Here is a 56,898-nt window from a genome sequence, read left to right as displayed (position 1 = left end):
AAGGCACAGCGGGTCAAGCGTTACGCCCAGCCGTTCCAGCCGCGCGGCCGTGACAGCGTGGCCTTTGGCGCCATCCTCGCCGGGCTGCACCTGCGTCTGGATCAGGCTGGCGCGGCGCAGGACAGGCGGCATAAGGCGCAACGCGCCCCGCCCCGCCCCGCAGGCCCGCGTGACCGCAGAGGCAGCAACACCATAGGCAATGATCTTGACAGTGGCCGCCATCGCGCCGCGCTCGACGCGCATAAGGTCTGGCAGGGTGGCCACAGTGATTGCGGGGTCAATGGCATTGACAGCATGCACAAGGGCCGCATTCACCGCCAGCAGCCCCGGCCCTTGGGCCACGATGTTGACACGGCCTGTCCCGACAGGATTAAGCGCCAGCCCTGCCGCCTGCGGGTCGGGGACCAACGCACGCGCCAAGGCAAGGGCCGCATCATCTTCATGCAGATCATCTGTGTCCAGCCGCGCGACAGTCACCTCGGCATAGCCTGCGGCACACAGCGCCTCTATATCTGCGGCCTCCAGCACCCTGCCCTTGCGCAAGCGCTTTGGCCCCAGCCCCACGGAATGCGCAAGAATAGCGCCGGCCGCATCGGGCACTGCAACAGGGCCAAATCTCATTTCGGTCCCCGCAACGCGCTTGTGATCTGCGCCAATGTGGCAAGGGCGATTTCAGCAGGCGTGCGCGCCCCGATATTCAGCCCCACAGGCGCATGAATGCGGGCCAGTTGCGCCTCGCTCAACCCGGCGGCGCGCAGCCGGTCCAACCGCTTGGCATGGGTGCGCGTAGACCCGAGGCAGCCAAGATAGAACACATCGGATTGCAGCGCCGCAATGATGGCGGGGTCATCAAGTTTGGAATCATGTGTCAGCGTCACAACCGCCGTGCGCGCATCCGGCTTAAGTGCGGCCAGCGCCTCGTCAGGCCAGTCATGGATCAATGTCTCGCCCGGGAATCGCAGCTCAGAGGCGAAAGAGTCGCGCGGATCGACCAGCACAGGCGCATAGCCCGCAAGCCGCGCCATTGGCAGCAGGGCTTGCGCAATATGCACAGCCCCCACCACCACCAGTTGCAAAGGCGGGTTGTGCAAGGCCACCATATGCCCCAGATCATCGCGGCCTGAGCGGTCAAGGCGGAATCGCTCGGCCAGATCGGGGTTATCTGGTGTGGACAGATGACGCGTCCAATCCCCCAGATCTGTCACGCAGGCCACGGGCGCGCGGCTGGCGCGCGCCGTGACAATCTCGCGCAGCAGGGCCACAGGCAAAGCGGGGCTATCGTCGCCCACAGGTTCAACCATAATCTCGATGGTGCCGCCGCAGGCCAACCCCACTTCAAACGCGGTTTCATCGGCCACCCCGAAGCTCAGCAGGCGCGGCTGGCCATCGGCCAGCGCATCCAGCGCGGCGACGACCACAGCACCTTCCACGCACCCGCCCGAGACAGAGCCCATAATCTCGCCCGCGCCGGAAATCGCAAGCTGGCTGCCCGCCTGACGCGGCGCAGAACCCCAAGTCTGCACAACAGTCGCCAACACAGCACCGCGACCGGCGTCATGCCACTCCAGCGCGATCTCTGGTATCTGGTCAAAACGGACCTCCATAGCGCGCGCCTCCCCTCACCGCCCGAAACTTGGGGGAAGATGGCAGGTAATAATCAGCTTGGCAAATGCGATCTTTGTCGGATGGCACGCAGCATGATCTGCCGCGCGGTATCGTTTGGCGCAGGCCAGATCAGGAAGAAAAATCCTGCCGCGATGACGGGTCTGTCTGGGGTGCAAAGTGCTGTGTCGGGCGCACGCGACAGGGCCAGCTTGCATCTTGCGCGGCCTTTACATCGGCGAGGGACTTCAATGCCAGCATGAGAATGGCGTTTTCACGCAATGCAGACGTCCGACAAATGCGACGGGGCTTTACCTCTGAGAACGATTGGAATGTGTCAGGCATATCCGTCCTTCCGATGAAGATCACAGAAAGCTAGCGCAGGTTGAAACGCGTCAAAATGATCCATGTCAATCTTCATAGACACTGAAAACATCACTCTTGTATATGTTTTTCTTGTGGTCCCGCCCCTCGACAAAGGCACAAATCCGGTGAAGATACGCGCATGACCCATGCTGAGACATCCCTGTTCCTGACCTCTCCTACCGCTATGGCCATTGCGCATCGCGGCGGCGCGCTGGAGGGTGAGGAAAACACCATGCCTGCATTTTCGCATGCGGTGTCATTGGGCTATACGCATATGGAACTGGATGTTCATGCCACGCGTGACGGTGAGGTTGTGATCCATCACGACCCCGATCTGAACCGGATATTCAACGATCCAAGGCTGGTCGCGCAGATGGACTATGCCGATCTGCGCAAACTGCGCAGCCGTGGCGGCGCAGAGATTCCGCGGCTGGAAGACCTGCTGGCAGCTTATCCGGACATCTGCCTTGCCATCGAGGCAAAGTCGCGCGCGGTTGTCGCCCCGCTTTGCGCGCTGATCCAGCGGCTGGGCGCGACAGAGCGTGTCAGCATCGGCGCGTTTGACCCTGCCTGCACAGCGCAGGCCCGCGCCCTTCTTGGCCCGCGCCTGTTGTGGTCGCCCGCCCATGCCCAGGTCGCACGGCTTTGGGCGCGCGGCTGGGGCCTGCCACTGGCACTTGCCGATTTCCGCGTGGTGCAGGTGCCCGCGGTCTGGAAAGGGGTGCCGGTGGTTACCCCGCGCTTTGTGCGCGCGGCACATCAGGCAGGGGTCGCGGTGCAGGTCTGGACAGTGAATGACCGCGCGCAAATGGTGCAGCTGCTGGATATGGGCGTGGATGGACTTATGACCGACCGCCCCACCATGCTGCGCGATGTCCTGATCACGCGCGGCGCGTGGCCCTCATCAGCCCGCTAGCAGCAAGACCATGACCGCCGCATAGAACAGAAAACTGCCAACCAGCACGAAGATGTGCCAGATCGCAAAGTGATAGGGCAGCCGCGTCCACAGGTAAAACAGCACCCCTGTGGTATAGACCAGCCCGCCCAGAACCATCAGCACCAGCGTCGCCACGGGCAATGTCTGCGCAAGCGCGGGCAGAATCACCACGCTGGCCCAGCCCATGCCCAAGTATAACGCCAGCGCTGCAATCCGGAACCGCACGGGCGAGAAAAGCTTCAGCGCCACCCCGACCGCCGCTGCGCCCCATAGCCCCGCCAGCACCCCAAGCCCCTGCCCCGTGATCAGCGTGAAGGGCGTATAGGTTCCCGCAATTTTAAGATATATCGCGGCATGGTCGATCCGCTGCAAAAGCCAGTTCAGACTTGGCCTGATCCCAAGATTATACAGCGCCGAGGCAGAGAGCATCGCCACAAGACAGGCCGCATATATGCTGGCACCCAGCACAAAACTGCCAGACCCCGCCTCGATACTGCGCAAGGATGCCGCCCAGATCAGAAACGGTACAGCCAGCACTGCCGCGCCCACACCCACAATATGGATCACCGCATCCAGCCGCTGTTCGGCGGGGCTGTAGCCATTTCTTGGCGCAAAGGGTGTTGGCATAACAAACGCTCCTGCCCTACAGATAGCGCGCCACATCCGCGATGCGAAGCATTCGCGCGCGTTTGCCCCGCGTGACCAAGGGTCAACTGCACCTTTGCGCAAATTGCTTGATTTTCACACCCAACCCGCCTAGCCCACCCGCAAAGGCCGATAGACACAGAGAAAGAGGCAAGGATGAGCAACCATCTTTATATGGACGATTTGCCCGACGGGCTTGATCTGGGGCCGGTCGTGGCGATTGACTGCGAATCCATGGGGCTGAACCCGCACCGCGACAGGCTATGTGTGGTGCAGCTGTCATCCGGCGATGGCAGCGCGCATCTGGTGCAGGTCTCGCGCGAGATTGCGCCCGCCCCGAACCTGACGCGCCTTCTGAGCGATCCCAACGTGCTGAAGCTGTTTCATTTCGGGCGCTTCGATATCGCAGTTTTGCTGCACAGCTACGGCGTGACGACAGCGCCGGTCTATTGCACCAAAATCGCCTCAAAGCTGGTGCGCACCTATACCGACCGGCACGGGCTGAAATACCTGCTGTCCGAATTGCTGGGGGTCGATATCTCGAAACAACAGCAAAGCTCGGACTGGGGCGCGCGCAAACTGACCGATGCGCAGCAAAGCTACGCCGCGTCAGACGTGCTGTACCTTCACAAACTCAGGGAGACGCTTGACGGGATGCTGGCGCGCGAAGGGCGCACCGATCTGGCGCAACGCTGCTTCGCGTTTCTGCCCACCCGCGCGGAACTTGATCTGCTGGGTTGGCCGGAAACCGATATCTTTTCGCATTAATGGCCATGCGCCGCCCCCTTGGCCCCTTTGGCCTGCATCTGGCCCGTATTTTGCGACTGGCGCTACCCTTGGGCGCATTGGCGCTGTTGTCCACAGTATTCTTGCTGTCGCGCGGGGTGGACCCGCAGCGCGCGGTGGAAATGTCGGATATAGATGTTGAGGAACTGACCCGCGAGCCGCGCGTGGGGGGGGCAAGATTTGCAGGTGTCACACAAGATGACACGGCGCTGACGATATCGGCGCGGTCCGTACGCTCTACAGGGGATCTGCGCGAGAGTGGCCCGCTTTTGCTGAGGCTGGACATGCCGCAAGGCGAATTGCAGTTTCCATCGGGACGGGTCGCACTGTTTCAGGCGCAAGAAGGGCGCATCGACCAGTCAGAAGACGAAATCCTGTTGCGCGGGGATGTGGTGCTGGAAACCTCTGATGGCTACCGCATGACCATGCCAGAGTTGATTTCCGCCATCCAGACCACCCATATGCGCGGGCTGGGCGGTATATCAGGCGATGCCCCTGCCGGAGAGATTTCGGCAGATTCGGTAGAACTTCGGCACTCGGCACAGGCCGATGGCGGATATCTGCTTGCGTTCAAGGGCAATGTCAGGCTGATATACCGTCCAGATGAATGAAGGAGTCCGTGGCGTGCGACCAGCAAGGATGATCCGGTTTGCGGCGGCGCTGATGATCGTCAGCGCACAATCGCTTTCTGCGCAAGGCACCGGCCTGAATTTCTCGGGGCTGGATGCTGTGCGCGGGTTGCCGGTGGAAATCCGCTCGGATGACCTGCGGGTGAACAACACCACCGGAGAGACTGTCTTTTCAGGCAATGCCGTGCTGGGACAAGGCGATATGCGCATCGCGGCAGAGGTGATCCGCATCATCTATGCCACTGGCGATGGCGGGCGCATTCAACGGCTGGAGGCATCGGGCGGTGTGACCCTTGTCACAGCCGAGGAAGCAGCCGAGGCACAAAGCGCCGTCTATGAAGTCGCGGCAGGGACAGTGACAATGCAGGGCGCTGTCATCCTGACGCAAGGGCCGAATGTACTGTCGGGCGACAGGCTGAACGTCAATCTGCGCACAGGACAAGGGCGCATGGAAGGCAATGTTCGTACAATCATCCAAACCACCCCCTGACCCGATGCCAACACCCGAAGCAGTCCGCGCCACACAGGCGCTACAGGTGAGCGCATTGCAAAAGCGCTATGGCAAGCGGGTCATCATCCGTGACGTCTCGCTAAATTTGCATCCGGGCGAGGTTGTGGCCCTGCTTGGCCCGAATGGCTGCGGCAAGACCACTTGTTTCTATTGCATTGCAGGCATTGTGCGCCACGAGGGGGGCACTGTCAGCATTGACGGGGCCGAAGCGACCGGACTGCCGCTGTATCAGCGCGCGCGGATGGGGTTGGGGTATCTGCCGCAGGAAATGTCGATCTTTCGGGGGCTGAGTGTTGCGCAAAACATCATGGCGGTGCTGGAACTGGCCGAGCGCGACCGCACGCAGCGCGACCACAGGCTTCGGCAGCTTTTGCAGGAATTCTCGATCGAGCATTTGCGCGACCAGCCCGCCATGGCCCTGTCGGGGGGCGAGCGCAGACGCGTCGAGATTGCGCGCGCCCTTGCCGCCAACCCCCGCTATGTGTTGCTGGATGAACCTTTTGCAGGTGTGGACCCGATTGCCGTGGGCGAGATTCGCGCCCTTGTGGGCGATCTGAAAACGCGGGGCTTGGGCGTTCTGATCACGGATCACAATGTGCGCGAAACGCTTGCTATCGTGGACCGCGCCTATATCCTGCATGACGGGCGGGTGCTGAAAACCGGAACGCCCGCCGAAGTTGTCGCTGATTCTGACGTGCGCCGCGTCTATTTGGGTGCCGATTTCAGGCTGGACTAAGGCAGAGGCGCGCGGCGAAAATCCGCCACGAGAAACCATTGACAACCCCCTGCAATCCGTTGCCAACTGTACCAAGGAGGCACGCCCCGACACATGTTGAGTGACTTTTGAATCGGTGCAAACAAGCGGGGCAAGCAGCGCAAAAATTACAGGCAGGGCGTGTTGTGCCCTGCCAAAACAGCGAGGAGAAGCGCATGCGTTATCAGATCAGTGGCAGACATATCGATATTGGAGAGGCGTTACAAACCCATGTAAAGTCAGAATTCGGCGAATTGGTTGAGAAATACCAGCAGCGCCCGACCGAAGCGGTCGTCGTCTTCTCGCGCGATGCCCATAACCATGTCTGCGAAGCGACCCTGCATTTGTCCACCGGCCTGACTGCGGCGGCAAAAGCACAGGCCACTGAAATATATGCCGCATTCGAATCCTGCCGCGAGAAGCTGGACAAACAGTTGCGCCGCTACAAGCGCCGCCTGAAAGACCATCACCGCGACCGCGCAACTCCGGTTGAGTTTGCTGACGCTTCGTCTTATATCCTGGCCTCAGACAAGACCGAACCCGCGGACGAGCCTGACTCGTTGCAGCCAATCATCATCGCCGAGATGGAAACACGCATTCCCTCTCTCTCAGCAGGAGAAGCCGTTATGCAGATGGAACTCTCTCATGCCCCTGTTCTGGTGTTCCGCAATGAACGCCATGGTGGCCTGAATGTTGTTTACCGGCGCGATGACGGCAATATTGGCTGGGTCGACCCGCAATAAACCCAACCCCTACTGGCACCACCCTCGGGCGCAAAACCCGCGGGTGGTTTTCGTTTTTTAATCATTCGGGAGACGTCCTGCCATGGCGATGTCGACGCTTCTCAACCCCAAAGCTGTGCGCTTTGTGTCTTCTGCGACAAGCAAAAAGCGGCTGTTTCAAAGCATCGCCGAAGTTGCGCAATCTGTATACGGGCTGGATACAGAAAGCGTGATCAGCGCCTTGCAGGAACGCGAAAGCCTTGGCCCGACAGGGGTGGGGCACGGCGTGGCCGTGCCGCATGCGCGGGTTGACGGAATCGACAAGGTTCTGGGCGTGTTCTTCCGGCTGGAAAAGCCTCTGGATTACGGATCGGTGGACAAAGCGCCGGTTGATCTGGTCTTTGCCCTATTTGCCCCCCGCGATGCCGGTGTCGAGCATCTCAAGGCGCTCGCTTTCATCTCGCGCACCTTGCGCAACGCGCAGACCTGCGAAAAGCTGCGCGCCAATGAAGACCCTGCCAAGATTCACGCCATCCTGAGCAGTATTGAATCCAGCAAGGCCGCATGATGCAGGCCGCGTCTTTGCTGTAGCAGGCGCGCGCTACAGGCTGCCGTAATCCTGAAACCCCAGCATCTCGTAATCGCGCCCATAGGCCGCGCGGCCGGCCGCTTCCACGGAACCGTCATAAATCGCCGCCAGCTCCAATGGCGAATCTGCGCGCGCAGGCGTAAATGCAGGCAGGGTGCAGCCAAGGGCTGCGCCCAATGCTGGCAATTCGTTACTCAGGTGTTCTTCACGGATCAGACGGTGCAAGGGGCATTGTGATACAATGCCTTCAATCAGGCGCGACTGGCTGGCCCAGATCGCGCGCGTTTGCACGGCTGTCTGCCCGTTCAGATTGGCCTGCACAAATTGCAGGAACCCCAGAAACCCGCTTTTGTGCTGTTCGGTGCCAAACTGCGCAAGCTCACCCTTGTCCTGTGGCAACTTCAGCCCACGCACGCGTTCGATGAAGGCGCGGACATTGACACGGTTGCCCAGCAAAACCTGATCCACAAACACCTCATGCGCGCGTTTCAAAGGGTGGCGCAGCACTGTAAACGCCATGCGGCGCGGGTTTGCGCGCTGCCAGTCGCGCCACGTTTTGCGCGTGAAATCAGACAGCACCCCCCCGGCCCCTGCCCCATCGACCTGTTCCATCCAGCGCAGCAACGCACGCTCGGAACAACCGGGAAGGGGCGCATAAACCAGGGGCTGCGTCCGGCAGGCCCGATAAGCCCACAAGATCGGCGGATGGGGCGGTTCAAAACTGGGGCTGCGGTTCAGGTTAAAGCGGTCCAGCCGCGCGATTCCGTCTGTAACAGCTTCCGGATTGACAAGTTTTTCTTCCAGAGTTTCAGGGTTCTGGCGTTTCAGCTTGCGCGGAAGGGCCTCGATCTTTTCGTCAAGCCCAAGCCACTGCGCCAGACCATTCAGGACATCCAGATTTTTGATATCCTCGTATGAGATATAAAATGCCGTCTGCCCTGTGGTCTGCAACAGGTGCTGCACCTTGCATTGGAAATCCTGCAAGGTGCTGACATGCCCCTCAAACCCGGCAGGGTCAAAGACAACTTTCGCAGCCTTGCGCTGGCTGACATCGCCCAGCCGCCATTGCTGCGTCGATTGCGCGATTTTCAGCGAGACATAGGATTCAAGCGGGTTGCGCGTCAGGATGATCTTGGCGCAATCCCTGTCGTGCATAAAACTGTCCAGAACCCGCGGGTCATGGTCGTGGAAATAGCGAAACCCCGACAGCATCGGCTGCTGCGCAAAGCAAGACAGGACAGCCAGCGGGTCAGAATCGCGCATGGTTGCGTCAAACCCGAACAGGGTTTCGGTTTTCGGGTAGCCAATGAAATGGGGGTTATACACCTCGCCATGGCAGGCCAGTCCTTCAAATTCATTCAGGCAGGATTCCAGCAGGTTCGAGCCTGTGCGCATCTCTGCAAGAACAACGAAATAGCGGAAGTGCTGTGCTATGGGCATGGGGCGCTTTCTCATCTGGTCAGGTGTCAGACCTGCAAATCTTTCAATACTTGTGTGGGCAATCCTTGGTCGCGCAGCTGCGCGAGGAATTGGTCAAACCCGTCCAACGGTTTTAGCGGCGGCAGGCCGTGGGCTTGCAGGGCGGGTGCGCTGGCGCTGTCGCGCACCGCCTCGAACACGGTATCTTGGGGGTTTTGCACAATATCGGCCACAGACCAGACACGCAGCTTTGCCAAGCCCCAGCGCGATTGCAGGACTGTCAGCCAGTCCTGCTCGCGTTTTTGCAAAACGCCGATCTGTGCAATCACCTCTTGCGTGACAGCGCCATGACGCCACAAAGGCAGCAGCCACGCCCCGCGAATAATGTTGATCTCGGCATTTGGGTCGGTGGCCATGAACCAGTTGACCTCGTGATCCATATTGTCTTCGGGGCCATAGGCGAAACACTGCCGCTCGCCCCGCGTGGCCCAGAGAAGGTTGGTCAGGAACATGCGCGGGTTATAATCGCGGATCGCAGCCGAATTGCTGAGTGCGCCATGCCAGACCTTGGCCCCCCCATGAAACTGCACAATCTGCGGCGCGAACAAATGGCCATGCGCGCGCGTGCCCGACACTTGCCCCAACCAATAGTCGAAATTTTCAAACATATGGTCAAAGCCCGAAAACACCGCATATGGCCCTGCGGTCTTGGCCGAAGCGCTGTCTTCTTTGGGAATGCGGCTTTGCATATACAAGCCCGCGCGCCCCTCGCGGCGCTGCTGTTCGGCCAGTTCAAAATAGCGGTCGATTTTTGCGGGTTCGGGGGGCAATGGCGGGGTTTTCTGCGCCAGATCGGACAGGAAAAAATCATAAAGCCGCGCAGCATCGGGCCAGATTTTGCGTGCCATGAAGCAATCGGACCGGCGCAGCAATTGCAGATGATCATCATAAAACAGATTGGGGCGGCCATTGCGGTCAAATTTAACCAGCGTCAGTGACCGGCTTTGAATCTGCGCGGAATGCAGGCGCGCCAATGTCTGGAAATAGGATTCATCGGGAATCCAGTTGCGGCGGAAATACCGCTCGTACCGCTTGCGCTTGGGGTCACCCAGCATGGCCGATAAGGTGGCGCGGGTCAGGCACCACCATTGCGACCCCATATGCGGGCGCAGCGGGCGCGGAATTTCGCGGCGGATGTTCAGCTTGCGCTGCACCTCTACAAACCAGTCGAACAATGCCCTCTGGCGACGCCAGTTAAAGGGGAAATGCAGCGTAAAGCGTTCCTCCGACAGCCCCCCCATAATCCATGTCGCATGCTCGACCGAGACGGATTCGATGAAATCAACCTGCGGGTTTTGCTGCACATATGCGACCATCTCGGCCACTGGGCGCAAGGGCAGGCACGCGCCAGAGGTCAGCAGCACATGGTTCACTTCTGGAAATGAGTCCAGCAACACCGCGGACGCATCCTGAGTGGCTGCCACAATCTGCCACGACCCCCATTCGCACCTGTGGCGCGGACTGAAGCGCAGCAGGGGATGGGGGCCAATATCGGCCTGCAACCCCTGCAACGCGGGCGCAGAAACAGCGCGGTCCACATGAATCACAACCGGACAGCCCGCATCCAGCCAGAAACGGGCCACCTGTGCCGCGCGGTTCAGTGCTGTATGACACAGCATCACAACCCCCAAAGGCGCGCTGGCCATAGTCATGCCCAATCCCCTTTCGACATCAGCCCCAGAATTTCCAGCTGACGCCAGTTGATGTATTCGGTTGACCAGTCGCACCATAAATCCTGCGATTGCTGCAAACTGTCCTGATAGGCCATATATTCGCGGCTGCCCGCGTAATGTTCGCGGCGCTGCAACTCTTCCTCGGCTTTTTCAAGGATTGTGTTCAGGAATTTGGCATGCAGCAAAACCCCCGAGGCAAACTCGCCTCCGGCATCGTCATACACTTTGTTCAGGCCGCGTGGCAGCAGCATATGGGTTGAACTGACATAGGCATATTGGCGCGACCAAAGCACAAGCGGCGTCTTGTTCAATGCCGGCGCTTTCGCGGGGGTTTGCGCCATGATCACGCGCTGGCGCACGCCGCCCTGAATCCACAGATTGTTGTATTTGCGGTTGCGCCGCATGCTGAAATTGCCGGAATCGAACCAGCGCGCAATCTCGAACGGGTTTTGCCCCGACTGGTAGGGCTGCGCCGCGATTGGCCCCTTGGGGTACATATCCAGCAGCATAGCCCCGAAAGACCGCCGCCCCTGCGAATCCAGCCAGTCTGTCAGCGCGCGCAAGGGCCGCGTGTCGCAAAACGGGTAGACCAGAAATTCATCTACATCCAGCACCAGCACCCAATGCCCTGCCCCATAGCGCCATAACAGATGGTTCAGCCAGTCCACGCCATAGCCTGCACCCTTGTAGCTGTCATGGGTCACCCAAAGCGACACGTCGCGCTGCGCTTCCAGATATTGCGTGGTCCCGTCGGTCGATCCGTTATCGACCATCAGAAAATGACGCACGCCCTGTGCGCGGTAATAGTCCAGAAAATAGGGCAGTCGCAGCACTTCGTTGCGCAGCGTCACAAAGGCCAGAATATCGCCGTGTCGAATGGCATCTGTGCGGTTCATCCGCGCGGTCAGACTTGCGCTTTTGCGAAGGCAGCGCAGCAGTTTCGCCTGCCGCTCTGCGCGCAATCGAAGTTGACCAAGCACTCCCATAGTCTCGAAAACCCTTGTCTGCGCATTTTGCCAAAAACCGGCGCAAGCGCATATGCCTCTAAATTCTTATCCGATTCAAATTCTGTCGAAAGACCGACAGCTTTCTCCAAAGCTTTCTTTGAATTTACTTCTGTTTAGTCATTTCAAACCTGCTTGCATAGCCTTCTGCGGCCAGTTTTCCGACAGTGTCAATAACTTGGCCCCCCGCATTCATGCCCACCCCCCGCGAGAGATCAGGCCAAGTTCCTCCAACTGTTGCCAACCTTCAAGCCGCGTAGATGTCGGGCACCAAAGATCAGGTGCGCGGGCCACTGCATCATAATACTGGTCGAAGACGGGGGCATTGCCGAAATGCTGGGCGCGCGCCTTTTCGATGCGGGATTTCTCGACCACGGTTGCCATGAATTTCGTGTGCAGCAACACACCCGAAATCTGTTCCCCGCCACAGGTTGCAAAGCTGCGGTTCAATGCGCGCGGCAGGATTGAATGGGTGGAATTGACCCAAGCATTATGCCAGCTCCATTTGATCAGGGGCAGTTTTGTCAGCGTTGGTGCGCGGTTGGGGCTGTCGGTAAAGAAACAGCGCGCCCGCGGGCCACCCTGTATCAGCAGGCAATCCAGCAGCGGCTTGTGGGTGATCGTATAATTCGCCGCATCAAACCAGTTCAGCGTTGCGCACGGGTCAGCGCCGGGTAGGCAGGTGGCTGCGTCCAAAGGGCCTTTGGGGTATAATTCCAGCATCATCGCAGGCATTGCGACCTGCCTTTCCCCCTCCAGCCATCCGGTCAGCGCTGAAAGGGGGCGGCTGTGCCAATGCGGGTAAATCAGCAATTCATCGGCATCGGCCACAACGCACCAATGCCCGTTGCCATGGCGCAGCATCAGCCATGTGACCCAATCCATCCCGAAACGCGCGTGTTTGTAGCTGGCTTGCGTGGCGTACACTGTCGTATCGGGCTGGGCGAGGATCGTCTCGCGCGTGCCGTCAGTGCTGCCATTGTCGATAAAGATGAAATGTTGCACCCCAAGGCGGCGGTAATGGTGCAAAAACCAGTCTATACGCTCGGCTTCGTTGCGAAGGGTACAAAACAGCAAGATATCCTGCTTGCCCCATTGGCCGCGCCGCACACAAGTCAGTTCGCGGGATTTGGCAATCGCGCGCAACCGCAATCGCCTGCGCTTCCAGCGCATGCGAAACTCGAACCAACGGTTCGTCATATGTGGCAATGGTGTGAACATCGCGGCCCTGTGCCACCCCCTGCCCTGAAAATGCCCTGCCACCCCGCAGAAAAGCAAGAGCGCGCGCGCGGCACGCTCTTGCAAAACCTGATTGGGCTGCGCTATTCTGCCGCGCGCCGCTGGGCCACCATCTCGACCAGAAATTCCGACAGCTCCTCGGACAGTTCCGAGCGCGCCAGACCAAAGGCAACCGTGGCCTGCAAGAAACCCGCCTTAGAGCCGCAATCATAGCGCTGCCCGTCAAAGCGGAAGCCATAAACATTCTGCTTCTCTGCAATCTCGCGGGCGATGGCATCTGTCAGTTGAATTTCGCCCCCCACGCCCGGCTCCACCTCATCAAGATGGCGCATCACATCTGGCGACAGGATATAGCGCCCGATCGCGGCCAAATTGGACGGCTGCGTTCCCGCAGGGGGCTTTTCAACCATGCCTTGCATCGGCAAAACCCGACCCAAAGTTGGCGGCACATCCATAATTCCATAGCTTGACGCCTTGTCTGGGGCCACTTCCATGGCCGCAATCATATTGCCGCCAGTGTCCTGATAGGCATCGACCATCTGCTTCAGGCACGGGGTATCGGCTGCGATAACGTCATCCGGCAACAGCACGGCAAAAGGTTCGTCGCCAATCAGATGGCGCGCACACCACACCGCATGCCCCAAACCCAAAGCCTGATGCTGGCGCACATAGGCGATTGCGCCGCTATCCATGTTGGTCGCGTTCAATGTATCAAGCAATGCGGTCTTGCCTTTGGCCCTGAGTGTGGCTTCCAGCTCGGGGGCCCGGTCGAAATAATCTTCCAACGCGCCCTTACCGCGCGAGGTTACAAAAATAAACTCGGTGATCCCTGCTTCGCGCGCTTCATCAATGGCGTATTGAATAAGCGGGCGATCGACCAGCGTCATGATTTCCTTTGGGACTGATTTTGTCGCGGGCAAAAACCGCGTTCCCATACCTGCAACAGGAAAAACTGCTTTTGTAACTTTACGCTTCATGGCTTACTCCAAATGTCTTTTAGGACGAGATCGTCATGATGCTTTAGACAGGTCAATTTGGGCAGGTTTATGGTTAATCATGCGCAAATATGGGCATTTTCAAGAAGATTTGTCCACATTTGGGGCGGAACAAACCGGAACGCACAAGCTGCGCTTAGGCAGGCTGCACCAGCGCAACATCGGGGTGGCGCGCAATGAAGAACGGGTTTTCATAGCCTGATTTGCCGTAATTCAGCGGCAGATGCGTATGAAAATCAAGCACCTCGCCGCCTGCGGCTTGCAAGATGGCATGGCCTGCGGCGGTATCCCATTCCATTGTGCGCCCAAGCCGCGGGTAAAGATCGGCCTCGCCCGCCGCCAGCAGACAAAACTTCAAAGACGATCCGGCAGAGCGCAACTCCGAGACAGGGTAATGGTTGATGTAATCATCCGTCGCCTGATCGCGGTGCGATTTGGAGGCCACGATGACAAGCGCCTCGGGGTCTGGCTTGCGCATGCGCAAATTGCGGATCTGGCCTGTCTGGGCCACGCTGAACGGCCCTTGTTCTTCGACAGCGGTGCCATCGGCAGTGGTATAGAACATGCGCTGCTTTGCAGGGGCATAGACCACACCGCGCACAGGTACGCCGCCTTCAACCAGCGCGATATTCACAGTGAAATCACCACGCCGCTGGACAAATTCCTTGGTTCCATCCAGCGGGTCCACGATGAAAAACCGCGCGGCATCAAGGCTGTGGCTTTCAACCTGTTCTTCGGTCACAAGGGCGATGTCGGGAAACGCGGCCCGCAGACCCGCGCTGATGATCGCATCTGCCGCCTCGTCTGCTTCGGTCAGCGGGCTGGTATCGGCTTTCAGCCGCACGTTGAAATCCGGTTGCTCGTAAATTTCCATGATTCTGTCACCGGCCTGCAAGGCAAGGCTGCGCAAAACCAAGTTTATTGCGTCAAAATCGACATCTGCCATAATGATGACCTTTTTTTGGTGTCCGCATATGACCCATGGTCGGCGGCTTGAATTGAATTGGATGAATTTTTGACATAGCCTGCCGGAAATTTGCGGATAAATCACTTTCGTCTGTTCAACAAGTTGAAAGGCACTTGATGCACGGCAGCACACGGCGCGATTCGATTTTCACCATTTTTTTCACCACATGCGAGCTGATTTTCAATCAGGCCATTCGCAATGTGCGCAAAACGCATGGCAACGCCATCATCGGGTTGATGCTGAATATCGCGCAGACAGTTCTGCTTGTGGCTGTCTTTATGGTGATCTTCATCTTCGCCGGTATGCGTTCTGCGGCCATTCGGGGCGATACACTCATCTACCTGATGAGCGGTGTGTTCTTGTTCATGGTGCATATCAAAGTGCTGTCATCGGTCGCCTCGGCCGAAGGGCCGACATCCACAATGATGAAACACCGGCCCATGAATTCCATCGTCTCGATCGGGGGGGCGGCGCTGGCGGAATTGTATATTCAGGTGTTGTCTGTCGTGGTGATCCTGTTTTTGTATCACGTCATCTGGACCCCAATCGAGATATTCAAACCCGCCGCCGCCTTTGGCATGTTGCTGGCAGTATGGTTCGCAGGGCTTGCGATTGGCGTTGCACTTTATGCGCTGCGGCCATGGGCACCCGAAGCCAGCAAATTGCTGACGCAGTTATTCGCGCGCCTGAACATGGTTGCCTCGGGCAAGTTCTTCCTCGCCAATTCACTGCCAGAGGCGTATTTGCATTACTTCATGTGGAACCCGCTGTTCCATGCCATCGATCAGGCGCGCGGTTTCGCATTCATCAATTACAACCCGATGCATACATCTGCGCTATATCCGGTTTTTTTCGGGCTTGTGGTTCTGTTCTTCGGCATGATGATCGAATCCTACACCCGCAAACAAGCATCCCTCAGTTGGTCCGCCAAACACTGACGCGGGCGGTCAAATCGCCGCGATTTCTTCAACAATGGCACGGGCTGCGGCGCGGGGGTCTTGCGCTTGCCAGACAGGGCGGCCCACAACTATATGATCTGCGCCAGACGCAAGCGCATGCGCTGGTGTGGCGATGCGTTTCTGGTCGCCAGAGGCACTGCCCAAGGGGCGCACGCCGGGCGTGACGATCAGTTTGCCCGCTGCCTGTGGCAGCGCCCGAATGGCGGCCGCTTCCTGCGGGCTGGCGATAACCCCGTCAGCCCCGGCATCCAGGGCGCGCGCTGCGCGTTCAAGCGTCAGTTCGGCCAGATCGCCCGCGCGCATCATTCCGTCATCCAGATCATTCCGGTCAAGCGAGGTCAGCACCGTGACGGCAAGAATTTTCAGCTCCGACCCGCCTGCCCCGTCGCGCGCGGCGCGCACCACATGCGGGTCGCCATGCACGGTCAGGAAATCCAGATCATATTGCGCAATCCCGCGCACAGCTGCCGTGACAGTGGCCCCGATGTCAAAGAATTTCATGTCCAGAAAGATGCGCTTGCCATGTTCCTGTTTCAACTCATTGGCCAAGGCCAGCCCGCCGCCTGTCAACATGCCCAGCCCGATCTTGTAGAAAGACACAGCCTCGCCAAGCTGGCGCGCAAGTTCCAGCCCCGCAAGCGCGTTGGGCACATCAAGGGCAACAATCAGGCGGTCATCGGCTTTGGGCATGACAGTCTCCGCTATTCATGGGTCGGACATGCGCATAGGCCAGAGCGGGCCGCCGCGCAACCGCCCTAATCGAAGAACTCCCGGAACAGGTTGCTGACCAGCATGGTCAGAAGATCCTGATTGACATAGCCGGTGGGGCGCAGATCGAACCGCTCTTGCGCCTGTCCGATGGCGATGCGGGTCTGGTCGTCAAACACGCCATCAATTGGGCCAGTGTCCAGCCCCAGCCGCGCCAGCCTTTGTTCGATCAGCAAGCGTGTCGGCCCTGCCAGCCCAAGCTGCTGTTCTGCCGCACGCGCGCGCGCCAGCGCCGATTGGTCCAGCCCCGGTGGCAGCGTGCTGTCTTCGGATTCAGGTTGCAGCGCACGCGCCCTGCTGCGGGCATTCTCGGCGAACTCGCCCTCTGGCCAGTCCTGAAGATATGCCTCATAGCCTGCGATGGTATTCGCGTTGCGCGCCCGCCGCCATGCAGCCAGATCGCGGGCGCGGGCCGCATCCCGCGCCTCGGCCTCGAACTGGGCCAGCCGGTCTTGGGCAAGACCTGCGAAAATCCCTTCGGGGTAGCGTTCCAGATACCGGCGCAGGCCCGCTTCATCGCCCGCCGCACCTGTTGCCGCCCAGAAATCACGGTCGCTGCGTTCCTCGGCGTCGCGGCGCGCGCGCTCTTCTGCTTCCAACTCCTGGGCGCGGTCCGCGCCCTGCCTTGCAAGGTTGAAAATCTGGTCTTGCGTCAGATAGCCCGTCTCGGACAGATCATTCTGCCGCTGCCATGTTGTGATCGCCCCCCGCGTGCCCGGCCCGAATATGCCATCCACGCCGCGCGTGTCATACCCCAGAACTGTCAGATCATTCTGAATGGCGCGCCGCTCATCGCGCGTCAGCATCAGCGCCTGTTCAATGCGTTCGGGCGAATTGCGGATGCGTTCCAGCGCGGCGCGCGCGCCTTGTGCGTTCTGCCCGTTGGGGAAGGAATCGAGATAGGCTTGATACGCGTCTTCGGTATCGGCCTCTTGCGCAGCGGCAAAGGCGCGAAGATCCGCGCGCGCCGACGGCGCGTAGCCTTCGGGCAGGAAGGGCACCAAAGACGGGATCGCCCCCTCGCCCGTCAGGTTGCGATTGCGGTCAACCACAGATGCAAGCGTTGTGCCGGGGCGCAGGCTTTGGCGCAATCCGGCCAGCACCTGATCGGCGCGCCCGCGCACCACCCCCACACCTTGGGGGGCCATCAGGCGCGGCGGCAGCCCCGCGTCAAGCCCGCTGCCAAAGCCGGTGGTGCTGGTGCTTTCTCCCAGCCAGACCACGGCCCCGTCTGTGGCAAGGGCCGCAATCTCCAGCACGATATCCAGCCGCAGGCCTTGCCCATCGGCCAGCGCCAGCCCCGGCGCGTCAGCGTCACGCCCTACCAGCCAGCCACCACTGCGCGATTGCGCGAAATGCCCTGCCAGAACGACCACCACGCGCTCTGCCCCCTCGCGCATGATCCGTTCATGCATGCCCGCAAGCTGGGCGCGCATCTCTTCGGCATTCAACCCTTCGCCTGCAAAGACATGAAAGCCCATATCCTCCAGCGCGGCACTTGCCGCCGACACGGCCTCTGCCCCCCGCGCGGGGGTGCGCGTGTCATACTCTTGATTGGCCACAACAAGCGCGACATTCGCCGCCTGCGCCTGCACCCCAAGGCACAGCAGAATGATTGGCAGTATTCGACGCATTGTCATGTCCCCCGCAAGTCGCATTCAGCCGGGGTCAGTCGTAGCGGCGCAAATCCTCGATCACCAACCCATCATTGGGCAATGACCCCGGCGGCACCAGTTCGACCAGCCCTTTGAGCTTGAGAGTAGAGAGCACAGTCTCTTCATACAATGCAGGATTTGCCGCGCGGGTCTCGATTTGGACGGTCATCACGTCCTTTTCACCACTGCGCGTGGCAACAACCCGCGCGCGGTGCACTTCGGCGTGACGCGCGACCAGCGCGGCCACCTGTTCGGGGCGCACGAACATGCCCTTGATCTTGGTGGTCTGGTCGGCGCGCCCCATCCAGCCCTTGATGCGCATATTGGTGCGCCCGCAAGGGCTTTGGCCGGGCAACACGGCGCTCAGGTCGCCAGTGGCAAAGCGGATCAGCGGGTAATCGGGGTTCAGCGAGGTCACAACCACCTCGCCCACATCCCCCTCGGGCAGCGGGTCGCCTGTGCCGGGGCGCACAATCTCGACGATGACGCCTTCATCCACGATCATGCCCTCCATCGCGTCGGACTCATACGCGATATTGCCCAGATCGGCCGTGGCGTAGCATTGGCGGCATGAGATGCCGCGATCGGCATAGAAGGCGCGCAAGGACGGGAACAGCGCCCCCCCGCCCACCACCGCCTTGGTGATGGCCAGACGCACACCCATTTCATCGGCTTTCTCGAGGATCATTTTCAGGAAATCGGGCGTTCCGGCATAGGCCGTTGCCCCGACATCGCGCGCGGCAATCACCTGTAATTCCGTCTGGCCAGTCCCTGCGGGCAGCACTGTGGCACCCACTGCGCGGGCAGCATTCTCGAACATCATGCCCGCAGGCACCAGATGGTAAGAGAAACAGTTTTGCACAATATCGCCCTGCCCGATGCCGGACGCATGCAGGAAACGGCCCAAGCGCCACCAGTCATGGCCCACGCGCCCCGGCTCGTAAATCGGGCCGGGGGACTGAAAAACATGCTCGAACCCGTGCAAGGCGGTCGCATTCAGCCCGCCAAAGGGGGGCTGTGCGGCTTGGGCGGCGACAAGGTCCGATTTGCGCAGCACCGGCAGGCGCGCCAAAGCCGCCGGATCGGTGACCAAGGCCGGATCAATTTCGCCCAGATGCGCCGCCATCGCGGGTGCGCCCAACGCGGCGGCCACGGCCTTTGGCAAGGCTTGCGCCATGTCAGATGCACGGGCGTCAGACGTGCGGGTTTCCAAACTGTCGAACGGGGTCATTATTGTGCCCTCTTGGCGGCTGTAAGAATGTCCATCGGCCATGTCAGGCCAGCCAACGCTTGCGGCGGCGGTAAGAGCGGACTTCGCGGAAGCTTTTTCGGCCCTTGTCAGACATACCAAGGTAAAATTCCTTCACATCGGGATTCTCGCGCAAGTCCTTGGCGCTGCCTTCCATAACGATGCGCCCGTTTTCCATGATAAAGCCGGTATGGGCATAGCGCAGTGCGACATTGGTGTTCTGTTCGGCCAGAAGAAAGGTCACGCCCTGTTCGCGGTTCAGCCGCGAAACGATCTCGAAAATCTGTTCAACCAGCTGCGGGGCAAGGCCCATCGAAGGCTCGTCCAGCAAGATCATGGACGGGCGCGACATCAGCGCGCGGCCGATCGCCGTCATCTGCTGCTCGCCGCCCGAAGTGTAGCCCGCCTGGCTTTTGCGGCGCTCTTTCAGGCGGGGGAAATATTCATAGACCAGTTCCAACTCTGCCGCGACCGCCGCGCGCCCGTCGCGCCGCGTATAGGCGCCTGTCAGCAGGTTTTCTTCGACGGTCAGATGCTCGAAGCAATGTCGCCCCTCCATGACCTGCACGACACCGGATTTCACCAGATCCGCCGGGTCCAGCCCGACCATGTTGCGCCCGTCATACAGGATTGTGCCTTTGGTCACTTCGCCGCGTTCAGAGTGGATCAGGTTCGAAATGGCCTTGAGCGTTGTCGATTTGCCCGCGCCATTGCCGCCCAGAAGGGCCGTGATCCCGCCCTTGGGCACATTCAGACTTACGCCTTTCAGCGCAAGAATGACGTGATTGTAGAGCACTTCGATATTGTTGACTTCGAGAAGTGTCGTCTGTGTGGGGCTTGTGTCCAACATCGGTTCAGGCTTTCGCTGTCAGGCTGGGGAAGAGGTCCCGGATCAAGTCCGGGACCGCTGTTGCGCTTAGTTCATGCAGGCCGGGGTCATATTATTCTCGGCTGCAAAGGCGAGGCTGTCTTCCATCGCCATCTCCATGATCATCTCGCGGTCAGGTGCGATCCAGTCGGTGATCAGGTTCCACTCTCCGGCATTGGCATCCCATTGCTGGATCATCGCTTCACCCGAGCCGCCATGGTTTTCGCACGCCACCGAGAAAGCAGGGCCGAAATTCGGCAAGCCCAGTTCGGCCATCAACTCTTCGGTGATTTCCAGATTGGCCATGCCATCGCGCATCATCGCCGGTGTGATCGCGGCAACACCGTGGATTTCCTGCGCTTTCTTCGCCGCCTCTACAGCCAGCATGGCCGCATACATGCCGCGCGAATACAGCACTGTGCCCACCTCGTCGCCGGTGCCTGCATATTTGCCCGTATCGATGACATAGCGCTGCATGTCTTCATAGATCGGGTAATCGGTGCCGGTGCCGTGCATCGCCAGCGCCTTGTAGCCATGCGCGCCTGCGCCCACAGGCCGCACATCCTGCTGCGAGCCGGACCACCACACGCCGATGAAATTCTCCATCGGGAAGCGGATATTGGCGGCTTCCTGAATGGCGGTCGGGTTCATCACGCCCCAGCCCCACATGACCACATAATCGGGCCGTTCGCGCCGGATCTGCAACCACTGGCTGCCCTGTTCCTGACCGGGGCTGTCCACACCGATGGTCAGCAATTCATAGCCGTGCCGTTCTGCCAGATTGGTCAGGGTCGGGATCGGTTCGCGCCCGTAAGCCGAGTTGTGGTAGAGAAGTGCTATCTTCTTCCCCTCCAGGCTGCCGTCATTTTCCGACAGCAGGTAATTGATGATCACACTTGCACCGTCCCAGTAATTGGCGGGGTAGTTGAAGGTCCAGTTGAACACCTCGCCATTGACGGCAGATGTGCGCCCATAGCCCATCGTGTGCATGGGAATGCCGTCTTCCATCGTGCGCGGGATCAGCTGATAGGTGATGCCGGTGGACAAGGGCTGCAAGACCAGCGGGTTGTCACCGCGGATCGACTGGTAGCATTCCACGCCGCGTTCGGTGTTATAAGCGGTTTCGCATTCGGTCTGCCGGATAGGCACCCCGCCGATGCCGCCATCGCGTTCATTGATCAGTGTCAGGTAATCGGAATACCCGTCCGCGAAGGGAATCCCGCCTGCCGCGAACGGCCCTGTGCGGTAGCTGAGTGACGGGAAATGCAGCGTTTCGGCCAAAGTCGGCCCTGCTGCGATCATGGTTGCCGCGAATGTGGCGGCCAGTCTGGTCAGTTTCATCGGTTCTCCTCCCATATGAATGACAAATCGAATTGTTCAGCCTGCCCCCTAGTAGGGGAAAGGCCAGAGTCGCAATTTCTCTTTGATGGTGCGCCACAGGGCCGCGATGCCATGCGGCTCGACGATCAGAAAGACAAGGATCAGCGCGCCAATGATCATCACCTCCAGATGCGCGGCCAGATCGGTGGGCCAGCCCAAACCATTGACCAGCAGCAGTTTCAGAAGCACAGGCCCGATGATCAGAAAGGCCGCACCCGCAAAGGCCCCGAAAATCGACCCAAGGCCCCCGATGATCACCATGAACAGCACAAGGAAGGATTTATCGATCCCGAATGCCTCGCCTGCCTCGGCAGCGCCCAGATAGACCGTGAACAACAGCGCGCCCGAGATGCCCACGAAGAAGGACGACACGGCAAAAGCGGTCAGCTTGGCCATCAGCGGGTTCACCCCGATAATCTCGGCGGCGATGTCCATGTCTCGGATGGCCATCCATTGGCGCCCCAATGATCCGCGCGTCAGGTTGCGCGCAAGCCATGCAGTTGCCACGGTAAACACAAGGCAGATCATATACATCGACACAGCACTTGCGCGCGGACCGGTCACGGCCTGACCAAAGACAAACCGCTCGGGCGCAGAAATCATGCCAGTGGGCGAGTAGTTGTAGAACCATGCTGTGCGGGTAAACAGCCAGATCAGGAAGAACTGCGCCGCCAGCGTCGCCACTGCCAGATAGAACCCCTTGATCCGCAAGGATGGCAGGCCGAACAACACACCCACGGCTGCTGTTACAAACCCGGCCAGAATGATGACAAAGACAATGTTCAATTCTGGAAATGCCGTCATCAGCTTGTAGCTGCCATAGGCCCCCACCGCCATGAACGCGCCTGTCCCAAGCGAAAGCTGCCCGCAATAGCCGATCAGGATATTCAGCCCCAATGCCGCAATCGCATAGATCAGGAAAGGCACGACAATGGAATTGGCCCAGTAATCATTGATGATCAGCGGCATGACCAGAAAGGCAAAGCCAAGGATGAAGTAATAGCCATACCTGTCGAATTTGATCGGAAAGGTCTGGTTGTCGGCGACATAGCTTGTCTTGAAATCGCCCGCTTCACGGTACAGCATATCTTAGACCCTCTCGATAATTCGTTCGCCAAAAAGGCCTTGTGGACGGAACAGCAGGAAGACCAGCGCCAGCATATAGGCAAACCAGTTTTCCGTGGCGCCCCCGATGATGGGGCTCATGAAGAAGTCGAACAGCTTCTCGCCCACACCGATAATCAGCCCGCCCACAATCGCACCGGGGATCGAGGTGAAGCCGCCCAGGATCAGCACTGGCAATGCCTTCAGCGCGATCAGCGACAGCGAGAATTGCACGCCCGATTTAGACCCCCACATGATACCTGCGACCAGTGCAACGATTCCTGCAATCGACCATGTCAGCACCCAGATGAAACGCAGGCTGATGCCAACGGACAAAGCGGCCTGATGGTCGTCAGCTACAGCGCGCAGCGCGCGGCCTTGTTTGGTGTATTGCGAAAACACTGTCAGGGCAGCGACCAGCAGTGCAGCAATACCTGCGGCCCAGATTTCCAGCCGGTCGATATAAAAACCATATCCGAACCACGCGAAGGTCGCATCATCGACCGCCCCCGACATGCCTTTGGGCAGGCCGACATCCAGCGCCTTCACCTCGGCCCCCCACATGATATCGCCCACCCCTTCAAGGAAATAGGCCAGACCGATGGTTGCCATGAACAGGATGATCGGTTCCTGGTTGACCAGATGCTTCAGGATAAACCGTTCCACCAGCACCGCCAGCAGGATCATCACCAGCACAGTGGCAGGAATGGCCAGCAAAGTGGGCATATTCCAGCCGAAATGGTGCAGCCTTGTGCCAAACATCGCGTTGATCAGGTGCGAGAAGGGAATTTGCCCCGACTGGAACCCCACCAGCGTCAGCGCGGCAAACAGCGCCATAACCCCTTGGGCAAAATTGAAAATTCCACTGGCCTTGAAGATCAGCACGAAGCCAAGTGCGACCAGCGCATACATGACCCCTGCGGTCAGGCCGTTCAGCGTGGCCTCCATTGCGAAAAGCAGCGTATCAGACATTGGTTCTGCCCCCTGTCATAACCGACTTATTCATGTGCCACCCCCAGATACGCCTTGATGACATCTTCATTATTGCGCACCTCTTCGGGGGTGCCGTCGCCGATCTTCTTGCCGTAATCCATGACCACCACGCGGTCGGACAGGTCCATCACCACGCCCATGTCATGTTCGATCAGCACTGTTGTGGTGCCGAATTCGTCGTTCACATCCAGAATGAAGCGCGACATGTCTTCTTTCTCTTCGACATTCATGCCGGCCATCGGTTCATCCAGCAGCAGGATAGAGGGTTCTGCCGCCAGTGCGCGCGCCAGCTCGACCCGTTTTTTCAACCCGTAAGGCAGTCGCGCCACAGGAGTTTTGCGGATGTGCTGGATTTCCAGAAAATCGATGATCTTCTCGACCTGTTCGCGGTTGGCATCTTCTTCGCGTTGCGCGCTGCCCCACCACATGGCCTGCTGGAACAGATTGGCTTTCATATGGTGCAACCGGCCCGTCATGATGTTGTCCAGCACGCTCATGCCTTCAAACAGGGCGATATTCTGGAAGGTGCGCGCAATCCCCATGCGCGCCACCTGATAGGGGCGCATTTTCGGGCGCTTGTAGCCCTTGAAGATGACATCGCCTTCTTGCGGGTGGTAAAAGCCCGATATGACATTGAGCATGGACGATTTGCCCGCCCCGTTCGGCCCGATGATCGCGCGGATCTCGCCCCAGCGTATGTCGAAGCTGATATCTTTGATCGCCACCACACCGCCGAACCGCAGGGTGATATTGCGCATCTCCATCGCAACGCCCCCGATCTTGCGGCCATCGGCGGTGACATAGCCTTCGTCTGTTGCAACATCGCGCATTGCGTCCCCCTGCCCGTTCATTCTGCCGCAACCTTGGTTGCAACCTGCCCGAAAACCTTGGCGTCGCGGATTTCCAGCGTTGCCGCCAACTTGCCTTTGCGCCCATCTTCATAGGTGACTTCGGTTTCGGTATAGATACTCGTGCGTTCGCTATAGAGCGCGTCGATCAGGTCGGCGAATTTCTCCTCGACGATGCGGCGGCGCACTTTGCGGGTGCGGGTCATCTCGCCATCATCGGCGTCCAGTTCCTTGTGCAGCACCAAAAAGCGGTGAATCTGGCAGCCCGACAGCATGTCATCTTGCGCGACACTTTCATTCACCGTTTCAACATGTTCTTGGATGGTATCCAAAACCGGCTTGAGGCTGGTCAGTTCCTGATAGCTGGAATAGGCAATATTGTTGCGTTCGGCCCAAGACCCGACTGCGCCAAGATCGATATTGATAAAGGCCACGCAGCGGTCGCGGTTGTTGCCAAAGACCACCGATTCCAGAATGTTGGGATAGAATTTCAGTTTATTTTCAACATATTTGGGGGCGAACATGCCGCCATCGGCCATTTTACCCACATCCTTGGCGCGGTCGATAATGCGCAGATGGCCTGTAGCCTCCTCGAAGAAACCGGCATCGCCTGTGGCGACCCACCCTTCTGGGTCTTTGGTCGAGGCTGTGCTTTCGGCGTTCTTGTAATAACTCTCGAATGTGCCGGGCGAGCGGTAGAACACCTCGCCATTCTCGGCAATGCGCACCTCGACCCCGGGTGAGGGCACGCCAACCGTATCTGACCGCACCTCGCCATCGGGTTGTTGCGTGATGAACACGCTGGCTTCGGTCTGGCCATAAAGCTGTTTGAGGTTGATCCCCAGCGCGCGGTAGAAATCGAAAATTTCCGGCCCGATCGCCTCGCCCGCTGTATAGGCCACGCGGATGCGCCGCAGGCCAAGCGTGTCTTTCAGCGGACCATAGACCAGCAGATTGCCAAGCGCATATTTCAGCTTGTCGCCCGCGCTGACGGGTTTTCCATCCAGCAAACGCGGCCCCACACCGCGCGCAAACTCCATGAAATGGTTGAAAATCCGCCGCTTGATCGGTGACGCATCTTCCATGCGGATCATGACTGTGGTCAGCATCGTTTCAAACACGCGCGGGGGGGCGAAATAATAGGTCGGGCCGATTTCGCGCAGGTCGGTCAGCATGGTCTGCGCCGATTCAGGGCAATTGACGCAAAACCCCGTCCAATAGGCTTGCCCGATGGCAAAGATGAAATCCCCCACCCAGGCCATGGGCAGATAGGCCAGAATTTCATCGCCGGGGCGCAGCCTGTCAAATTCGGACGAGTTTTTGGATGTGACGATGATGTTGCGGTTGCTGAGCACCACGCCCTTGGGCTTGCCGGTTGTGCCCGATGTGTACAGCATGACGCAGGTGTGATCGAGCGTCAGCTCTGCCGTGCGGCGGTCTAACTCGGCCCCCAGCCGCGTCTGTGCCGCGCGCCCTTCGCGCATCGCATCTTGCAGCCAGTTCATATGGGTGTGGTCGTATTTGCGCATGCCGCGCTTGTCGAGATACAGGATTTCTTCGATGCACGGCACAGTTTCCTGCACCTCCAGCACCTTATCGACCTGTTCCTGATCTCCGCAGACCACGAACCGCGCGCCGCAATGGTCCAGCACATAGGCCATTTCTTCGGCAACTGCGTCCTGATACAGCGGCACCGGAATGGCCCCCACCGATTGCGCGGCCACCATTGACCAATACAGCGCCGGACGGTTGCGCCCGATGATGGCGACATAATCGCCGCGCTTCATGCCCAGAACCAAAAACCCCAGCGCCATTGCGCGCACTTCGTCCAGCGTCTGCGCCCAAGTCCAGGACTGCCAAATGCCAAATTCTTTTTCTCGGTAAGCGGTCTGTATGCCAAAGCGTTTGGCATTGCGCGCCAGAAGCGCAGGAATCGAAGTCAGATCATCCAGCGACTGGCTGGTTATGGCCGTGGTGCTCACGGGGCCTCCCTCCTGTTGGCGTCTTCTGCGCTGCGCGACAATGTCGCACCACGCTCTCCCTTGTGCCTATCAGGCGCGGTGATTCTTGCCGCAGTTTTGCGCAATCCTTACGAATTGTAACGCGCGATCTTCGGGGCTTTTCCCGCGCGCAGTCGCAGTCTAGCATTCCCGCGGGCGCAAGGAGCACCGCCATGACATTAACCGAAGAGACGCGCATCAAGCTGATGGGGGCTGGTCTGAACATGATCCAGCAGGCGCTGTCGATCTTTGACAGGGATCTGCGCCTGTCGGTCAGCAACCGCCGCTATCAGGAAATGTTCGAGCTGCCCGATCATCTGGTCCAGCCCGGTGCCGGGTTCGAGGAAACGATCCGTCACATGGTGTCGCGCGGGGAATATGGACAGGTGGATGACGCGGCAGAGGCCGTGCGCGTGCGCGTCGAGGCTGCGCGGGCCTTTGTCCCCCATTATATGGAGCGCGAGCGCGCCAATGGCCGCTGGATCAGCGTGGAGGGCGCGCCCCTGCCGCAGGGCGGCTGGATCACGGTTTATACCGATATTACAGAAGTGAAATTGCAAGAACGCCTGTTGCAAGCCCATTCCGAAGAACTGTCGGGCGAATTGCTGGCCCATACCAAGCGCCTTGCGCAGACAAACCGCGCGCTGGCTGCATCCAATGCCGCATTAGAACAGGCCAAGCGCGAATTGACCGAGATGGAGGCCCGCACCCGCCTGACCGCCGAGATGATGCCGGCCCATATTGCCCATCTCGACCGCAACCTGCGCTATACTTTCTCGAACCGGCGGCTGTCTTCGGTCTTTCCGGGGTTGCCGCAGAACATTGTCGGGCTGACGGTGCAAGACGTTATGGGCACCGTCTATGACAAGATCAGCCAATGGCTGGACCTGACCTTGCAGGGCGAGAATTCGGTCCATGAATTCACCCATGACGCCAGTGGCCGGCGCATCCGTCTGGCGCTGACGCCCGATCAACTCGATGATGGGCCGATCAACGGGATTTACGTCATGTCCATGGACGTGACCGAAGAAACGCAAGCCCGCGCCACACTTGCGCAAACGCGCAAACGCGAATTGGCGGCGCAACTGTCATCGGGGCTGGCGCATGATTTCGGCAATCTGTTGACGATCATCCTTGGGCTGCAAGGCCAGCTTGCGCGGCGCGCGAATTTGCCGCCCGAGATTGCGCAGATCGCGCAATCAACCATTGCCGCCGCACGGCGCGGGGGGGTGCTGCTGGAACGTATTGCCAGTATCTCGGGCCATCGGGAAATGCACCTGAAACCCACCGATCTGGCGGCACTGCTGGAGGATTTGCAGATCATGGCGCGCCCTGCCCTGCCTGCGAGTATTTGCCTGCATGTGACCCAAAGGGATGATCTGCCGCTATTGATGCTGGATCAGGGCGCGTTGCAGGATTCGCTTCTGAACCTGATTTTGAATGCGCGCGATGCTTTGGGCACGCAGCGCGGCGAAATCACACTTTCGGCCCGCCGTGTCAGCGATACATGGCTGGAATTGCGCGTCGCAGATACCGGCGTGGGGTTCAGCGCCACGGCGCTGGAAAAGGCGCTTGACCCGTTCTTCACCACCAAGGGCAGCGAGGGGTCGGGCCTTGGCCTTGCCATGGTCTATGACCAGATCACCCTGTCAGGGGGCACAGTGCGCCTTGCCAATCGCGCCACTGGCGGCGCCGAGGTGACATTGCGCCTGCCCTTCAAACGCGCCGCGCCCAATACCGCCAACAGCGCACCGGAACTGGTGCTTCTGGTCGAGGATACCGACAGTATCCGCGAGAACGTGCGTGAAATGCTGCGTGATCTGGGGCATAATGTGATCGAGGCGGCCAGCCATGACGAAGCGATGGGGCTTTTGGACCTGCCGGGGCTGGGGCTGGTTCTGTCCGATATCAATCTGGTAGGTGCCGGATCAGGGCTGGACCTGTTGCGCGCGTGCCGCGCGCAGGGCATGACACGGTTGCACCTGATGACGGCGCTACCACAGGGCGATGCGCTGCACCGCGAAGCGGCGGGTGAATTTCCGGTTCTTGCCAAGCCCTTTACGCTGCCCGAGTTGCGCGCAGCCCTGGAGACGATTGAATGAGCATTCCCCATATCGCCATTCTGGACGATGAACCCGAAATCCGGCAAGTGTTGTCCACAGCCCTGCAAGAAGCGGGGTTTCACACCACAACCTATGCCCGCGCCACCGAATTCGAGGCAGCACTCAAGCGCATCACCCCCGATGTCTGCCTTGTCGATCTGGGGCTGCCAGACCGTGACGGGCTGGCGCTGGTGCATCGTCTGGCGCTGGAATCGGGGGCGACGATCATCATCATATCTGGCCGCGCACAGGTGCAGGACCGTGTGACGGGGTTGGAACTGGGCGCGGATGACTACATCATCAAACCGTTTGATCCGGCCGAAGTGGTGGCGCGCATTCGGGCGCGCCTGCGCAAGCCCGGCACCCAGCCCGAGGCGCGCAACACCCGCGCGCAGTTCAATGGCTGGACCGCTGAATTTGACCGCTACGTTCTGATCGACAAGGACGCCCGCGAAATTCCCATCAGCCATGCCGAGGGCGAAGTTCTGCGCCTGTTTCTGGACAGCCCCAAACGCCTGATCTCGCGCAACCAGATGCTGGATGCATTGGGGGGCGCAGCGGGCGAGAGTTTCGACCGCGCCATGGATGTGCGCATCTCGCGTCTGCGCACCAAACTGAACGAAGACCCCCGCAACCCGCGTCTGATCAAGACCATCTATGGTGCGGGCTATATTTTTCTGGGCGATGTGACATGGGGATAGGGCGGGGTTGACTGCCGCCGCATTTGGCTTTGTATTTACACGCCCCGCGCTTTTGGCCAAGATATGTATGCGAAACAGCCACTGGAGCAATGATGCGCAAATTTCTGGTCATTCTTGATGACAGCCGCGAATGCCTGAACGCGATGCGCTTTGCCGCGCTGCGCGCGTCGCAAACAGGGGCAAAGGTTCAGATATTGTCGATCATCTCACCCGATGAATTTCAGGGATGGGCCGGTGTCGCCGATCTGATGCGCGCCGAGGCCCGCGAACGAATCGAGGCGCATTTCGAGGTCTTCGCAAAATGGATGCGCGACAGACAAGGGATCGACCCCGAACTGGTCATCCGCGAGGGCGAGCCGGTGGACGAGATTTTGGCCCAGATCACCGAAGATCAGGAGATTGGCATTCTGGTTCTGGGGGCGGGCACCGAAGGGAATTCCCCCGGCCCCCTGGTCACGCAGATGTCGCGCAATTCGGGCAGCCTGCCCATTCCCATTACCATCGTTCCGGGAGAGATGTCGCGCGACAGGCTGGAAGCCATATCGAAAGGGTGAAGCGCGCATGGCGCGCTTCACCTGCCAGTTTTCAGAGCACTCAGCCAGCTTCGCTAAGCATGCGTGCAATTTCGTCTTTCAGCGCCAGCCGCTTGCGCCGCAATTCTGTCTCATGCTGGTCCGAGACAGGTTCAACCAATGTTTCGGCACGATGAATCGCGCGGTTAACCTCGTGATACTGGTCCGAAAGGCGGGCAAAATGCGCGTCTTCCAGCTTCAGCTTGTGCATCTGTTCAACGGCGTGCGGGAATTCTTCGGGCAGTTCGTGCGGGGTGTGCGACATGGGCGACTCCTGTGCTTTTTCCAGTTCTGCGCCCAGTCTATCACCTTGTGCGGTGCGGGCTTTGATCTGGCACAATTCCCACGCGATCACCGCCCGCCATCTGCATCGCCGGACCCTGCATCTGTTTCTGTAATCTCGTCATAACGCATTTTGGTGCGGGCATTCTCGTCGCGCGGGTCGCGGGGTTCCACTTTGGCAAGTGGTGCAGGCTCTCCGCGCAGGGCTTCGGGGTTGCGCAGCCAGATATCGCGCTGTGCAAAGGGTATCTCGATGCCTTCTTCCTTGAACCGCTCTGCAATCTGGTGGCGCAACTCGGTGCGCACAGACAGGCCAAAGCCCACATCACTCAGCACCAGACGCAATTCAAAATCCAGCGAATCGGCGCCGAAATCGACAAAATGCACCTGCGGTTCGGGGTCCAGCAGGGCAAGCGGCTCTCCATCACCGATTTCCTTGAGGATGCGCGCAACCTTGCGTGTGTCCGACCCATAGGCCACGCCCACCGGAATGATGATCCGCCCCAGCGAATTATACCGCGTCCAGTTCGTGACCTTGCCGGAAATCAGATCGGCATTGGGCACAATCACATCCGTGCGGTCAAATGTCTCGATCACGGTCGAGCGCACCGAAATGGTGCGCACAGTGCCCATTGTATCGCCCACCTCGATCCAGTCGCCTTCGGCAACTGGACGTTCGATCAGCAGGATCAGGCCGGAAATGAAATTCGACACGATATTTTGCAGCCCGAAGCCAATGCCGACCGACAGCGCACCTGCCACAATAGCCAGCCCCGACAGGTTTATCCCCGCGGTCGAGATGGCGACCAGCGCGGCCAGCAAAATCCCGACATAGCCAGTGCCGGAAATAATTGCCTTCTGCCCGCCTTTGTCGATCTTGGTTTTTGGCAAAACCGTGCTGTCAAGCGCACCCTGCACCATGCGCGTGGCCAGATAGCCGATCGAGAAGATGACAAAAAAGCTTAACAGATTGGTGGGCGAGATGCGCGTCTCGCCAATGCTGAACCCTTCGCGCAGCACTTGCCACACTTCCAGAAGTTGCGTGGGCCGCACCCCCCAGATAATTGCAAAGACCGGCAGTGACAGCAGCACAAGCCCGAAGCCTATCAGCGCGGGGACCAATGCATCGGGGTCATCTGGCCCGCGATTGGTTACAATGTCATATGTGTCATCTACAAGCTGCGTCAGAAACACCAGCCCGGTTATCAGGCCAAGAGACACCAGCGAAGGGTATAACAACGCCTGCGCGGCCTGCACATAGCCCACGGCGGCTATAAGTGGCGCACCAATGCCGATAATCATTGCCAGCTTGCCGAATACACCCACGATGCGGTCGAAAAAGCGTGTCTCGCCCCCATCTGCGGCAGCAAGGCGGAAATGCATGGACAGCAAGGCCCCAAGACGGAACAGAACCACGCCCGCCAGCACCATCAGCGGAAATGCAATAACGGCGTTTGCGGCGTCAGACTGGCGTGCGGGGTCAAACACAGTGCTGATGATGACATTCAGCCCCATGAACAAACCGGCCAGATTGGCCATGAAACGCCCTTCGCGCCTGCGCGGGGCTGGCAGTTGCAGCGGCGCGCGCCGCGATTCGTGCACTGGAAACAGCTGCCGTCCGGCCCAGCGTGCGGTGAAATACCCGATACCGGCCTGAACCAGCGCACTTGCCAGCGCGGCCCCAATCTCGCCCGTAAGCGAGGTCAGAACCAGTGCTGTCCCCAATGCGACAACTGCGGCCACCGGCACGATGATCTGCGTCAGCGACATGATCTGTGCCAGCACACGCTTGCTTTTCCGGTCTGCCCCCTCGTCCAGCCAACGTCCGACAAGTCGCTCGATCCATGCGCGCCCGCGCATCAGCACGAAGCCCGCAACCAGAAACAATAATCCCACAATTGGCAGGTTGGACCGGAATTCGCGCAGATATGCGGGGTCTTGCAGTGCGCCAGTGACTTGCGTGCCAAAGGTAAAGGCTGTGCCCCAGACTGCATCTGCCGCAGACACCCAATTCACCGGGTTCAGGGGCGAGGGCCAAAGCGTCAGCAATGCCTCTGCCTGCCGTTCGCGCATAATATGGTCTATCTGGCGGACCAAACCATCAGCGCGGCGAAACGCCTCTTGTGCGGCAATGCCCGGGGCTTGCAACTGCGCCAGCTGCTCGTTCAACTCTGCCCGACGGGACGCGACTTCTTCTGCCTCGGTCGCGCCTTCCTCTGGCGGGGGACCAAGCGCGGCGATCTGTTCGCGCAAAGTTGCAATCCGCGTGGAATTCGCATCTTGCGCCGCCAGAAACTGGCTGCGGAACCCGACCAATTCGCCGCGCAAAGTCACCAAATCTTCGTCGGGGGTGAATCGCTGGTCAATCAGCGTCTCGGCACGTTCCGCAAAAGCACGCCATGTTTGATAGTCAGGCGCGGCAGCCTGTTGGCTGGTTTGGGCCTGTGCCCCATGCATCGGCACAAGACATGCGGACCAGACCAGCACAAGTGCCAGCGCAATGGTTTTCAGATGGCGCAACAAACACAAAGGATCAGGCCTCAAAGACATCAGGCAAAGCGCGGGGCTTGGTGTCCAGCCATGCAGGCGCAGGCAAGCCCTTGCTGTGCAGGAATTCTGGGTTGAACAATTTGGACTGGTAGCGCGTGCCATAGTCACACAGGATTGTCACAATCACATGCCCCGGCCCCATTTCGCGCGCCATGCGCATGGCGCCTGCGATATTCACCCCTGACGAACCACCAAGGCACAACCCTTCTTCGGCAAGCAGGTCAAAGACAATCGGCAGCGCCTCTTGATCGGGGATGCGCGCGCAGAAATCCGGCGTGAACCCTTCCAGATTGGCCGTGATCCGCCCCTGCCCGATCCCTTCGGTAATGGACTCGCCTTCCGAGGCGAACTCTCCGGTCGTGTAGAAACTATACAGCGCAGCGCCCATCGGGTCTGCCAGACCGATCTTGACGCCCTTGGGCTGCAACGCCTCTGCCACGCCCGCAAGCGTCCCGCCAGACCCTACAGCGCAGATGAACCCGTCAACCTTGCCATCGGTCTGCGCCCAGATTTCGGGGCCTGTCATCTCGACATGGGCCTGACGGTTGGCCACATTGTCAAACTGGTTGGCCCAGATCGCGCCATTGGGTTCGGTCTGGGCCAAGGCGGCGGCCAGCCGGCCTGAATAGCGCACATAATTGTTGGGGTTGCGGTACGGGGCTGCGGGCACTTCGACCAGTTCCGCACCGGCCAGACGCAGCATGTCTTTCTTTTCCTGACTTTGCGTTTCAGGAATTACGATAACCGTGCGAAAGCCCAAGGACGATCCGACCAGCGCAAGGCCGATGCCGGTATTGCCTGCGGTGCCCTCGACAATCGTGCCGCCCGGGCGCAGCGTGCCGCGTGCGACTGCATCGCGGATGATGTACAGCGCCGCGCGATCCTTGACCGACTGGCCAGGGTTCAGGAACTCTGCCTTGCCCAGTATCTCGCACCCTGTCGCCGCGCTGGCCTTGTTCAGCCGGATTAGCGGCGTGTTGCCAATAGCTTCGGATAGGTTTGCGTGGCGATTCATCTTATACTCCGGTATGACTTAGCGCCAAACTGAAGGAATGCGCCGGAAATTACAATCGCATCCTGACCGCTGAATTGGCGCCTGCCAAAACCGCGGGTCAGATAACCTGCGCGCGTTTCGCAGTTCTTGAATACAGCCACAACCCGAATGTCATCGCAGTCTGGCTGCCAATGAACATCAGCGGGTCAACCGCCATGCCAGCGGGGTTGCCCCCCAGATAGGCCATGCCCGCCCAGACCAGCGCAACCCCTGTCGCCAGCAGGGCAAAGGACAGGATCAGAACCGAGGCCCTGTCCCCCAGCAGCAGCAAAAACGCGCCCAGCAGGCCCAGCCAGATTGCCGCTGTCAGGGCAATGCCCGCCCATTGCGGCATCGCCTCGAACACCCCCGACAGGCCAAGGGGGGCGGGTAGCGAAAAGGCCGCTTCCAGCGCCGAATAGCGCGCAAAGACATATTCAATTGCGTGAACCGCGAACCAGAGCGTTCCGATTACCCCGAAAATTGTCACGAAAAAACTGCGGCGCGTCGCTGCGGGCATAACATACTCCCTCTTTTGTGATCAGATTGCCCTGCCCTGCGCGCAGTGTCCAGCCCCACACCGCATAATCGCGGGCTTTGGGGCCTGTCGAAATCACTTTCGCCATGTGTTCGCCATGTGTCAGGGAAGGGCGCGCCGGTACAGATGCCACGTCGCATGCCCAAGAACCGGCAGGATCACGAACAGCCCCAGAAACAGCGGCAGCATTCCAACGAACAGCAACGCCGCAATCAACCCTGCCCAAATGACCATGGGGCCAAAATTCTTCATGACAACCCCGAAAGAGGTGATCATTGCAGTGATGAAATCCACCTCGCGGTCCAGCAGCAAGGGCAGCGAAATAACTGTCAATGCGAACATGACCGCCGCCATAACCCCGCCAATCGTGCCGCCCACCAGCAACATCATCAGCCCCGGCCCTGACAACAGCATGTCGGTGGTTGAACTGGTGATGGGTTGCAGGCCAAAGAACAGCGCAAAGATGGTGTGTGCAACAAACACCCAGAACATGAAGGCCAGCATGATAACCATGGCCATAGACGGAACCTGACGGTCTTTTTGCGCCAGCACGCAGCCCGCCACTGCAGACCAGCTTAACGCCTCGCCCTGCTCAAGGCGGCGGCTGACTTCATAAAGCCCGGTCGCCGCGAAAGGGGCCAGCAGCGGGAAGCCGACCGCGATCGGAATGAACCACCAGCTTTGCCCCGATGCCAGAAACACTGCATACAGGATCAATCCGCCCAGCACATAGACCAGTGAAAAGGCTATTCCATAGACCGGCGCGCGCATGAAATCGCGCAGCCCTGCTTGCAGGATCACGCGCAAATCACTGACCCCGATTGCTTGTGGTTCGGGTATGTCCGAAGGGGGCAGATGTGCCTGTTGGGTCATTTTGTCGTCCATCCCGTCCTAAGCTGTGCTTTGGGGCAGGTTAGGGCTGCGACAATCTGTCCTGCAAGCAAAATCTTTCCAAAAGGGTGCTTTGGGAGCCGTTAACTATCGGCATTCGCCTCGGCGCGGGATTTGCCCGATACATCCATCGCCAGCGTTGCCGCCATGAACCCGTCAAGCGCGCCGTCCAGAACGCCCTGACTGTCCGATGTTTCGTGGCCCGTGCGCAAGTCCTTCACCATCTGGTAGGGGTGCAGGACATAAGACCGGATCTGGTTGCCCCAGCCCGCATCGCCCTTGGCATCATGGGCGGCTTCAATCGCTTCTGTGCGTTTGCGCAACTCCATTTCATACAGCCGCGATTTCAGCGCGTTCATCGCAATCTCGCGGTTCTGGTGCTGCGATTTCTGGCTGGATGTGGTGACAATGCCGGTGGGAATATGCGTGATCCGCACGGCCGAGTCGGTGGTGTTGACGTGCTGGCCACCCGCCCCCGATGACCGATAGGTGTCGATGCGGATGTCAGACGGGTTGATGTCGATTTCGATATTGTCATCGACCACAGGATAGACCCAGACCGAGCTGAAGGAGGTGTGACGCCGCGCAGACCCGTCAAAAGGCGAGATGCGCACCAGACGGTGAACACCAGATTCCGATTTCAGCCAGCCATAGGCATTATGCCCGCTGATTTTATAGGCGACAGACCGGATACCCGCTTCTTCGCCCGCACTTTCCGACATCATCTCGACAGTGTAGCCCTTTTTCTCGGCCCAGCGGACATACATACGCGCCAGCATCGATGCCCAGTCGCAGCTTTCCGTGCCGCCCGCGCCTGCGTTGATTTCCAAGAACGTATCATTCGAATCGGCCTCGCCGTTCAGCAGCGCTTCCAGCTCTTTCGCGGCGGCCACCTTGCCCAGCTTTGCCAATTCGGCCTCTGCCTCGGCGATGACTTCCGCATCGCCCTCTGCCTCGCCCAGTTCGATCAGGCCCATCTGGTCTTCCAGCTCTTGCGAGATGGAGCGGTGCGTTTCCAGCGCATCCGACAGCATGCGCCGGTCGCGCATCAGCGCTTGCGCGCGCGCGGGATCGTTCCACAGATCGGGGTCTTCGGTCATCGCATCGAATTCTTCCAGCCTGTGGGGTGCCGTCTCGATATCCATTCGCTGGCCCAGCAGGGCCAGAGATTTGCGGATCGCCTCAATCGTGCTGAGCGTCTCGGAGCGCATAGTCATTCACCATAGGTCTGGATGTATTCTGGCCGTGCATAGCGTGGCACGGCACAAGGGGCAAGCGGCTGCGCCGTGGCAGGCATGGTCAGACGGGGCCTTAGTACAATCCGCCGGTCGAGACTGAGCCAAGACTTGCTGGCGCAGAGACAGAGCCGCCGCGCCCTGCATCTTCGCGTTGCAGCGCCTCATAGCTTTCGCCGGGTGCAAAGATCGGCAGGTCTGATCCCAGCGAAAAGCCCCCGTCAATTACTGCGGCCAGACCGAAGATCGGCTCGACCCCTTCGCGGAAGAATTCGGAAATGACATTCGGGCCGGTTGCGTTATCGGCCAGACGCGCGCCGCTGTCGCGGTCGATTTTCAGGAAATAGCCACCCTCTGGCACGCGGAAGCGGCCACCGCCGTATTTCTTGACGGCTTCTTGCATGAATTCATTGAACACAGGCCCGCACATGGTGCCGCCCCCTGCCCCGCGCCCCAGCGGGCGCGGCTGGTCATAGCCGATATAGCAGCCCGCCACGATGTTAGAGGTGTAGCCGACAAACCAGACATCGCGCGCCTCGTTGGTGGTGCCGGTCTTGCCTGCGGCAGGCACAGGCAGGTTGACAGTGCGCGCCGCCGTGCCGCGCTGGACCACGCCTTCCATCATCGAGGTGAGCTGGTAGGCCGTGACCGCATCCATCACCCGCGCGCGGCGCGAGGCGATCCATGGGCTGCGCCCTGCGGGCAAGGCGCGTTCTTCGCAATCCACGCAATTGCGCTGGTCGTGGCGGTAAACCGTCTCGCCCCAGCGGTCTTGCACGCGGTCTACCAAAGTGGGTTCCACCCGCTCGCCCCCGTTGGCAAACATGGCGTAAGCCGCGACCATCCGGAACAATGTCGTTTCCTGCGACCCGAGCGAGGCTGCAAGAAATTGCTGCGCGCGATCGTACACACCGAAGCGTTCAGCATAGCCGCCGACAACATCCATTCCGATTTCCTGCGCCAGTCGCACCGTCATCAGGTTGCGCGACATCTCGATCCCGCGGCGCACTGGTGTGGGGCCGTAGAACTGGTTCGAGGCATTGGTGGGCCGCCAGATGCCTTGGGGGGTGTTCACCTCTATCGGGGCATCCACAATGATGGTGGCAGGGGTGAACCCCGAATCCAGGGCCGCCGCGTAGACAAATGGCTTATAGGCCGATCCGGGCTGGCGCTGCGCCTGTGTTGCCCGGTTGAAGACAGAGTGTTCGTAAGAAAAGCCGCCCTGCATGGAAATCACGCGGCCCGTGTTCACATCCATTGCCATGAACCCGCCCTGCACTTGCGGTATCTGGCGCAAGGACCAGCGGATATGGCTGCCATCGCTGTCTGATGTGACGCGGCGCACATAGACCACATCGCCCACATTCAGATTGTCCGACAGCGACCCGCGCGCCCATGAAATATCCGAGCGCTCGACCACATGGGGGGCGTGGTAATCTGCGTCAACCGCCTCGATCCCCAGCCGCGCGGTATCGGCGCTGACATCCAGCACCACCGCCGGATACCATCTGTTCCCCAAGGTCACGTCGCGCGCCAGTTCCAACTCTGCAAGGGCAGTGCGCCACAGGTCTTCGCTTTGCAGCAATTCCGGCGCAATGGTTTGACCCGAGGTGCGCAACCGTCCCAGCCCGCGATCATATTGTTCCAGCGCGCGTTGCAGGGCGTGGGCTGCATGGACCTGCATCTCTGGGTCGATGGTAGCGCGGATCGACAGGCCGCCTGCGAAAAACTCGTCTTCGCCAAAGCTGCTGGACAGTTGGCGGCGCACCTCATCCGTGAAGTAATCGCGCGAGGGCATGTTGGCGCGCGCGCTCTCGAAATCGCCCGATTGCACAGTCAGCAAGGGCAAAGCGCGCGCGGCATCATGTTCGGCCTGCGAAATGAAGCCGTTGCGCAGCATTTCCCCCAGCACATAGTTGCGGCGCGATACCACGCGGTCGCGGTTGCGCACAGGGTGATAGCTGGAGGGCGCTTGCGGCAAGGCCGCCAGAAACGCCGCTTCATGCAGATCCAGCCCGTCCAGCGTCTTGTTGAAATAGGTCTGGGCGGCGGCAGTCACGCCATAAGAATTCTGGCCAAGGAAAATCTCGTTCAGGTAGAGTTCAAGGATCTGGTCCTTGGTCAAGGTGCCCTCGACCCGGCTGGCAAGGATCAATTCCTTGATCTTACGCTCTCCCGTGCGGTCACCAGACAGCAGAAAGTTTTTCATGACCTGCTGCGTGATGGTGGAGGCACCGCGCACATTCTCGCCCCGAGAGGCAATCGCCTCGTACCCCGCGACTGCGATGGCGCGCGCGTCAAATCCGGTATGGATATAGAAATTGCGGTCTTCGGCAGCGATGAAGGCGTTTTTCACCTGCTCTGGAATATCGTCAATCGGGGTGAACAAGCGCCGCTCCAGCGCGAATTCGTCAATCAAACGCCCTTCGCCGGAATAAATCCGGCTGATCGAAGGCGGCGCATAGCTGGCAAGTTGTTCATGGCTGGGCAGGTCTTGGCTATAATACCAAAACACGCCCCCAATGGCCAGCACACCGACAAACACGGCGGTTATGGCGAAGCTGAACAGCCCGCCAAAGAAAGAGAGAATCGCTCGGAGCACTGAATACCTCGTATGAACACTTGACGGACTATAATGGCTTCTGTGCCATAGGTCAAAAACACGGCGCAGCACAACGCCGTGACACTTCAGCGCCTGCGCAAGCCTTGCAACGCCATGTCGCGTTCGTGCCAGAGTTCCAGCGAGTCCGCCAGCGCCTCGGCCATGCGCAGGGTCCAGTCGGGATCGCGCAGATTGGCCAAGTCACGGGGGCTGGACATAAAGCCCAGCTCGACCAGCGCAGAGGGCATATCGACCGCGCGCAGCACGGTAAATGCGCCGGACTGAATGGGCCTGCGGTGCAACCGCAACCCCGCAGCCCCGACCCCCTCTACCAGCGACTCTGCCAGATCGCGCGCGCGCGGCGCAGTATCTTGCCACGCAACCGACATCAGCACACGCGCAATCTCGTCTGTATTGCCTGTCAGATCGACCCCCGCCAGCATATCGGCGCGGTCATGGCGTTCGGCCAGATAGGCGGCGGAATCGTCGCTTGCCGTGTCGCCCAGCAGATAGATGACAGCCCCGGATGCCAGACCTTCGGGCAAAGCATCGGCATGAAGCGACAAGAACACATCCGCCTGCGCGGCGCGGGCGGCCCTGATCCGGCCATCAAGCGACACGAACACATCTTCGTCCCGCGTCATCGCCACATCAAACAGCCCGCGCCGCACCAGCACTTCGCGCAACTGCCGCGCAAAGGTCAGAACCAGATCCGCCTCGCGGATGCCACCGCGTTCCGCACCCGGATCAAGGCCGCCATGGCCGGGGTCCAGCATCACCACAGGTTTGCGCCGCGCCACAGGGGCCGCTGGTGCCGGTGCCGCTTCGGGGTGCAGGAATGCGCCACCGCTTAACACGGCGAAGCGCCCCTCATCCTGCGCCGCGCGCTCGAAGGCGTCCAGATCCATCCGGACAAGCTGCACCGAAATAACGGCCTGCCCTGTGCTGGCATCAATGCGTTGCTCGGAACTGGCAAGGCCGAAAGGCGCCCCCATATCCAGTACCAGACGCGACCAGCCGTCAGGCAACTGGCCCTGACGCAAGGCCCTGACATGGCTGCGCGGCACCTGCGCGCCCAGATCGACCCCCGCCCAATCCAAAGTGTTGAAATCCATCACCAGCCGTGGCGGCCCTGCCAGCACCCGCAGCCGGTACGGCACAGGCTGACTTATCACCAGTTCAAGGCTGAGTGCGTTTTGACTGGCGCGGATGGCGCTGCCCGTTTCCAACACGCGCGCCTGCGCGCCCAGCCCGTTTTGCGCGCCCCCCGTTTGGGCAGACAGCAGAATCAGCACCACGACTCCAGACATCACCCACAGCGCATGCTGCCACCCTGCCCTGATACGCACAACACACCTTCTCTGACCCAACAGCGTTTCCCTTACACACCACACCCGCAGCAGAAAACCATGCGGCACCAAAATAAACTTCAGAAAAGCAATCACTTTTGTGAAATTGCACATTGTCATGGCTGAAAGGGTTGATTCCCGCTCACGCACAAGCTTTATAAGGCGCAACATATACCGGCTGCCGACCCATCGGCCAAGGCGGTGCCAAGGTAGATACAGGAGCTTTCAAATGACTTTGCCGCTGACTGACTCTGCGCTGATCGGAACCTGCCTTGCAGCCTCCGCACTCGGGCTTATTGTTCTGACTTCCTCTGGTAGCAACGGGCAGACCACGGATGTGGGCGAGCAGGCACCGGCTGCGCAGGTCGAGGCACAAACCACACCGCAGGAAGATGTCTTGGCCCAGCTTGGCGCAAGCCCCGCCCCCGAGACAGTGCGTGTGGATGCCGAATTCGGCGAACAGGTGCGCAGCTACCTGCTGCAAAACCCCGAAGTGATTTTTGAAGCCGTCGCCGCCTTTGAGCAGCGCAGTGCCCAAGCGCAGGCCGATATGGACCGCGCCATCCTTGATGCAAATGTGGAAGCCCTGTTCAATGACCCGAATTCATGGGTAGGCGGCAACCCCGAAGGCGACATCGCATTGGTCGAATTTCTGGATTATCGCTGCGGTTTTTGCAAACGCGCGCATGACGAACTGCTGGAACTGCTGGAAGCCGATTCCGGTATCCGCCTGATCGTCAAGGAATTCCCGATCCTTGGGCCGGAATCAGAGCTGGCATCGCGCTTTGCCATTGCCACACTGCGCCTTGGCGGGGATGACATGTATCAGCAGGTGAATGACACGCTGATCCGCCATGACGGGCCGGTTACACCGGAATATCTGGACGAACTGGCACAGGTGCTGGGGCTGGAGTTTGACGCGGTCGTGGCTGAAATGGAAAGCGAAGCCGTCAGCACCATACTGGCCGAAAACCGCGCTTTGGCGCAGCGCTTGCAAATTAGCGGAACACCCACTTTCGTCATGGAGACAGAGATGATCCGTGGCTATGTGGAAGCCGATGTGCTGCTTGAACTGGCCGAGTCGCTGCGGAACTGAGCCTAGACGCAACAGCACTGCCCTATGCCCATCTGTGCGACAGATGGGCATTTTCTTTTGGGGTATCGCCTCGAAAACTCCCTCGCCCTGCCAGTCGCGCACCGGCGGGGATACCCCCATGTCAGGCCAAATGCCGTTCAAACCACCGGCACCTTATTTTCTTTGTGCTTGACCTTGTCGTGCATTGCTATGAGTTTGCGCAAAAGCCAGAGCAGGACAGCCACGCACATGACCGGCCACACGCCCCCTTTTGCCGCCTTTGAATGGATGATCGCATGGCGGTATCTGCGCGCGCGCCGTGCCGAAGGTGGCGTCAGTGCCATGACCATCATCTCTTTTCTGGGCATCATGCTGGCCGTATTCGCGCTGATTGCAACCTTGTCGGTGCGCTCGGGGTTTCGGGCAGAGTTTGTTGACACCATCCTTGGCGCGAATGCGCATGTCACGATCTATTCCTCGGTCCATGTCGATGACAGCGGCCGCACAAGCCGCATTATCGACGATTACGAAGAGATGGCAGAACGCCTGTCCGCCGTGCGCGGGGTTACTCGGGTTGCGCCCCTGATCCGTGGTCAGGTCATGGCCTCGGCGCATGGGCGTAACACAGGGGTCGAGGTTTTCGGCATCTCGCAAGAGAACCTGCTGACCATCCCGCGCATTGCCGACCCCGAGGCAGCCTTGGGCGATATTTCCCGCTTCAATGACGGGGTTGCCATAGGCTCTGGTGTGGCGCGTGAACTCAATATCTCGCTGGGCGACTCGATCCGCGTTATCTCGCCAGATGGCGCGCGCACAGCCTTTGGCACCAGCCCGCGCATTTCGGCCTATGAGGTGGTCTATATCTTCACCGCAGGGCGCTATGACATTGACCGGACGCGGCTATATATGCCCTTTGGCGAAGCGCAGACCTATTTCAACCGCGACGGTGTTGCCGATGAAATGGAAGTCATGGTCGCCAATCCCGACCAGATCGACACCATGCGCATGGACCTGTTGCGCGCGGGCGGGGAGCGCGCAATGCTCTGGACATGGCGCGACAGCGCGGGCGCATTCCTGCGCGCGCTGGATGTGGAAGATAACGTCATGTTCGTGATCCTGTCGATCCTTGTGCTGATCGCCGCGATGAATATCATCTCGGGGCTGATCATGCTGGTCAAGAACAAGGGCCGCGACATCGGCATCCTGCGCACAATGGGGCTAAGCGAAGGGTCGGTTTTGCGGGTGTTCTTCATCTGCGGGGCCAGTGTGGGGGTTTTGGGCACGATTACAGGCGTCATTCTGGGCTGCCTGTTCGCGCTGTATATCGACCCGATTTTCAGTCTGGTGAATTATGTCTCTGGCGGGGGGGTCTGGGACCCGTCGATCCGTGGCATCTATAACCTACCGGCGGAATTGCGGCTGGCGGATGTGCTGAAAGCGGTCGGGCTGTCGCTGTCGCTGTCTTTCATCGTGACGATTTTCCCCGCGCGCCGCGCCGCGCGGATGAACCCTGTAGAGGCGTTGCGCTATGAATGACTGTGCCCTGTCGCTTCAATCCATTTCAAAAACCTACAACGCGGGAAAACCGAACGAGGTGCAGGTCCTGCGCGAGGCGTCGCTGCGTATCGACCGCGGCGAGATTGTCGCGCTGGTGGCCCCGTCCGGTGCGGGTAAATCCACGCTTTTGCATATTGCTGGGCTTCTGGACACGCCCGATTCCGGCTCGGTTCTGATAGACGATGCCGATATGACACGGCTGGGCGACCGCGCGCGCACAGCCGCGCGGCGCGGTCAGGTGGGGTTTGTCTACCAGTTCCACCATCTGCTGCCGGAATTCACCGCGCTGGAAAACGTGGTTCTGCCGCAACTTGCCAATGCGGTTCCTGCCAGCAAAGCGGAAAGCCGCGCGCGCGACCTGCTGGCGCGCGTGGGGATCGAGGCGCGCGCCGAGCATCGCCCCGCCGCCCTATCGGGCGGCGAGCAGCAGCGCGTGGCCTTCTGCCGTGCGCTGGCCAATGAACCCAGCCTGCTTCTGGCCGATGAACCGACCGGCAATCTGGACCCAGCCACCTCGGATCAGGTTTTTGCAGCCCTTATGGCGCTGGTGCGCGACACAGGGCTGTCCGCGCTGATTGCCACGCATAATATGGAACTTGCGCGCCGCATGGACCGTGTTGTCCGCCTGCAAGACGGGCAGATCACCGCCGCCTGAGTGCGGGGACTTACCCTTGCAGATGTCGTAATCCTTGCGTCACATCGGTGCGCAAGGCCAAGCGCAGCGCCGCATCATCGCCTGCGCGCAGCGCTTCCAGTATCAGCCGGTGATGGGGCGGCGCTGTGGTGCGGCGCAGCCGCGTATAGAGCGCGCGCATGGTGGGGCCAAGCTGTAGCCACACAGTTTCCAACAACCCCAGCATGGCAGGGCTTTGGGCGCGCAAATATAATGTGCGGTGAAATTCCAGATTGGTTCGGATATATTCCACAGGGTCTTGCCGGTGGATCGCGCGGGCATTGGCCTCGTTTATCGTTTCCATCCGGTCGATCAGCGCCAGATGCGCGCGCCGCAGCGCGCGGCTGCCCAATTCGGGTTCCAGCAACGCGCGGATCTGGGCCAGTTCCTCGATCCGGTCATTGGTCAGTTCCGGCGTTGTCACCCGCCCCGAGGCTGACAGCGACAGCGCCCCTTCGGCCGTCAGGCGGCGCAGCGCTTCGCGCGCAGGCGTCATGCTGACGCCAAAAGCCTTGCCAATGCCGCGCAAGGTCAGTGCCTGACCGGGCGGCAATTCGCCATGCATGACCTGCTGGCGCAGCCCCCGATACACGCGGTCATGTGCCGCCTGCGTGGGCTGCTCGGTTAGAATACCAGGTCGGTTTGTCAAATCGCGCATCGCAAATGCTGGCCATAAATTTAGGGATTGGTCAATTCCCTTCCGCATGCATAGCGCCGCCTAAGACCAAAGTTCATGCGACCAAAGCCTTCTTTCACAACGCGCCCCGATCGCCTACCCTGCATCACCACACATATTGCCCAGAAAGGTCACGCCATGCAGATGTCCGATGAACGCCAGATCGCGGCCCCGCCCGCAACTGTCTGGACAGCCCTGTTTGATCCAGACGTGCTGAAAGCCTGCGTTCCCGGTTGTCAGGAACTCAGCGGTTCGGCCTCTGAGGGGTATGAGGCCGTGGTCGTGCAAAAAGTTGGCCCTGTGAAAGCCACGTTCAAAGGCATCGTGACGATGAAGGACGTGATTGAGGGGGAAAGCTGCACCTTGTCGGGCGAAGGCAAGGGCGGTGCGGCAGGCTTTGCCAAAGGGGACGCCCATGTGCGCCTGACCCCTGCCGAGAATGGCGGCACATTGCTGAGTTATGAGGTGGATGCCAAGGTCGGTGGCAAGCTGGCACAGCTTGGCAGCCGCATCGTAGACGGGTTTGCGCGCCGCATGGCAGGCGAGTTTTTCGACAGGTTTCAGGCAGAAATCGAAGGGCCACCCCCTGCGGAGGGCCAGGAAACCACCCCCCCCGCCGAAGCCACGCCCCCACCCCCCGACGAGGCGCCACAAAAGAAAAGCTGGATCAAGCGGGTCTTAGGCTGAATACTTGCATCAGCCCCCATGCATCGGTAAACATTTATTACCAATTTTAGGGGGAGAGCCTGCATGCCCGTCATCACCAATATCGAGGATCTGCGCCGTATCTATGAACGGCGCACCCCGCGTATGTTCTATGACTACGCGGAATCGGGCAGTTGGACGGAACAAACCTTTCGAGAGAACACCTCAGACTTCTCGCATATCCGCCTGAAACAGCGCGTCGCGGTCGATATGTCGGGCCGGTCCACCAAGTCGCAGATGATTGGCGAAGATGTTGCCATGCCTGTAGCGCTTGCCCCTGTCGGGCTGACAGGCATGCAATCCGCCGATGGCGAGATCAAGGCGGCGCGCGCCGCCGAGAAATTCGGCGTGCCCTACACTTTGTCCACCATGTCGATCTGCTCGATCGAGGATGTGGCGGCACATACAACAAAGCCTTTCTGGTTTCAGGTTTACACGCTGAAAGATGATGATTTCATGCGCCGCCTGTTCGAACGCGCGCATGAAGCCAAGTGTTCTGCCATTGTGGTTACGGTTGATCTGCAAGTGCTGGGCCAGCGCCATAAAGATTTGAAAAACGGCCTGTCCGCGCCGCCCAAGCTGACCGCGAAATCCATCGCCAATATGATGACAAAAATCCCTTGGGGGCTGGAGATGCTGGGCACCAAGCGCCGCTTCTTCGGCAATATCGTGGGCCATGCCAAAGGCGTCAGCGACCCCTCCTCGCTGTCCACATGGACCGCCGAGGCCTTTGACCCAGCGCTGAACTGGGACCGGATCGCGCAGTTCAAGGAATGGTGGGGCGGCAAGGTCATCGTCAAGGGGATCATGGAGCCGGAAGATGCCCGCCGCGCCGCAGATATTGGTGCAGATGCGATTGTCGTGTCCAACCACGGGGGCCGCCAACTGGATGGCGCTGTCAGTTCAATCCGTATGCTGCCCTCGATTGTCGATGCAGTGGGCAAGGATGTCGAAATCCACCTCGATAGCGGCATCCGCACAGGACAGGATGTGCTGAAGGCTTTGGCCTTGGGGGCGAAAGGCACCTATATCGGGCGCGCCTATACCTACGGCTTGGGCGCGATGGGCCAAGCAGGCGTCACCAAGGCGCTGGAAGTCATCCACAAGGAACTCGACGTCACCATGGCGCTGTGCGGCGAGACCGATGTCAAAAACCTTGGGCCACAAAACCTGTATGTTCCAAAGGGCTACGGTGACCCAACTGTAAAGTTGTAACCGCTTCCCCCCCCCCGCGCCAGCACATATGCAGGCGCGGGGGCACTACACGCACCCCGGCCCACGCCGGCGCGCTCATGCCACGAATTTTCTGAAAACTTGGCGCACCGTGGCGGTAGAAGATGAGAACTGGAAAGTTGTTTTGAATCGGTAGGTTGGCGTTCATTGACATTAGCTTTTGGGGGGCCAAGTTAGGTACACCTCCCAAATCTCTTTGTGCTTCTCTATCATACATTTATTATAAGCATAAAATCTAAACTGTGCCCCTAGAGCGCCCAAATATTGAACCGCCATGGCCCCAAGGCTGCGATAGGCCCCAAGTACCGGTTGATCTGCGCCGCTCATCGGCAGGGCGGGCAAGTAGTTCGCGCGCCGTCCTGCGACATTCGCCATTTGCCCAATGGGCAAAAGTGTCATGGCGTCAGAACCAGAGGCGAACAGCGCCTCCAACCATGGGCCAGGGCGTTGGGCGAACAAATCCACTGCAATCAGGCGCGCAATCGGGTAATTCTGACGGTAATGGTAGGCAGCACAGTCGGTCAGGATTGCTTCTGACAAATGCCCCAGATCCTCGCCCAGATACCTTGTATTGTGCGAATGCCACACGTCGAGCAAAGCAGGCAGAAGGCTTGCTGGACCATAGCGGTGGAGATAGGCCATCAAACATAACTCACCCAGGAATGCACAGACCTCACGCGCCAAGGGTGGCATTTTGTTGCTTTGCGAAAGATTGATCTGCAGTGCGTGCGAAACTTCATGCATCAGGTGCATCAAGCTCTCGGCATCATTCTTCCAAGCCATACTCACGGTTGGATAGCGGCCGTGGCCATGGTCGATGACGTGGGGTGGTTGGCTGTCATCGGTTGGGACGGCAAACACAATTTCGGCGAGCGCTGCTTTGACTGAAGCACTTTCATGAAACGCGCCAAGCACAGCGGGCTGAACGATCGCAAGGAAAGCCGCGTGCTGATCGTCGCTGGCATTCCGTCCTATGTCAGGGATTTCTGGCATAGGAAAAGCTGGCATCGCCCGTAGTTCCGACACGCGATAGGCAGAGATTATGTCCTGAAGAAATTCATGGTTTAGTCCGTGTAGCGCCAGTCATTCCGAAACCTGATACAAGGTAATTTTCACTCAAAATTTGTCTTGTTCAAAACGCCCAAAGGTTGTGCGAAAGTTTTTGCAGAACTGTCAAGGCACAATCTTCACCAAGAATTTACATTATAACTTTCATATATTTGATTTTAACTTCCACTCGCCCGCCAAAAAAATAGGATTGTAAACAAACAATAAAAAGTTATACCGTTGACTTCATGTTGGTTTCCCGGCTGTCGTCGCCAGTTTTTCTGACGTTAACCCTGATTATTTCGAACATTTCATTTCCGCTTTGAGTTGCATGCATGACCCGTTTCCGAACATGGTTGACTGTGGGGGCGATAGGCTTCACGGGCCTTGCCTTGTTGGCGTACCAAACGAGCGTATCGATCAACGCGATCGCTTTCCACATCACCCCCACCGACACGACAGGCCGCGCCGAGGTGATCTTGCGCATTGCGCGCCCCTTTGACCCCGATGAGCAGGTGGGGCTCGCGCATTACGCCGAGCATCTGGCGTGGTACAGCGCCATTGGCGAGGATGCCCGAGGGCCTGACCGGCATTCGGGCGCGTGGACCAGCCACCGTGCGGTTTTCTACAGCCTGTCAGGCAAGCCCGAAGACCTGCCCCAACTGACCGCGACGCTGGCGCGGGTCTTTGATCCGATTACGCTTGAGGCGCGCTTTGCCGAAGAAGAGCGCGAGATCATCCAGCGCGAATATCAGGCCATGTTTGCCAATGATATCAGCCGCCGCGCGGATGAGGCGCTCTCGGCCGTGCTGCATGAGGGCACGCTCTTGGCCTCTTCGGTCATCGGAACGCCTGCGCAGATTCATGCGCTGGACTATGACGCCGCGCGCGTCTGGCACCGTGCGACACACCGACCAGAAAACGCCGTGTTCATCTTTCGCGGCGATGTCGGGCGCTTGCAGATCTGGCGCGCGCTGATCGGCTTGCGGCTGGAGCGCGGGCATTCGGACCCTGTGACGTTTCATTATCAGATGGGGCCAGAGATCACGCATCTGGTGGATTTCCCCGATGACAGCGCCGCACCGCGCATGATCTGGCGGCGGGTGGTAGTGCTGGACGCGCCCATCCAGTTCGATCTGCTGGAAGCGCGGCTGGACCATCTGCGCGCCATGCTCGACACCAATTTGCCCGGCGGGCTGGCAGGGCCGTTGCGCTTTGATGCCCGCATCGCACGCGAATTCCGGATCGATCTCTATCCGATAGACGCCCAGCATATCGAGCTGCGTTTTCACGCCAGCCCCGATACAGGCACCAGCCTGCCAGAGCTGCGCGCCGCGTTTGAGGCCACGCTGGCCGATATTGCCGCCAGTGGAATCCCTGCGCCGACATACCAGCGCGTCATGGCACGAATGGACCGCTATTGGCCCGACTGGGGCGACCATGACAAAACCCGCCGCTGGATGGCCGATTACACAACTGATCGTGTTTTGGCGCTGCGCGAGCCACAATCCAAGCGCGTGCTGCAAGAGATCCCGCCACAAATCACCCGCGAAAGCCTGAACACCCTTCTTGCCGCGCTGCCCCAAAGCGGTCGCACGGCCATTGCCTTCATTGCCCCACAGGAGTTTTTGGAATGATCCGTTTTGCCCTTGCCCTGCCGCTAGTCTTTGGCCTGTCATTTTGCGACAGCGACCAGCAGCCCACAGCCTCGGACCATACCAGCCCGAATGGCATGCCCTACCGCCTGATCCAGATGCCGGGCAATGAGTATGCCGCCATTATTGCCGCATGGCCCCATGACTGGATCTGGGCCGAGGGCCGCAACCCGGCCACATCATATATTGGGGCACAGCTTATCCTCGCTGGCGGGGCCGAGGGCTATCCGGCAGGTGAGGTGGTAGAGCGGTTTGCCGATATGGATGCCAATGGCGAATTGCCTGTCACGGCTGACCACCTTTACGGCATGCTTGCCGCCAAGAAAGGTGACTGGCCAGAGGCTATCGCCATCGCCAATGCCCATCTGGCCCGGCCCAGTTTTGACCCCGACTGGTTCGCCCGCATTCGCACAGGCTTCGCCCAGAACATGGCAGAGGCGCAATCCCAGCCCACGCAACAGGGATTTGACGCCTTGCGTTGGGCGATCATCGGGGATCACCCGCTGCGCGCCATGTTGTCGCTTGATGACGCAGAAGCCTTCGCAAACCTGTCGCTGGAGGATCTGCGTGCCTGGCACAGTGCCACTGTCACCGCACAGCCCGAGGCAGTGGTGATCACTGGCGACATCACGCCCGAGCAAGCTGGCGCAGGGCTTGACGCACTTCTGGCCGGGCTGCCGGAAGGGGAGTCTCAGATGCGCGCGATCGTGCTGGACTATCACCCGCGCCAGATCCTGTTGCACCTGCCGGATAGCGAAGATGCGCATCTGACCTTCATCGCGCCCCTGCCTGCCACGCGCCTCGGCGGGGATCTGGAAGACCTGATCCTTGCCACGGCGCTTGGCGGCGGAGAGGACAGCGTGCTGTTTGCCTCTGTGCGCGACGGGCTGCGCGCCAGCTACAGCTTCAACGCCGGACTCGGCAATTACACACGCGAAAACCGCTTTCTGTTCATGACTGGCGCTCTGGAGGCTGCCAAACTGGCCGATGCCGTGGATGTGGTGCGCGATGCTTACGCGGGCTTTCGTGACAAAGGCCCTGACGGGGATATCAAGGACCGCGTTGCGCCGCTGCGGGAGTCATTTGAGCAAACGCGCAACTACGTCATGAATCAGGGCCATATGGAGCTGGAAACGACTTTGGACGCGTTCGCCACCGGCCATTCGCTAACCATGCTGGAGATGCTCAATAGCCTGCCCGCCACCGACCTGCGCAACCGCCTGCAAGGCCACTGGCCCGAGGCGCAGGATTTCGTGATCATGGCCGTATCACCTGACGCAGATGCCCTGCCTGGCGCTTGTGTCATCACCCGTCCGGAAGACGCGAAGGATTGCTGAGATGATGCAGGCAAAAACCGGCGCTTTTGTCTTCATCCGCGCCCTGGCGCTGGTCTGACAGTATCGCAGTTTCGCGCTGCGGGTCTGCCTGCCGATCTATCTGCTGGCCTTCGCCATCGACACATGGATACGCGTGCAGGTCATGGGTGAAATCACGCGCGGCCCGCTGCAATGGCATACGAATGATCCCTATGTCGGAGCGCCTGAAAATGGGGCGTCGCTGTCACAGATCCTGACCATCTGGGCAGTTTGGATCTCAAGCCTGATCACAATCGCAATCCTCTGGCACCGTCATGTTCTGGACGCGCATGGGGTTGGGCCAATCGCACCTTTGGGGTTGCGCCAGCCCTTGGCCTATCTGGGCAAATTACTGGGCGCATGGAGTTTGATCATAATCCCATTTGGCCTGATCTCCGGCATTGCGCTGGCTATCATCATGCCGGGCCTCTTCCATAGCGTCGAAAGCGCAGCCAGCTTTTCGCCCGCTGGGATTGCGATCTTCACCGCGCTCGGCATCGTCATGGGCTGGGGAATTATGCGCCTCAGCCTTGCGCTGCCGGAAACCGCAATCGGGCAACCCGGCTCAATCTTTGAGAGTTGGCGCAAGACATCCCCACTTTCCGGCGCTTTGTGGATTACAGCTGCGCTCGAGATGGGTTTGTTTACCGCCATCTCGTATCTGGGCGACACTGTGGCAGCGCTTGACATTCGTCTGGCCTATCTAGTCGAAAACCTCGGATGGTTCATCCCTGCCATTGTCGGGATTGCCATCCTGACCCTGCTCTATGAGCATCTGTATCACGGACGCCCTCTGCGCGATGACGGAGCATCATCTGAATAGATCGTCATCCGCCAGATCCAGAACGGCCTGTGCAACTGTCATGTGGCGGTCGGTCGTGCCAGCGTCGGGCAGGCCCATCGCGGCCTCGGCCTGACGCAGCACGGCGCAAATCACCTCGCGTCCGTTGCCATTCACAGCAGCCGAATAGGCGCGCATCAGGTAACTGTCATACTCATCCGCCATGGCTTCGCCCTCCTGCCATGCCGCGCACAGGCCCAGCGGATCCCAAAGGTGAAAGCCGATGTCGCGCAGAGCGGGCAGCAGATGGCGCATATCGGGCCTGTTCATCTGCGCCCCACGATATGGAAATCATGGATGACCCCATCAGGCATGCGCGCCAGCACTTCAGTGGCGTCTGCGACCGGCCCTGCCTCACAGCGCGCGACCACATCGGGGGCAGGTCCGGCGTCTCTGTTGCGGAAGTGATGCATCAGACCCAGCCGAGAAAGTCCCAGCCCTTCGCCAAGCACAATCATCAGCGTAATCCAATAGGCTGCATCCTCTTTCGGATGAGAACGCGGGGGGCGGTCGCGGTGCTTGTCGGCCATGGCGCGCGCGATCCGCGCCTCGGACCAGCCCTTGCGGCGGTAGCGCGCCAGATCGGCAGCGCGCGCCGCGTCAGGGTCGGTGCTGTGCCACAGCGCATTGCCAAGAAACGTGCCGCAGTCACAAGGCGGGCGGAGAAGCAGATATTCCCGCTCATCCCGTGCCAGATGCGGGCGAAGGCTGGGGGTATCGTCGCGCTCGGCACGGCGGGCGCAGCCGCGCTGGTCCAGCGTGGCGAGGATGGCGTTGATGCGCGCAAGATCATCGCTCGCCGCGATCAGTGTGATGAAGGTACACATCGCATCACCCCCCGCGCCAATGTCGTTCAAGCCAGCGGCTGACGCGCAGGCCGATGACGATGGCAATGGCCAGCCCCAACCCATTGCGCAGGTCGCGGGCGAGGCTGTCTTCTGGCAGGGGGATCAGCCGAGCGAGGCCGAAGAGAATGACCCATGTGAAAAGCCCCGTCAGCACCATGACGACCCCAATATCCAGCACAAAGCGCGGGATTTTTCTGTCCAGATTGCTCATGTCACTTGATCCCAGAGCGCAATTCTATCTGTCGCGCCCATCAGGATCGCCATGAGCACGGTATTCCAGCCCTCTGGCGTGCTTGAGTTGGTCACGCCGAAACGATGCTCAAGTTTGGCCAGCATATCCGGTTCAGGGTCCCAAGTGCTACACCGAAACGTAACATCGCGGGGCAATTCGACCAGAGCCACGCTCTGCGCAAGTAGACGCACGGCAAAGGGTGTATGCCAGACAAGGATCGGCTGGCGATAGCGCTTCGGCGCCGCACGCAGCTGATCCGGGCTCGCAGGCTGATCTGTGACCAGAGTGCTGATATCGAGCAGAACAGTGCCCATCCGGTCACTGCCGACATAAATCGCATGGCCGAACCGCCCATCGGGCAAATCAAAAGCAAAGCCGTGACCGGGCTTGATGCCGGTGCGCTTGGTCAACCTCTGGGACAGGATATCAAGCCCCTTGCCGCCGTCCTCGGGGTCTTCGCCTAGCCATTCCCCATGCCCGTCATAGTCGACGCCATGGACCGTAGCGAGGGCTTTGATCCGTGCGATGGCGTCATCAAAGTCGTCTTCCGCGCCAAGCTCTTCGCGCAGGACAAGCCCGCCGCTGATGTCACGGCTGGTCAGCCCATCGCCTTAATCTCACGATGCAAACGACGTGCTGACAGGCCTGGAAAGGCTTCAAGCCGATCTGACAAATATGATTGAAATCGCTCAGCCAGCCGGGCGCCTGGTTCTCGTGGTCCATAGATCGGCGCCTCAAGGCCCCGATCCAGATACTTCCTGACCGTCTTGCGGTCCAACCCTGTCTGTCGCGCAATCGCACTGACACCAAGGCCTTGTCGCTTCAATTCCAAGATCACAACGATCTCCCTCAGTCTAACCACCTGCAAGCCTTTCCCTTGGCATTCACAGGGGGAATTATGCGCGACTGATGTTCAGGGGGGCATGCCCCCCTGAACATCAGCGTCTGCGCGAAACTGGGGAAATTTCATCCAGCGCTTTTGGGGAGATTACATCCAGCACTCACATTCAGCGGCACCAGCGTCAGCCCCGCGGCATCCTGCGCGTAGCTGTCCCAGGCTGGCGTGGCACCCTTGGCGTGGTAGAACATGTCGCCACGCTTTAAGACGAAGTTATGCTCGTTCCAGATGCGCGCGCACGCCTCAGCGCGCGTGGCCTCGACCACGACCTGATGCAGCGCGTTATGGTTGGCCTTGGTCCAGCGGCGCAAGAGTTGCAGTGCGTCCCAATAGGCCAGCCCCTCGTTACTATCGGCCGGGATCCATGCTTTCTGCTTCAGCGTCGCGGGGGAAAGCGCCTTGCGGAAACTCTCGGCTACTTGCATTCCCGCCTTATACAGCAACCCGCCCGGCCCGCGCGAGCCGTGATGCGTGACCATCGCCACGCGCGCCGAGGCGACCGAGCGCGATCTTGACCGCAAAACCGGTTTCAACACGGATGCCCAAGCCGCCTATCTGCGCTTCGCCGCCGACCCGAACACGCTTTGGCCCGGCAATCTACGCGATCTGCGCGCCTCGGCCCACCGCATGGCGACGCTCGCCGAACGAGGACGCATCACCCTGCCGATGGTGCAGGCCGAAATCTCGCGCTTGCGCGCACAATGGGCCGCCGCGCGCCAGGATGCTGACGCAGCCCTTCTGGCGGATGTCCTGCAGGACCCGGATGCGCTGGACGAATTCGACCGCGTACAACTGGCCGCTGTACTGCGCGCTTGCCGTGAGTGCACCAGTCTGTCGGCAGCAGGGCGTCGACTGTTTGCAACCTCGCGCCAAGGCAAGGCCAGCCAAAATGACGCTGACAGGCTGCGCAAATATCTGGGGCGTTTCGGGCTGGATTGGGTAAAAATCCAGATATGCTGACTTGCCTCCCGACATGTCCGTCAACACAAAAAACATGCGAAATAAAATATGGCGCGCCGTGGCGGTAGAAGATGAGAACTGGAAAGTGGTCTTGATGCGGTACGTGAGATTGCAGAAATTTGGTTGAGTGCCACCCAGCTGCGAGATCATCGCCGAGAAGGTCGACTTGCCTCGAGCCGCCCGAAATCGGCCGAGAGCGAAAACCCCGAGCTGGTCGACCGCGACGACGAGATCCCGTTCTGAGAACGGGGTCTCCCCCTCGGGCCCGGCGGGGAAACCAGCCGGGTTTCCCCGGCTCTAACCGAACCGGACCTTTCTGATTGGCGCGGCAGCTTCTAACTCTTGCGCCGGAAACCACTAATGCTGCGTGACGAATAAATGTCTGGCGTGCGGAACCTGCTGGTTTTTTGGCAGATTGGTCAACTGCAAACACTGGGCTTTATCTTCCAACCGGGAACTGTAAAGCTTCCGAGGAAGGCACGTGGCCGGATGGCCCGATTGGGGCGCTTGGATTTTGCGAACAATAAGGCGGATCGGCCCTTCTTGACTGGAGCGTACGGTTGGTTATCAACTTGTTAACTTCATTGGAGGAAGCTTTGTTTGAATTTCTCCTATGCGCAGGCTCCCATGATCGTCGATCAACACATCTACAGAAAAGCCTTTCAGGAATACCTGAGAAAAGGCACGCCGATTATGTGGTCGATCAAGCAAGAGCGACCAACAACGCATTACATCTGGCGAACATGCCGCGACGGCAAAGTCCGCTCATCCCATGTAGAACGGGAAGGACAGGTTTTCTCATGGGATGACCCGCCTGAAGGTGGGCATCCAGGCGAAGACTACAACTGCCGTTGCACAGCTGGGCCATTTTTTGATGAAGTGTCTGAGTATATTGAACTTTCTATAGACGGGATTGGCACAAAGTCAGGTTGGGACAACAACGACTTCGTAAACCATTATTTCAATGGACGAGGGCGGGGTGTCACTCTCCCCGAGATTGGGCATAGCCGTAAGATTATAGAAGCGTTCATTGACCTTCGCGGAGAAGCAATCAAACAGCAAACTGCTCGTGCTGCCAGAACTTCACGTTCGGGCAGTGTTTCCTACAATTTCGTGAACACCTACGACATGACGGGCGTGGTGTTTGCCATCGCCGATACGACGATAGGAGGGTCGTTTTCTGGACAAAGCTCCGAGAAAAACGGCATCCTAACGATTGAAGGTGATTTAGATTTCTATCTGGATGACGAATTCACCGATCCCTTGGATATTGGGATCGAGGTTGACGATTACAGCCCCGGCAGCATCTTGTACGATAACATTCACAAGCCATTGCATGACGACCTACGTGGACGGGTCGGCTTGCCATCCAATGGTCGTCAGCGATTGGGCGTTCGCGAAGGTGTGCCTTACTCCATAACAGGCCAGTGGTCGGGAAGCTTGGAAGGTCAGATTTATGCTGATCCAGCTAGAATTCGATATAGATAATGCACAAGATTCTTGTTGCGCTACTGACTATCTCATTAGGTCTTCTGAGCCTTGTGGGCATCCCTGTCTTCACCTTGGCAGGTTTGTATTCACTTAAATTCGGGGACTGTGTCCGTCTTCCCAATGGCACTGAAATTGGATATGAAGCCTATATCGATTTCAGTCGCCCGTACTTCAAACCTGTCATAGTAATTCGGGAACCCGATGGACGTGCCATCGGCCAGGAAGTTTTTCCGATTCATATCACCGAAAAGGCAGTATTTGGCTCAGCTTGGATTAAGTATGAGAACGCAAGCCCGGATTTTCAATTTATCTGGACGCAAGAAACAGGCGTGGTCAAAGAAATCGAAAAGCCAGACCTGTATCACACGCTGTCACAAGATCTTGGGGAAACTTACTTTGGTGCCTCAAAAGATATGAACGTCAATACTCTATGGATTTTCAACCAACTAAAAAAACAAGGCCGATTTATAAGCGACCAGTGTTACACGAAGTTGTTTACTTGGTGAATTTCTCGCTATTACGTAATTTTTTCGGCAGAACTGTGAAGCCTCTGTTAGGGGCGTTTTGTGATCAATGTCAGGTCTGCTTGTACCTGATCGTCGCCAGAGACAATCTGCTATTCACTTTTGACTGGCGTGCGACCGGTTTGTCCGCAAGGAGGCGGTTCGTGGCGTCAGTCCCGAACGTCTGCAATCGAGGCATGGTTTCAAGAGTGAGAGCAGGGTTGGTTCCTTTGCGACGGGTTGAGGGCTGGGAGAGTGGCTCCCTGCGCCCGTCGCGGGAGATAGCCGATGGGCGTTGTAGAAGTTCTGGATCCGGTACAGCCGACGCGGGCTGGTGGCGGATCGGTGGATGTGAGCCGGGGTGAGCGGAACGGGCGGGTGTCGTCCGATTTTTTCAGCCGGCCCGATGACGCGCGGTATCTGTCGCTCGACGATCTCTGGCCTAATGTGCAGGGCAGCCCCATAGAGCGGCCCGGAATTGCCCCTGCAAACGCGCACCACAAACAAACAGGTCTCGCGCAGGAGACACATGAAAAAATATGCGAAATAAAAGTAAGCATCCGCCGAGGGCC

55 protein-coding genes and 3 pseudogenes (1 of these 58 only partly in view) are annotated in these 56,898 nt (G+C 59.5%); 24 read left to right on the top strand and 34 right to left on the bottom strand.

Annotation, left to right across the window (positions count from 1 at the left end):
• Together BG455_RS08935 and BG455_RS08930 are read right to left on the bottom strand one after the other, a co-directional pair.
• Window positions 1–600, bottom strand: the 5' portion of a protein-coding gene (locus tag BG455_RS08935; RefSeq protein ID WP_342742042.1) for a molybdopterin-binding protein. 405 nt of this gene lie to the left of the window's left edge; the window shows 600 of its 1,005 coding nt (coding positions 1–600); it begins with the start codon at window positions 598–600; the stop codon falls past the left edge of the window.
• Window positions 601–617: 17 nt separating this feature from the next.
• Complete coding sequence (locus BG455_RS08930; protein ID WP_071469642.1) at window positions 618–1,604, bottom strand: XdhC family protein; 987 nt, start codon at window positions 1,602–1,604, stop codon at window positions 618–620.
• A 503-nt stretch (window positions 1,605–2,107) separates the two neighbouring features.
• On the opposite strand from BG455_RS08930, the gene BG455_RS08925 reads away from it, so the two are divergent.
• Window positions 2,108–2,884, top strand: coding sequence for a glycerophosphodiester phosphodiesterase family protein (locus BG455_RS08925; protein WP_071469641.1), 777 nt, complete (start codon window positions 2,108–2,110; stop codon window positions 2,882–2,884).
• Here BG455_RS08925 and trhA read toward each other — a convergent pair.
• Window positions 2,873–3,532: a PAQR family membrane homeostasis protein TrhA gene (gene trhA, locus BG455_RS08920; RefSeq protein ID WP_071469640.1), complete on the bottom strand. Its 660-nt coding sequence runs from the start codon at window positions 3,530–3,532 to the stop codon at window positions 2,873–2,875. The two genes, BG455_RS08925 and trhA, sit on opposite strands and share 12 nt — an antisense overlap.
• 174 nt (window positions 3,533–3,706) lie before the next feature.
• Here trhA and BG455_RS08915 point away from each other — a divergent pair, with 174 nt between their 5' ends.
• The 6 genes from BG455_RS08915 (at window position 3,707) to BG455_RS08890 (ending at window position 7,520) form a co-directional block, all read left to right on the top strand.
• Window positions 3,707–4,318 (top strand): ribonuclease D, encoded by a 612-nt coding sequence (locus tag BG455_RS08915; RefSeq protein WP_071469639.1) that lies wholly within the window; start codon window positions 3,707–3,709, stop codon window positions 4,316–4,318.
• A gap of 5 nt (window positions 4,319–4,323) precedes the next feature.
• The gene (locus BG455_RS08910; protein WP_143079903.1) at window positions 4,324–4,947 is read left to right on the top strand and encodes a hypothetical protein; all 624 of its coding nucleotides are present in this window, start codon (window positions 4,324–4,326) and stop codon (window positions 4,945–4,947) included.
• A gap of 13 nt (window positions 4,948–4,960) precedes the next feature.
• Window positions 4,961–5,455: an LptA/OstA family protein gene (locus BG455_RS08905; RefSeq protein WP_245735507.1), complete on the top strand. Its 495-nt coding sequence runs from the start codon at window positions 4,961–4,963 to the stop codon at window positions 5,453–5,455.
• A 4-nt stretch (window positions 5,456–5,459) separates the two neighbouring features.
• Entirely contained in the window at window positions 5,460–6,212 is a 753-nt protein-coding gene (gene lptB / locus BG455_RS08900; RefSeq protein WP_071469636.1) for an LPS export ABC transporter ATP-binding protein, read from the top strand.
• A gap of 194 nt (window positions 6,213–6,406) precedes the next feature.
• On the top strand, window positions 6,407–6,973 hold the full coding sequence (hpf, locus tag BG455_RS08895; protein ID WP_071469750.1) for a ribosome hibernation-promoting factor, HPF/YfiA family: 567 nt from the start codon (window positions 6,407–6,409) through the stop codon (window positions 6,971–6,973).
• An 82-nt stretch (window positions 6,974–7,055) separates the two neighbouring features.
• Window positions 7,056–7,520, top strand: coding sequence for a PTS sugar transporter subunit IIA (locus tag BG455_RS08890; RefSeq protein ID WP_071469635.1), 465 nt, complete (start codon window positions 7,056–7,058; stop codon window positions 7,518–7,520).
• A 33-nt stretch (window positions 7,521–7,553) separates the two neighbouring features.
• On the opposite strand, the gene BG455_RS08885 is transcribed toward BG455_RS08890, so the two are convergent.
• From BG455_RS08885 to cysQ, 6 genes are all read right to left on the bottom strand, one after another.
• Window positions 7,554–8,996 (bottom strand): hypothetical protein, encoded by a 1,443-nt coding sequence (locus BG455_RS08885; RefSeq protein WP_084386221.1) that lies wholly within the window; start codon window positions 8,994–8,996, stop codon window positions 7,554–7,556.
• A gap of 11 nt (window positions 8,997–9,007) precedes the next feature.
• Entirely contained in the window at window positions 9,008–10,672 is a 1,665-nt protein-coding gene (locus tag BG455_RS08880; RefSeq protein WP_170124741.1) for a DUF5927 domain-containing protein, read from the bottom strand.
• Complete coding sequence (locus BG455_RS08875) at window positions 10,669–11,679, bottom strand: glycosyltransferase family 2 protein (protein WP_071469633.1); 1,011 nt, start codon at window positions 11,677–11,679, stop codon at window positions 10,669–10,671. The genes BG455_RS08880 and BG455_RS08875 overlap by 4 nt, the downstream gene beginning before the upstream one ends.
• Before the next feature lie 210 nt (window positions 11,680–11,889).
• Window positions 11,890–12,870, bottom strand: a complete 981-nt coding sequence (locus tag BG455_RS08870) for a glycosyltransferase family 2 protein (protein ID WP_245735506.1) — start codon at window positions 12,868–12,870, stop codon at window positions 11,890–11,892.
• Window positions 12,871–13,019: 149 nt separating this feature from the next.
• Entirely contained in the window at window positions 13,020–13,913 is an 894-nt protein-coding gene (gene galU, locus BG455_RS08865) for a UTP--glucose-1-phosphate uridylyltransferase GalU (RefSeq protein WP_071469632.1), read from the bottom strand.
• Between the two features lie 154 nt (window positions 13,914–14,067).
• Entirely contained in the window at window positions 14,068–14,877 is an 810-nt protein-coding gene (cysQ, locus tag BG455_RS08860) for a 3'(2'),5'-bisphosphate nucleotidase CysQ (protein ID WP_071469631.1), read from the bottom strand.
• Window positions 14,878–15,014: 137 nt separating this feature from the next.
• Between cysQ and BG455_RS08855 the strand changes: the two genes are divergently transcribed.
• Window positions 15,015–15,836, top strand: a complete 822-nt coding sequence (locus BG455_RS08855; RefSeq protein WP_071469630.1) for an ABC transporter permease — start codon at window positions 15,015–15,017, stop codon at window positions 15,834–15,836.
• A gap of 9 nt (window positions 15,837–15,845) precedes the next feature.
• Here the strand turns inward: BG455_RS08855 and pyrF are convergent, their stop codons facing one another.
• From pyrF to BG455_RS08810, 9 genes are all read right to left on the bottom strand, one after another.
• Window positions 15,846–16,547, bottom strand: a complete 702-nt coding sequence (gene pyrF / locus BG455_RS08850) for an orotidine-5'-phosphate decarboxylase (RefSeq protein WP_071469629.1) — start codon at window positions 16,545–16,547, stop codon at window positions 15,846–15,848.
• A gap of 65 nt (window positions 16,548–16,612) precedes the next feature.
• Window positions 16,613–18,259 (bottom strand): peptidoglycan-binding domain-containing protein, encoded by a 1,647-nt coding sequence (locus BG455_RS08845; RefSeq protein WP_071469628.1) that lies wholly within the window; start codon window positions 18,257–18,259, stop codon window positions 16,613–16,615.
• A gap of 34 nt (window positions 18,260–18,293) precedes the next feature.
• The gene (locus BG455_RS08840) at window positions 18,294–19,511 is read right to left on the bottom strand and encodes a phenylacetate--CoA ligase family protein (protein ID WP_071469747.1); all 1,218 of its coding nucleotides are present in this window, start codon (window positions 19,509–19,511) and stop codon (window positions 18,294–18,296) included.
• 43 nt (window positions 19,512–19,554) lie between these two features.
• Window positions 19,555–20,379 carry an ABC transporter ATP-binding protein gene (locus BG455_RS08835; protein ID WP_071469627.1) on the bottom strand — a complete coding sequence of 275 codons (825 nt, stop codon included), beginning with the start codon at window positions 20,377–20,379 and terminating at the stop codon, window positions 19,555–19,557.
• 66 nt (window positions 20,380–20,445) lie between these two features.
• Window positions 20,446–21,738, bottom strand: coding sequence for an ABC transporter substrate-binding protein (locus BG455_RS08830; protein WP_071469626.1), 1,293 nt, complete (start codon window positions 21,736–21,738; stop codon window positions 20,446–20,448).
• Window positions 21,739–21,786: 48 nt separating this feature from the next.
• A complete protein-coding gene (locus tag BG455_RS08825; RefSeq protein WP_071469625.1) occupies window positions 21,787–22,863 on the bottom strand; it encodes a branched-chain amino acid ABC transporter permease in 1,077 nt (358 codons plus the stop codon).
• Between the two features lie 3 nt (window positions 22,864–22,866).
• On the bottom strand, window positions 22,867–23,853 hold the full coding sequence (locus BG455_RS08820) for a branched-chain amino acid ABC transporter permease (protein WP_071469624.1): 987 nt from the start codon (window positions 23,851–23,853) through the stop codon (window positions 22,867–22,869).
• Window positions 23,854–23,879: 26 nt separating this feature from the next.
• Window positions 23,880–24,704 carry an ABC transporter ATP-binding protein gene (locus tag BG455_RS08815; RefSeq protein WP_071469623.1) on the bottom strand — a complete coding sequence of 275 codons (825 nt, stop codon included), beginning with the start codon at window positions 24,702–24,704 and terminating at the stop codon, window positions 23,880–23,882.
• Between the two features lie 17 nt (window positions 24,705–24,721).
• Window positions 24,722–26,704 (bottom strand): AMP-binding protein, encoded by a 1,983-nt coding sequence (locus BG455_RS08810; RefSeq protein ID WP_245735505.1) that lies wholly within the window; start codon window positions 26,702–26,704, stop codon window positions 24,722–24,724.
• Between the two features lie 191 nt (window positions 26,705–26,895).
• Here BG455_RS08810 and BG455_RS08805 point away from each other — a divergent pair, with 191 nt between their 5' ends.
• The 3 genes from BG455_RS08805 (at window position 26,896) to BG455_RS08795 (ending at window position 30,079) form a co-directional block, all read left to right on the top strand.
• The gene (locus BG455_RS08805) at window positions 26,896–28,824 is read left to right on the top strand and encodes a hybrid sensor histidine kinase/response regulator (protein WP_071469622.1); all 1,929 of its coding nucleotides are present in this window, start codon (window positions 26,896–26,898) and stop codon (window positions 28,822–28,824) included.
• Window positions 28,821–29,525: a response regulator transcription factor gene (locus BG455_RS08800; protein WP_071469621.1), complete on the top strand. Its 705-nt coding sequence runs from the start codon at window positions 28,821–28,823 to the stop codon at window positions 29,523–29,525. Before BG455_RS08805 ends, BG455_RS08800 begins: the two co-directional genes overlap by 4 nt.
• A gap of 92 nt (window positions 29,526–29,617) precedes the next feature.
• Window positions 29,618–30,079: a universal stress protein gene (locus tag BG455_RS08795; protein WP_071469745.1), complete on the top strand. Its 462-nt coding sequence runs from the start codon at window positions 29,618–29,620 to the stop codon at window positions 30,077–30,079.
• Between the two features lie 40 nt (window positions 30,080–30,119).
• On the opposite strand, the gene BG455_RS08790 is transcribed toward BG455_RS08795, so the two are convergent.
• The 8 genes from BG455_RS08790 to BG455_RS08755 form a co-directional block, all read right to left on the bottom strand.
• On the bottom strand, window positions 30,120–30,362 hold the full coding sequence (locus BG455_RS08790; RefSeq protein ID WP_071469744.1) for an HP1242/YdcH family protein: 243 nt from the start codon (window positions 30,360–30,362) through the stop codon (window positions 30,120–30,122).
• 86 nt (window positions 30,363–30,448) lie between these two features.
• Entirely contained in the window at window positions 30,449–32,899 is a 2,451-nt protein-coding gene (locus BG455_RS08785) for a DUF3772 domain-containing protein (protein ID WP_071469743.1), read from the bottom strand.
• Window positions 32,900–32,912: 13 nt separating this feature from the next.
• The gene (locus BG455_RS08780) at window positions 32,913–33,944 is read right to left on the bottom strand and encodes a cysteine synthase A (protein WP_071469620.1); all 1,032 of its coding nucleotides are present in this window, start codon (window positions 33,942–33,944) and stop codon (window positions 32,913–32,915) included.
• A gap of 97 nt (window positions 33,945–34,041) precedes the next feature.
• The gene (locus BG455_RS08775) at window positions 34,042–34,482 is read right to left on the bottom strand and encodes a hypothetical protein (protein WP_071469619.1); all 441 of its coding nucleotides are present in this window, start codon (window positions 34,480–34,482) and stop codon (window positions 34,042–34,044) included.
• 120 nt (window positions 34,483–34,602) lie between these two features.
• Window positions 34,603–35,373 (bottom strand): DUF2189 domain-containing protein, encoded by a 771-nt coding sequence (locus tag BG455_RS08770; RefSeq protein WP_071469742.1) that lies wholly within the window; start codon window positions 35,371–35,373, stop codon window positions 34,603–34,605.
• Window positions 35,374–35,474: 101 nt separating this feature from the next.
• Complete coding sequence (gene prfB, locus BG455_RS08765; RefSeq protein WP_071469618.1) at window positions 35,475–36,602, bottom strand: peptide chain release factor 2; 1,128 nt, start codon at window positions 36,600–36,602, stop codon at window positions 35,475–35,477.
• 100 nt (window positions 36,603–36,702) lie between these two features.
• Window positions 36,703–39,228 carry a penicillin-binding protein 1A gene (locus BG455_RS08760; RefSeq protein ID WP_071469617.1) on the bottom strand — a complete coding sequence of 842 codons (2,526 nt, stop codon included), beginning with the start codon at window positions 39,226–39,228 and terminating at the stop codon, window positions 36,703–36,705.
• 86 nt (window positions 39,229–39,314) lie between these two features.
• Window positions 39,315–40,523, bottom strand: a complete 1,209-nt coding sequence (locus BG455_RS08755; protein ID WP_245735504.1) for an N-acetylmuramoyl-L-alanine amidase — start codon at window positions 40,521–40,523, stop codon at window positions 39,315–39,317.
• 283 nt (window positions 40,524–40,806) lie between these two features.
• Between BG455_RS08755 and BG455_RS08750 the strand changes: the two genes are divergently transcribed.
• From BG455_RS08750 to BG455_RS08740, 3 genes are all read left to right on the top strand, one after another.
• The gene (locus BG455_RS08750) at window positions 40,807–41,673 is read left to right on the top strand and encodes a DsbA family protein (protein ID WP_084386217.1); all 867 of its coding nucleotides are present in this window, start codon (window positions 40,807–40,809) and stop codon (window positions 41,671–41,673) included.
• 228 nt (window positions 41,674–41,901) lie between these two features.
• Entirely contained in the window at window positions 41,902–43,188 is a 1,287-nt protein-coding gene (locus BG455_RS08745; protein WP_071469616.1) for a lipoprotein-releasing ABC transporter permease subunit, read from the top strand.
• Window positions 43,181–43,864 carry an ABC transporter ATP-binding protein gene (locus BG455_RS08740; RefSeq protein WP_071469615.1) on the top strand — a complete coding sequence of 228 codons (684 nt, stop codon included), beginning with the start codon at window positions 43,181–43,183 and terminating at the stop codon, window positions 43,862–43,864. The genes BG455_RS08745 and BG455_RS08740 overlap by 8 nt, the downstream gene beginning before the upstream one ends.
• Window positions 43,865–43,874: 10 nt before the next feature.
• Here the strand turns inward: BG455_RS08740 and BG455_RS08735 are convergent, their stop codons facing one another.
• Complete coding sequence (locus BG455_RS08735) at window positions 43,875–44,540, bottom strand: GntR family transcriptional regulator (protein WP_071469739.1); 666 nt, start codon at window positions 44,538–44,540, stop codon at window positions 43,875–43,877.
• 156 nt (window positions 44,541–44,696) lie between these two features.
• Here BG455_RS08735 and BG455_RS08730 point away from each other — a divergent pair, with 156 nt between their 5' ends.
• Both BG455_RS08730 and BG455_RS08725 read left to right on the top strand, forming a co-directional pair.
• The gene (locus BG455_RS08730; RefSeq protein WP_071469614.1) at window positions 44,697–45,245 is read left to right on the top strand and encodes an SRPBCC family protein; all 549 of its coding nucleotides are present in this window, start codon (window positions 44,697–44,699) and stop codon (window positions 45,243–45,245) included.
• A 63-nt stretch (window positions 45,246–45,308) separates the two neighbouring features.
• Entirely contained in the window at window positions 45,309–46,478 is a 1,170-nt protein-coding gene (locus tag BG455_RS08725; protein WP_071469613.1) for an alpha-hydroxy acid oxidase, read from the top strand.
• 171 nt (window positions 46,479–46,649) lie between these two features.
• Here BG455_RS08725 and BG455_RS08720 read toward each other — a convergent pair whose 3' ends face one another.
• Window positions 46,650–47,489, bottom strand: a complete 840-nt coding sequence (locus BG455_RS08720) for a hypothetical protein (RefSeq protein ID WP_071469612.1) — start codon at window positions 47,487–47,489, stop codon at window positions 46,650–46,652.
• 389 nt (window positions 47,490–47,878) lie between these two features.
• On the opposite strand from BG455_RS08720, the gene BG455_RS08715 reads away from it, so the two are divergent.
• The 3 genes from BG455_RS08715 (at window position 47,879) to BG455_RS08705 (ending at window position 51,376) form a co-directional block, all read left to right on the top strand.
• The gene (locus tag BG455_RS08715; protein WP_084386216.1) at window positions 47,879–49,180 is read left to right on the top strand and encodes an insulinase family protein; all 1,302 of its coding nucleotides are present in this window, start codon (window positions 47,879–47,881) and stop codon (window positions 49,178–49,180) included.
• Window positions 49,177–50,535 carry a M16 family metallopeptidase gene (locus tag BG455_RS08710; RefSeq protein ID WP_071469610.1) on the top strand — a complete coding sequence of 453 codons (1,359 nt, stop codon included), beginning with the start codon at window positions 49,177–49,179 and terminating at the stop codon, window positions 50,533–50,535. The genes BG455_RS08715 and BG455_RS08710 overlap by 4 nt, the downstream gene beginning before the upstream one ends.
• A gap of 142 nt (window positions 50,536–50,677) precedes the next feature.
• Window positions 50,678–51,376 (top strand): hypothetical protein, encoded by a 699-nt coding sequence (locus tag BG455_RS08705; protein WP_071469609.1) that lies wholly within the window; start codon window positions 50,678–50,680, stop codon window positions 51,374–51,376.
• Here BG455_RS08705 and BG455_RS08700 read toward each other — a convergent pair.
• From BG455_RS08700 to BG455_RS08680, 6 genes and pseudogenes are all read right to left on the bottom strand, one after another.
• Window positions 51,365–51,664: a hypothetical protein gene (locus BG455_RS08700; RefSeq protein WP_111361268.1), complete on the bottom strand. Its 300-nt coding sequence runs from the start codon at window positions 51,662–51,664 to the stop codon at window positions 51,365–51,367. The two genes, BG455_RS08705 and BG455_RS08700, sit on opposite strands and share 12 nt — an antisense overlap.
• Window positions 51,661–52,251: a hypothetical protein gene (locus BG455_RS08695; RefSeq protein WP_071469607.1), complete on the bottom strand. Its 591-nt coding sequence runs from the start codon at window positions 52,249–52,251 to the stop codon at window positions 51,661–51,663. The genes BG455_RS08700 and BG455_RS08695 overlap by 4 nt, the downstream gene beginning before the upstream one ends.
• Window positions 52,226–52,453, bottom strand: coding sequence for a hypothetical protein (locus BG455_RS08690; RefSeq protein ID WP_071469606.1), 228 nt, complete (start codon window positions 52,451–52,453; stop codon window positions 52,226–52,228). The genes BG455_RS08695 and BG455_RS08690 overlap by 26 nt, the downstream gene beginning before the upstream one ends.
• Window positions 52,450–52,884: a hypothetical protein gene (locus BG455_RS08685; protein WP_071469605.1), complete on the bottom strand. Its 435-nt coding sequence runs from the start codon at window positions 52,882–52,884 to the stop codon at window positions 52,450–52,452. The genes BG455_RS08690 and BG455_RS08685 overlap by 4 nt, the downstream gene beginning before the upstream one ends.
• A gap of 191 nt (window positions 52,885–53,075) precedes the next feature.
• Window positions 53,076–53,336: pseudogene (locus BG455_RS17565) on the bottom strand (IS21 family transposase); the annotation flags it as partial.
• Between the two features lie 104 nt (window positions 53,337–53,440).
• Window positions 53,441–53,851 carry an RtcB family protein gene (locus tag BG455_RS08680; RefSeq protein WP_111361278.1) on the bottom strand — a complete coding sequence of 137 codons (411 nt, stop codon included), beginning with the start codon at window positions 53,849–53,851 and terminating at the stop codon, window positions 53,441–53,443.
• Here BG455_RS08680 and BG455_RS17115 point away from each other — a divergent pair.
• The 5 genes and pseudogenes from BG455_RS17115 to BG455_RS17560 all read left to right on the top strand — a co-directional run.
• Entirely contained in the window at window positions 53,844–54,332 is a 489-nt protein-coding gene (locus BG455_RS17115) for a hypothetical protein (protein ID WP_071469603.1), read from the top strand. The genes BG455_RS08680 and BG455_RS17115 overlap by 8 nt on opposite strands.
• Before the next feature lie 139 nt (window positions 54,333–54,471).
• A pseudogene (locus BG455_RS17670) lies at window positions 54,472–54,575 on the top strand (single-stranded DNA-binding protein); the annotation flags it as partial.
• 357 nt (window positions 54,576–54,932) lie between these two features.
• Window positions 54,933–55,820, top strand: coding sequence for a minor capsid protein (locus BG455_RS08670; protein WP_146257654.1), 888 nt, complete (start codon window positions 54,933–54,935; stop codon window positions 55,818–55,820).
• A complete protein-coding gene (locus BG455_RS08665) occupies window positions 55,820–56,329 on the top strand; it encodes a hypothetical protein (RefSeq protein WP_071469601.1) in 510 nt (169 codons plus the stop codon). Before BG455_RS08670 ends, BG455_RS08665 begins: the two co-directional genes overlap by 1 nt.
• 285 nt (window positions 56,330–56,614) lie before the next feature.
• Window positions 56,615–56,898: pseudogene (locus tag BG455_RS17560) on the top strand (hypothetical protein); the annotation flags it as partial.

The organism is Roseinatronobacter thiooxidans (assembly GCF_001870675.1).
Lineage (GTDB): Bacteria > Pseudomonadota > Alphaproteobacteria > Rhodobacterales > Rhodobacteraceae > Roseinatronobacter > Roseinatronobacter thiooxidans.
This window is presented reverse-complemented; position numbering and strand designations above follow the sequence as displayed.

What these genes read in the sequence shown, in the direction of transcription:
- lptB (WP_071469636.1), top strand. Translation starts at nt 5,460, where the DNA reads ATGCCAACACCCGAAGCAGTCCGCGCCACACAGGCGCTACAGGTGAGC.
- hpf (WP_071469750.1), top strand. Translation starts at nt 6,407, where the DNA reads ATGCGTTATCAGATCAGTGGCAGACATATCGATATTGGAGAGGCGTTA.
- BG455_RS08845 (WP_071469628.1), bottom strand. Translation starts at nt 18,259, where the DNA reads ATGCGTCGAATACTGCCAATCATTCTGCTGTGCCTTGGGGTGCAGGCG.
- galU (WP_071469632.1), bottom strand. Translation starts at nt 13,913, where the DNA reads ATGAAGCGTAAAGTTACAAAAGCAGTTTTTCCTGTTGCAGGTATGGGA.
- BG455_RS08680 (WP_111361278.1), bottom strand. Translation starts at nt 53,851, where the DNA reads ATGGTCACGCATCACGGCTCGCGCGGGCCGGGCGGGTTGCTGTATAAG.
- BG455_RS08800 (WP_071469621.1), top strand. Translation starts at nt 28,821, where the DNA reads ATGAGCATTCCCCATATCGCCATTCTGGACGATGAACCCGAAATCCGG.
- BG455_RS08820 (WP_071469624.1), bottom strand. Translation starts at nt 23,853, where the DNA reads ATGTCTGATACGCTGCTTTTCGCAATGGAGGCCACGCTGAACGGCCTG.
- BG455_RS08730 (WP_071469614.1), top strand. Translation starts at nt 44,697, where the DNA reads ATGCAGATGTCCGATGAACGCCAGATCGCGGCCCCGCCCGCAACTGTC.
- BG455_RS08700 (WP_111361268.1), bottom strand. Translation starts at nt 51,664, where the DNA reads ATGAACAGGCCCGATATGCGCCATCTGCTGCCCGCTCTGCGCGACATC.
- BG455_RS08725 (WP_071469613.1), top strand. Translation starts at nt 45,309, where the DNA reads ATGCCCGTCATCACCAATATCGAGGATCTGCGCCGTATCTATGAACGG.
- BG455_RS08665 (WP_071469601.1), top strand. Translation starts at nt 55,820, where the DNA reads ATGCACAAGATTCTTGTTGCGCTACTGACTATCTCATTAGGTCTTCTG.
- BG455_RS08815 (WP_071469623.1), bottom strand. Translation starts at nt 24,704, where the DNA reads ATGCGCGATGTTGCAACAGACGAAGGCTATGTCACCGCCGATGGCCGC.
- BG455_RS08770 (WP_071469742.1), bottom strand. Translation starts at nt 35,373, where the DNA reads ATGACCCAACAGGCACATCTGCCCCCTTCGGACATACCCGAACCACAA.
- BG455_RS08910 (WP_143079903.1), top strand. Translation starts at nt 4,324, where the DNA reads ATGCGCCGCCCCCTTGGCCCCTTTGGCCTGCATCTGGCCCGTATTTTG.
- BG455_RS08835 (WP_071469627.1), bottom strand. Translation starts at nt 20,379, where the DNA reads ATGTTGGACACAAGCCCCACACAGACGACACTTCTCGAAGTCAACAAT.
- BG455_RS08735 (WP_071469739.1), bottom strand. Translation starts at nt 44,540, where the DNA reads ATGCGCGATTTGACAAACCGACCTGGTATTCTAACCGAGCAGCCCACG.
- BG455_RS08740 (WP_071469615.1), top strand. Translation starts at nt 43,181, where the DNA reads ATGAATGACTGTGCCCTGTCGCTTCAATCCATTTCAAAAACCTACAAC.
- BG455_RS08805 (WP_071469622.1), top strand. Translation starts at nt 26,896, where the DNA reads ATGACATTAACCGAAGAGACGCGCATCAAGCTGATGGGGGCTGGTCTG.
- BG455_RS08840 (WP_071469747.1), bottom strand. Translation starts at nt 19,511, where the DNA reads ATGACCCCGTTCGACAGTTTGGAAACCCGCACGTCTGACGCCCGTGCA.
- BG455_RS08875 (WP_071469633.1), bottom strand. Translation starts at nt 11,679, where the DNA reads ATGGGAGTGCTTGGTCAACTTCGATTGCGCGCAGAGCGGCAGGCGAAA.
- BG455_RS08930 (WP_071469642.1), bottom strand. Translation starts at nt 1,604, where the DNA reads ATGGAGGTCCGTTTTGACCAGATACCAGAGATCGCGCTGGAGTGGCAT.
- BG455_RS08885 (WP_084386221.1), bottom strand. Translation starts at nt 8,996, where the DNA reads ATGAGAAAGCGCCCCATGCCCATAGCACAGCACTTCCGCTATTTCGTT.
- BG455_RS08830 (WP_071469626.1), bottom strand. Translation starts at nt 21,738, where the DNA reads ATGAAACTGACCAGACTGGCCGCCACATTCGCGGCAACCATGATCGCA.
- BG455_RS08750 (WP_084386217.1), top strand. Translation starts at nt 40,807, where the DNA reads ATGACTTTGCCGCTGACTGACTCTGCGCTGATCGGAACCTGCCTTGCA.
- BG455_RS08825 (WP_071469625.1), bottom strand. Translation starts at nt 22,863, where the DNA reads ATGCTGTACCGTGAAGCGGGCGATTTCAAGACAAGCTATGTCGCCGAC.
- BG455_RS08780 (WP_071469620.1), bottom strand. Translation starts at nt 33,944, where the DNA reads ATGAATCGCCACGCAAACCTATCCGAAGCTATTGGCAACACGCCGCTA.
- BG455_RS08925 (WP_071469641.1), top strand. Translation starts at nt 2,108, where the DNA reads ATGACCCATGCTGAGACATCCCTGTTCCTGACCTCTCCTACCGCTATG.
- prfB (WP_071469618.1), bottom strand. Translation starts at nt 36,602, where the DNA reads ATGCGCTCCGAGACGCTCAGCACGATTGAGGCGATCCGCAAATCTCTG.
- BG455_RS08720 (WP_071469612.1), bottom strand. Translation starts at nt 47,489, where the DNA reads ATGCCAGAAATCCCTGACATAGGACGGAATGCCAGCGACGATCAGCAC.
- BG455_RS08710 (WP_071469610.1), top strand. Translation starts at nt 49,177, where the DNA reads ATGATCCGTTTTGCCCTTGCCCTGCCGCTAGTCTTTGGCCTGTCATTT.
- cysQ (WP_071469631.1), bottom strand. Translation starts at nt 14,877, where the DNA reads ATGGCAGATGTCGATTTTGACGCAATAAACTTGGTTTTGCGCAGCCTT.
- BG455_RS08890 (WP_071469635.1), top strand. Translation starts at nt 7,056, where the DNA reads ATGGCGATGTCGACGCTTCTCAACCCCAAAGCTGTGCGCTTTGTGTCT.
- BG455_RS08915 (WP_071469639.1), top strand. Translation starts at nt 3,707, where the DNA reads ATGAGCAACCATCTTTATATGGACGATTTGCCCGACGGGCTTGATCTG.
- BG455_RS08880 (WP_170124741.1), bottom strand. Translation starts at nt 10,672, where the DNA reads ATGACTATGGCCAGCGCGCCTTTGGGGGTTGTGATGCTGTGTCATACA.
- BG455_RS08745 (WP_071469616.1), top strand. Translation starts at nt 41,902, where the DNA reads ATGACCGGCCACACGCCCCCTTTTGCCGCCTTTGAATGGATGATCGCA.
- BG455_RS08795 (WP_071469745.1), top strand. Translation starts at nt 29,618, where the DNA reads ATGCGCAAATTTCTGGTCATTCTTGATGACAGCCGCGAATGCCTGAAC.
- BG455_RS08705 (WP_071469609.1), top strand. Translation starts at nt 50,678, where the DNA reads ATGGGTGAAATCACGCGCGGCCCGCTGCAATGGCATACGAATGATCCC.
- BG455_RS08715 (WP_084386216.1), top strand. Translation starts at nt 47,879, where the DNA reads ATGACCCGTTTCCGAACATGGTTGACTGTGGGGGCGATAGGCTTCACG.
- BG455_RS08855 (WP_071469630.1), top strand. Translation starts at nt 15,015, where the DNA reads ATGCACGGCAGCACACGGCGCGATTCGATTTTCACCATTTTTTTCACC.
- BG455_RS08870 (WP_245735506.1), bottom strand. Translation starts at nt 12,870, where the DNA reads ATGCGCTGGAAGCGCAGGCGATTGCGGTTGCGCGCGATTGCCAAATCC.
- pyrF (WP_071469629.1), bottom strand. Translation starts at nt 16,547, where the DNA reads ATGCCCAAAGCCGATGACCGCCTGATTGTTGCCCTTGATGTGCCCAAC.
- trhA (WP_071469640.1), bottom strand. Translation starts at nt 3,532, where the DNA reads ATGCCAACACCCTTTGCGCCAAGAAATGGCTACAGCCCCGCCGAACAG.
- BG455_RS08790 (WP_071469744.1), bottom strand. Translation starts at nt 30,362, where the DNA reads ATGTCGCACACCCCGCACGAACTGCCCGAAGAATTCCCGCACGCCGTT.
- BG455_RS08775 (WP_071469619.1), bottom strand. Translation starts at nt 34,482, where the DNA reads ATGCCCGCAGCGACGCGCCGCAGTTTTTTCGTGACAATTTTCGGGGTA.
- BG455_RS08690 (WP_071469606.1), bottom strand. Translation starts at nt 52,453, where the DNA reads ATGAGCAATCTGGACAGAAAAATCCCGCGCTTTGTGCTGGATATTGGG.